Origin of the sequence: Peptostreptococcus russellii, from assembly GCF_003012055.1 — a bacterium.
Taxonomy (GTDB): Bacteria; Bacillota; Clostridia; order Peptostreptococcales; family Peptostreptococcaceae; genus Peptostreptococcus; species Peptostreptococcus russellii.
In genome coordinates, this window is sequence record NZ_JYGE01000003.1 from 576,717 (window position 1) to 634,387 (window position 57,671).

At 30.0% G+C, this 57,671-nt stretch carries 53 protein-coding genes and 1 riboswitch (2 of these 54 cut by a window edge); of the genes, 20 read left to right on the plus strand and 33 right to left on the minus strand.

Features of this window, described 5'->3' with window-relative positions; all coding sequences use genetic code 11:
• The 7 genes from nrdD to UF10_RS04505 all read left to right on the plus strand — a co-directional run.
• Positions 1–1,436, plus strand: partial view of an anaerobic ribonucleoside-triphosphate reductase gene (nrdD, locus tag UF10_RS04475; RefSeq protein WP_106776611.1) — the 3' portion only. Its footprint begins 685 nt before the window's first position; 1,436 of the gene's 2,121 nt are visible here — the last part of the coding sequence; its start codon lies beyond the left edge, outside the window; it ends in the stop codon at positions 1,434–1,436.
• Positions 1,437–1,511: 75 nt separating this feature from the next.
• Positions 1,512–2,021: an anaerobic ribonucleoside-triphosphate reductase activating protein gene (gene nrdG, locus UF10_RS04480; protein WP_106776612.1), complete on the plus strand. Its 510-nt coding sequence runs from the start codon at positions 1,512–1,514 to the stop codon at positions 2,019–2,021.
• 345 nt (positions 2,022–2,366) lie between these two features.
• Positions 2,367–2,687 carry a Fe-S cluster assembly protein HesB gene (locus UF10_RS04485; RefSeq protein ID WP_106776613.1) on the plus strand — a complete coding sequence of 107 codons (321 nt, stop codon included), beginning with the start codon at positions 2,367–2,369 and terminating at the stop codon, positions 2,685–2,687.
• A gap of 101 nt (positions 2,688–2,788) precedes the next feature.
• Complete coding sequence (gene trmB, locus UF10_RS04490) at positions 2,789–3,529, plus strand: tRNA (guanosine(46)-N7)-methyltransferase TrmB (protein ID WP_106776614.1); 741 nt, start codon at positions 2,789–2,791, stop codon at positions 3,527–3,529.
• Between the two features lie 19 nt (positions 3,530–3,548).
• On the plus strand, positions 3,549–4,361 hold the full coding sequence (locus UF10_RS04495) for a hypothetical protein (protein WP_106776615.1): 813 nt from the start codon (positions 3,549–3,551) through the stop codon (positions 4,359–4,361).
• A gap of 2,191 nt (positions 4,362–6,552) precedes the next feature.
• Positions 6,553–7,401 (plus strand): DegV family protein, encoded by an 849-nt coding sequence (locus tag UF10_RS04500; RefSeq protein ID WP_106776616.1) that lies wholly within the window; start codon positions 6,553–6,555, stop codon positions 7,399–7,401.
• Between the two features lie 326 nt (positions 7,402–7,727).
• Positions 7,728–8,567: a DNA/RNA non-specific endonuclease gene (locus UF10_RS04505; RefSeq protein WP_106776617.1), complete on the plus strand. Its 840-nt coding sequence runs from the start codon at positions 7,728–7,730 to the stop codon at positions 8,565–8,567.
• Positions 8,568–9,498: 931 nt separating this feature from the next.
• Here UF10_RS04505 and UF10_RS04510 read toward each other — a convergent pair.
• Both UF10_RS04510 and UF10_RS04515 read right to left on the minus strand, forming a co-directional pair.
• On the minus strand, positions 9,499–10,503 hold the full coding sequence (locus UF10_RS04510; protein ID WP_106776618.1) for a metallophosphoesterase: 1,005 nt from the start codon (positions 10,501–10,503) through the stop codon (positions 9,499–9,501).
• Positions 10,504–10,505: 2 nt separating this feature from the next.
• Positions 10,506–11,555, minus strand: coding sequence for a threonine aldolase family protein (locus UF10_RS04515; RefSeq protein WP_106776619.1), 1,050 nt, complete (start codon positions 11,553–11,555; stop codon positions 10,506–10,508).
• 263 nt (positions 11,556–11,818) lie between these two features.
• Between UF10_RS04515 and UF10_RS04520 the strand changes: the two genes are divergently transcribed.
• Positions 11,819–12,958, plus strand: a complete 1,140-nt coding sequence (locus UF10_RS04520; protein WP_106776620.1) for a tyrosine-type recombinase/integrase — start codon at positions 11,819–11,821, stop codon at positions 12,956–12,958.
• Positions 12,959–13,076: 118 nt separating this feature from the next.
• Entirely contained in the window at positions 13,077–13,715 is a 639-nt protein-coding gene (gene lexA, locus UF10_RS04525; RefSeq protein WP_106776621.1) for a transcriptional repressor LexA, read from the plus strand.
• Between the two features lie 55 nt (positions 13,716–13,770).
• Here lexA and UF10_RS04530 read toward each other — a convergent pair whose 3' ends face one another.
• From UF10_RS04530 to UF10_RS04595, 14 genes are all read right to left on the minus strand, one after another.
• Positions 13,771–14,334 carry a thymidine kinase gene (locus tag UF10_RS04530; protein WP_106776622.1) on the minus strand — a complete coding sequence of 188 codons (564 nt, stop codon included), beginning with the start codon at positions 14,332–14,334 and terminating at the stop codon, positions 13,771–13,773.
• A 17-nt stretch (positions 14,335–14,351) separates the two neighbouring features.
• Positions 14,352–14,849 (minus strand): DUF2628 domain-containing protein, encoded by a 498-nt coding sequence (locus UF10_RS04535; RefSeq protein ID WP_106776623.1) that lies wholly within the window; start codon positions 14,847–14,849, stop codon positions 14,352–14,354.
• Positions 14,836–16,755, minus strand: a complete 1,920-nt coding sequence (gene ftsH, locus UF10_RS04540) for an ATP-dependent zinc metalloprotease FtsH (protein WP_106776624.1) — start codon at positions 16,753–16,755, stop codon at positions 14,836–14,838. The genes UF10_RS04535 and ftsH overlap by 14 nt, the downstream gene beginning before the upstream one ends.
• A gap of 39 nt (positions 16,756–16,794) precedes the next feature.
• Positions 16,795–17,646: a 4-hydroxy-3-methylbut-2-enyl diphosphate reductase gene (gene ispH, locus UF10_RS04545; RefSeq protein WP_106776625.1), complete on the minus strand. Its 852-nt coding sequence runs from the start codon at positions 17,644–17,646 to the stop codon at positions 16,795–16,797.
• Positions 17,647–17,767: 121 nt separating this feature from the next.
• Positions 17,768–18,415, minus strand: coding sequence for a lysophospholipid acyltransferase family protein (locus tag UF10_RS04550; protein WP_242969044.1), 648 nt, complete (start codon positions 18,413–18,415; stop codon positions 17,768–17,770).
• On the minus strand, positions 18,387–19,049 hold the full coding sequence (gene cmk, locus UF10_RS04555) for a (d)CMP kinase (protein WP_106776627.1): 663 nt from the start codon (positions 19,047–19,049) through the stop codon (positions 18,387–18,389). The genes UF10_RS04550 and cmk overlap by 29 nt, the downstream gene beginning before the upstream one ends.
• Before the next feature lie 95 nt (positions 19,050–19,144).
• A complete protein-coding gene (locus UF10_RS04560) occupies positions 19,145–20,440 on the minus strand; it encodes a BaiN/RdsA family NAD(P)/FAD-dependent oxidoreductase (RefSeq protein ID WP_106776628.1) in 1,296 nt (431 codons plus the stop codon).
• Between the two features lie 17 nt (positions 20,441–20,457).
• Positions 20,458–21,108 carry a histidine phosphatase family protein gene (locus UF10_RS04565; protein ID WP_106776629.1) on the minus strand — a complete coding sequence of 217 codons (651 nt, stop codon included), beginning with the start codon at positions 21,106–21,108 and terminating at the stop codon, positions 20,458–20,460.
• Between the two features lie 102 nt (positions 21,109–21,210).
• Positions 21,211–22,086 carry a MurR/RpiR family transcriptional regulator gene (locus tag UF10_RS04570; RefSeq protein WP_106776630.1) on the minus strand — a complete coding sequence of 292 codons (876 nt, stop codon included), beginning with the start codon at positions 22,084–22,086 and terminating at the stop codon, positions 21,211–21,213.
• A gap of 144 nt (positions 22,087–22,230) precedes the next feature.
• The gene (locus UF10_RS04575) at positions 22,231–22,779 is read right to left on the minus strand and encodes a class I SAM-dependent methyltransferase (protein ID WP_170062448.1); all 549 of its coding nucleotides are present in this window, start codon (positions 22,777–22,779) and stop codon (positions 22,231–22,233) included.
• Positions 22,780–22,855: 76 nt separating this feature from the next.
• On the minus strand, positions 22,856–23,575 hold the full coding sequence (locus tag UF10_RS04580) for a pseudouridine synthase (protein ID WP_106776632.1): 720 nt from the start codon (positions 23,573–23,575) through the stop codon (positions 22,856–22,858).
• 65 nt (positions 23,576–23,640) lie between these two features.
• Positions 23,641–24,411, minus strand: a complete 771-nt coding sequence (locus UF10_RS04585; RefSeq protein ID WP_106776633.1) for a tetratricopeptide repeat protein — start codon at positions 24,409–24,411, stop codon at positions 23,641–23,643.
• A 235-nt stretch (positions 24,412–24,646) separates the two neighbouring features.
• Complete coding sequence (gene gltA, locus UF10_RS04590) at positions 24,647–26,035, minus strand: NADPH-dependent glutamate synthase (protein ID WP_106776634.1); 1,389 nt, start codon at positions 26,033–26,035, stop codon at positions 24,647–24,649.
• Positions 26,035–26,928, minus strand: coding sequence for a sulfide/dihydroorotate dehydrogenase-like FAD/NAD-binding protein (locus UF10_RS04595; RefSeq protein ID WP_106776635.1), 894 nt, complete (start codon positions 26,926–26,928; stop codon positions 26,035–26,037). The genes gltA and UF10_RS04595 overlap by 1 nt, the downstream gene beginning before the upstream one ends.
• Positions 26,929–27,745: 817 nt before the next feature.
• On the opposite strand from UF10_RS04595, the gene UF10_RS04600 reads away from it, so the two are divergent.
• The 5 genes from UF10_RS04600 to UF10_RS04620 all read left to right on the plus strand — a co-directional run bounded on the left by UF10_RS04600 (position 27,746) and on the right by UF10_RS04620 (position 33,306).
• Positions 27,746–28,600: a sulfurtransferase gene (locus UF10_RS04600; protein WP_106776636.1), complete on the plus strand. Its 855-nt coding sequence runs from the start codon at positions 27,746–27,748 to the stop codon at positions 28,598–28,600.
• A 172-nt stretch (positions 28,601–28,772) separates the two neighbouring features.
• Positions 28,773–29,936: an efflux RND transporter periplasmic adaptor subunit gene (locus tag UF10_RS04605; protein ID WP_106776637.1), complete on the plus strand. Its 1,164-nt coding sequence runs from the start codon at positions 28,773–28,775 to the stop codon at positions 29,934–29,936.
• Positions 29,937–29,962: 26 nt separating this feature from the next.
• Complete coding sequence (locus UF10_RS04610; protein ID WP_106776638.1) at positions 29,963–30,637, plus strand: ABC transporter ATP-binding protein; 675 nt, start codon at positions 29,963–29,965, stop codon at positions 30,635–30,637.
• Positions 30,638–30,639: 2 nt separating this feature from the next.
• Positions 30,640–31,893 (plus strand): ABC transporter permease, encoded by a 1,254-nt coding sequence (locus UF10_RS04615; protein ID WP_106776639.1) that lies wholly within the window; start codon positions 30,640–30,642, stop codon positions 31,891–31,893.
• 141 nt (positions 31,894–32,034) lie between these two features.
• Positions 32,035–33,306: a dihydroorotase gene (locus UF10_RS04620; protein WP_106776640.1), complete on the plus strand. Its 1,272-nt coding sequence runs from the start codon at positions 32,035–32,037 to the stop codon at positions 33,304–33,306.
• 89 nt (positions 33,307–33,395) lie between these two features.
• Here the strand turns inward: UF10_RS04620 and UF10_RS04625 are convergent, their stop codons facing one another.
• Positions 33,396–34,598 carry a dicarboxylate/amino acid:cation symporter gene (locus UF10_RS04625; protein WP_106776641.1) on the minus strand — a complete coding sequence of 401 codons (1,203 nt, stop codon included), beginning with the start codon at positions 34,596–34,598 and terminating at the stop codon, positions 33,396–33,398.
• A 473-nt stretch (positions 34,599–35,071) separates the two neighbouring features.
• Positions 35,072–35,593, minus strand: coding sequence for a rubredoxin-like domain-containing protein (locus UF10_RS04630; RefSeq protein WP_106776642.1), 522 nt, complete (start codon positions 35,591–35,593; stop codon positions 35,072–35,074).
• Between the two features lie 362 nt (positions 35,594–35,955).
• Between UF10_RS04630 and UF10_RS04635 the strand changes: the two genes are divergently transcribed.
• Positions 35,956–36,879: a polysaccharide deacetylase family protein gene (locus UF10_RS04635; RefSeq protein ID WP_106776643.1), complete on the plus strand. Its 924-nt coding sequence runs from the start codon at positions 35,956–35,958 to the stop codon at positions 36,877–36,879.
• 151 nt (positions 36,880–37,030) lie between these two features.
• Here UF10_RS04635 and UF10_RS04640 read toward each other — a convergent pair whose 3' ends face one another.
• On the minus strand, positions 37,031–38,089 hold the full coding sequence (locus tag UF10_RS04640) for a DUF2232 domain-containing protein (protein ID WP_106776644.1): 1,059 nt from the start codon (positions 38,087–38,089) through the stop codon (positions 37,031–37,033).
• Between the two features lie 143 nt (positions 38,090–38,232).
• Between UF10_RS04640 and UF10_RS04645 the strand changes: the two genes are divergently transcribed.
• The gene (locus UF10_RS04645; RefSeq protein WP_106776645.1) at positions 38,233–39,111 is read left to right on the plus strand and encodes an NAD(P)-dependent oxidoreductase; all 879 of its coding nucleotides are present in this window, start codon (positions 38,233–38,235) and stop codon (positions 39,109–39,111) included.
• Between the two features lie 76 nt (positions 39,112–39,187).
• On the opposite strand, the gene UF10_RS04650 is transcribed toward UF10_RS04645, so the two are convergent.
• Entirely contained in the window at positions 39,188–39,649 is a 462-nt protein-coding gene (locus UF10_RS04650; protein ID WP_106776646.1) for a type I restriction enzyme HsdR N-terminal domain-containing protein, read from the minus strand.
• 166 nt (positions 39,650–39,815) lie between these two features.
• Between UF10_RS04650 and UF10_RS04655 the strand changes: the two genes are divergently transcribed.
• Positions 39,816–40,853 (plus strand): DUF1002 domain-containing protein, encoded by a 1,038-nt coding sequence (locus UF10_RS04655; RefSeq protein ID WP_106776647.1) that lies wholly within the window; start codon positions 39,816–39,818, stop codon positions 40,851–40,853.
• A 128-nt stretch (positions 40,854–40,981) separates the two neighbouring features.
• Here the strand turns inward: UF10_RS04655 and UF10_RS04660 are convergent, their stop codons facing one another.
• From UF10_RS04660 to UF10_RS04695, 8 genes are all read right to left on the minus strand, one after another.
• Complete coding sequence (locus UF10_RS04660; RefSeq protein ID WP_106776648.1) at positions 40,982–41,800, minus strand: MetQ/NlpA family ABC transporter substrate-binding protein; 819 nt, start codon at positions 41,798–41,800, stop codon at positions 40,982–40,984.
• Positions 41,801–42,017: 217 nt separating this feature from the next.
• On the minus strand, positions 42,018–42,671 hold the full coding sequence (locus tag UF10_RS04665; protein ID WP_106776649.1) for a methionine ABC transporter permease: 654 nt from the start codon (positions 42,669–42,671) through the stop codon (positions 42,018–42,020).
• The gene (locus tag UF10_RS04670) at positions 42,661–43,629 is read right to left on the minus strand and encodes a methionine ABC transporter ATP-binding protein (RefSeq protein ID WP_106776650.1); all 969 of its coding nucleotides are present in this window, start codon (positions 43,627–43,629) and stop codon (positions 42,661–42,663) included. The genes UF10_RS04665 and UF10_RS04670 overlap by 11 nt, the downstream gene beginning before the upstream one ends.
• A 74-nt stretch (positions 43,630–43,703) precedes the next feature.
• Positions 43,704–43,800: riboswitch (SAM riboswitch) on the minus strand.
• 69 nt (positions 43,801–43,869) lie between these two features.
• Positions 43,870–44,247, minus strand: a complete 378-nt coding sequence (locus UF10_RS04675; protein WP_106776651.1) for a hypothetical protein — start codon at positions 44,245–44,247, stop codon at positions 43,870–43,872.
• A gap of 271 nt (positions 44,248–44,518) precedes the next feature.
• Positions 44,519–45,814, minus strand: coding sequence for a branched-chain amino acid transport system II carrier protein (brnQ, locus tag UF10_RS04680; RefSeq protein WP_106776652.1), 1,296 nt, complete (start codon positions 45,812–45,814; stop codon positions 44,519–44,521).
• Between the two features lie 732 nt (positions 45,815–46,546).
• The gene (gene clpB, locus UF10_RS04685) at positions 46,547–49,138 is read right to left on the minus strand and encodes an ATP-dependent chaperone ClpB (RefSeq protein ID WP_106776653.1); all 2,592 of its coding nucleotides are present in this window, start codon (positions 49,136–49,138) and stop codon (positions 46,547–46,549) included.
• Between the two features lie 208 nt (positions 49,139–49,346).
• Entirely contained in the window at positions 49,347–49,937 is a 591-nt protein-coding gene (locus tag UF10_RS04690) for a hypothetical protein (protein ID WP_106776654.1), read from the minus strand.
• A 1-nt stretch (position 49,938) separates the two neighbouring features.
• The gene (locus UF10_RS04695; RefSeq protein ID WP_106776655.1) at positions 49,939–50,379 is read right to left on the minus strand and encodes a replication/maintenance protein RepL; all 441 of its coding nucleotides are present in this window, start codon (positions 50,377–50,379) and stop codon (positions 49,939–49,941) included.
• 347 nt (positions 50,380–50,726) lie between these two features.
• Here UF10_RS04695 and UF10_RS04700 point away from each other — a divergent pair, with 347 nt between their 5' ends.
• The 3 genes from UF10_RS04700 (at position 50,727) to ispG (ending at position 54,239) form a co-directional block, all read left to right on the plus strand.
• Complete coding sequence (locus UF10_RS04700) at positions 50,727–51,947, plus strand: 1-deoxy-D-xylulose-5-phosphate reductoisomerase (RefSeq protein WP_242969045.1); 1,221 nt, start codon at positions 50,727–50,729, stop codon at positions 51,945–51,947.
• An 83-nt stretch (positions 51,948–52,030) separates the two neighbouring features.
• Complete coding sequence (rseP, locus tag UF10_RS04705; RefSeq protein ID WP_106776656.1) at positions 52,031–53,038, plus strand: RIP metalloprotease RseP; 1,008 nt, start codon at positions 52,031–52,033, stop codon at positions 53,036–53,038.
• A 145-nt stretch (positions 53,039–53,183) separates the two neighbouring features.
• Positions 53,184–54,239 carry a flavodoxin-dependent (E)-4-hydroxy-3-methylbut-2-enyl-diphosphate synthase gene (gene ispG, locus UF10_RS04710; protein ID WP_106776657.1) on the plus strand — a complete coding sequence of 352 codons (1,056 nt, stop codon included), beginning with the start codon at positions 53,184–53,186 and terminating at the stop codon, positions 54,237–54,239.
• 63 nt (positions 54,240–54,302) lie between these two features.
• On the opposite strand, the gene UF10_RS04715 is transcribed toward ispG, so the two are convergent.
• From UF10_RS04715 to frr, 5 genes are all read right to left on the minus strand, one after another.
• Positions 54,303–55,208, minus strand: a complete 906-nt coding sequence (locus UF10_RS04715) for a DUF4846 domain-containing protein (protein ID WP_106776658.1) — start codon at positions 55,206–55,208, stop codon at positions 54,303–54,305.
• Between the two features lie 32 nt (positions 55,209–55,240).
• The gene (locus UF10_RS04720; protein ID WP_106776659.1) at positions 55,241–56,020 is read right to left on the minus strand and encodes a phosphatidate cytidylyltransferase; all 780 of its coding nucleotides are present in this window, start codon (positions 56,018–56,020) and stop codon (positions 55,241–55,243) included.
• Positions 56,021–56,029: 9 nt separating this feature from the next.
• Complete coding sequence (locus tag UF10_RS04725; protein ID WP_106776660.1) at positions 56,030–56,761, minus strand: isoprenyl transferase; 732 nt, start codon at positions 56,759–56,761, stop codon at positions 56,030–56,032.
• A gap of 138 nt (positions 56,762–56,899) precedes the next feature.
• Positions 56,900–57,184: a putative quinol monooxygenase gene (locus UF10_RS04730; protein ID WP_170062449.1), complete on the minus strand. Its 285-nt coding sequence runs from the start codon at positions 57,182–57,184 to the stop codon at positions 56,900–56,902.
• A gap of 59 nt (positions 57,185–57,243) precedes the next feature.
• Positions 57,244–57,671: the 3' portion of a ribosome recycling factor gene (gene frr / locus UF10_RS04735; RefSeq protein ID WP_106776662.1), read on the minus strand. Its footprint extends 130 nt past the window's final position; only the last 428 of its 558 coding nucleotides appear in the window; the start codon falls outside the window, past its right edge; its stop codon occupies positions 57,244–57,246.

Sequence of the window (57,671 nt, forward strand, 5' to 3'; positions counted from 1 at the left end):
CTCCTTACCTTAGAAGAACTAAGCAAAAGTTCTATAATATCTATCTTGATAAATTCCATGATGAAGATTTGGCAGAAGAAATTTCTGAAGATATGATGTTTAAGGACCTAAAAGATGGAGTACAAACTATAAGATATCAGTTATCTACATTAATGACTACAAATGGTCAAGCTCCATTTGCTACTATATACCTTGAAATAGAAGAAGGTCATGAGTACGAAAGAGAGATGGCTCTAATTTGCGAAGAAATGATAAAGCAAAGATTGGAAGGAATGAAAAATTATAAGGGGCAAAATGTAGGTGAAGCTTTCCCTAAGCTTGTATATCTTTTAGATGAAAATAACTGTCTAGAAGGCGGAAAGTATGACTATATTACTAGATTGTCTGCTGAATGTACAGCTAAAAGATTAGTTCCAGATTATCAAAGTGCAAAGATAATGAGAGAGAATTATGTTGGATGTACTTTCCCTCCAATGGGATGTAGATCTCATCTATCTCCTTGGAAGGACGAAAACGATGATTATAAATGGTATGGACGATTCAACCAGGGAGTTGTATCTTTAAACCTTCCACAAATTGCTATATTGTCAGAAGGTAAGATGGGACAGTTTTGGAATATATTTGATCAAAGACTAGAGCTATGCAAGGAAGCACTTCTTTGTAGACATAAGATGCTTTTAGGAACTCTATCAGATGTTTCTCCTATTCACTGGCAGCACGGTGCAATAGCAAGACTTGAAAAGGGAGAAAAAATCGATAAGCTTTTAAAAGATGGTTATTCTACACTTTCTCTAGGCTATGTTGGTATATATGAAATGGTTTATGCTATGCTGGGTGTTAGCCATACAACTCCAGAAGGCGAGAAATTTGCTATGGATGTTATGCAGCACATGAAGGATGCTTGTGATAGATGGAGAAATGAAACTGGGTTAGGATTTAGTCTATATGGAACACCTGCTGAATCATTAGTTTATAGATTCTGTAGAGTTGACAAGGCTAGATTTGGAGAAATAGAAGGCGTTACAGACAAGCTTTACTATACAAATTCTTACCATGTAAATGTATGTGAAGAAATAGATGCCTTTAAAAAGCTTCAATTTGAAGCACCTTTCCACGGTATTTCAACTGGTGGATGTATTTCTTATATAGAGGTTCCTGATATGTCTAAAAATCTTGATGCTGTTGAACAGATAATAAACTTTATTTACCATAATATACAGTACGCAGAAATAAATACAAAACCAGATGTATGCTATAAGTGTGGCTATACTGGTGAAATACAATTAGATGACGAACTTAACTGGTACTGCCCATCTTGTGGAAATAGAGATCAAGATGAAATGCAAGTAATGAGACGTACTTGTGGCTATATTGGAACTAACTTCTGGAACAAGGGACGTACACAGGAAATTGGAGACAGAGTTCTTCATTTATAAAAATCAAATAAATGTATGGCAATATGATTACATATTGCCATTTGTTTTATATAGATATAATTTAGGAGGATTTAGATGAGATATAATAAAATCCGTAGATATGATGTTACAAATGGACCAGGTGTAAGAACTACTATTTTTGTATCTGGTTGCACACACAACTGCGAAGACTGTTTTAATAAGGAACTACAAGATTTTGAGTATGGAGATATTTGGAGTCAAAAAAGTGAAGACGAATTTATAGATTATGTATCAAACCCTATGGTTGTTGGTATAAATGTTTTGGGTGGCGAGCCCCTACAACAGACTATGGATGACAGTCTATTGGATCTACTTAAGAGAGTGAAAAATGAGTTCCCAGAAAAAAGCATCTGGCTATGGACTGGCGATTTATTTGAGGAAGCTATAGAAAATGAAAAGAAATTAGCAATAATCGAGCAAGTCGATGTTATAATTGATGGCCAATTCCAAAAGGATAAAAGAAATATTAAACTTAAATATAGAGGATCAGAAAACCAAAGAGTTATTGATGTTAGAGAAAGTTTAGAAAAAGATGAGGTAGTAGAATATCAGTTTGAAGAATAATTTTTAAGCAGAAAAAATACACTTATAATTAATATAAATATTTTTATATTAACTTCAAACAGTAAAAAAAGATATTACTATTAAATTCTTTTTATTGTATTCTTTTTTATATGTTAATCTGTTTTTTGTGTTTTTATTTAATGTTTATATAACTTTCTAACTATTTAAATTAGTTAACTCTTTTGCTTTTAATATTTTATTATCTATGATATAATGTTTTTGTTGATTATTATAATCATAGATGGATATATATATAATATAGCCAGTAGTAATCTATTACTAACTCGACTATATATCAGAAGACATAAACTATATTAAAATTGTAAAGAGAAAGGAATAGATAAAATGAAAGTAGAAGTAGCTCAGACAGCACTAGAAGTATTAAGAGAGATAATAGCAGAACAAGGGGAAGAAGTTCCTACTTCTGTAAGAATGTATTTTGCAGGAGCAGCTTGTTCAGGTCCATCATTTGGACTAGCTCTAGACAATAAAAAAGAAAGTGATGCTGCATGTGCAGTAGAAGAACTAGAATTTGTTATGGATGAGCAAGAATATGCACAGTTTGGGGATATGCTTATTCAGGATTTAGGCGGAGGATTCAGAGTAATTCCAGAAAGCTTAAAGGATATGGAAAGTGGTTGTGGAAGCTGTTCAGGTTGCCACTAATAGTCACTTCTAAGTAATTTGTAAATAGAGGAGCTGTCGTTGACAGTTCCTTTTTTTGTATGTTATACTTTTTAAATACTAGTTAAATAAAGGAGAAATTTATGAGAAGAAGAAAAATAAAGGGTGCTGATGAAAGACTTTTATCATACAAACACTATATAGTTAATGGAATGATTGATCAGAAACTACCCGAAAATAGTGAAGATAATTCAAAGAGTATCTTTGACAATAGAGTACCTATAGAAAACGAAATTTATAATACACTTATCAATGATTACAAAGGTAATTGGAGCAATGTTTTCAAAAACAATAATCCAATTCATATAGAGGTAGGTACTGGACGAGGAAAATTCATCACTACTTTGGCTCAACAAAATCCTGATATAAACTATATCGCACTTGAAATAAAGGAAGAAGTTTTACTAAGAGCAGTAGAAAAGGCAGATGATTTAAAACTATCTAATATAGCTTTTATTTGGGGAAATGTGGAATTTTTTGATTTATACTTCTCTGACAAGGAACTCTCTAGGATATATATAAATTTTTGTGATCCATGGCCTAAAAAAAGATATGCAAAAAGAAGACTTACTCACTCAAATTTCTTAGAGTTATATAGAAAAAAACTAAAAAATGATGGTGAAATCAATTTTAAAACAGATAATAGAGATTTATTTGAATTTAGCCTGAATGAGATATCTTCAAATGATTGGATGTTAAAAAATATTTCCCTAGATCTTGCAAATAGTGACTTTGATTTTAATGTCACTACAGAATATGAAGATAAATTTATGAGCCTTGGGCAAGCTATCTATAGACTTGAGGCGGTAGATATAAGAAAATAGCTATAAATAAGGAGATAATATGCTAGTAGAAATTATTAAAACTTCGCTTATATACACTTTTGCTTTTGTATTGGTATTATTTGCTTTTGGTGCTATTTTTAGCTATATAGAAAAAACTAATTCTTCTTCCATATATAGAACTTTTGGTATGAACGGACTTTTAATTACAGGTATTATAGGTACTATTGTCCATGAATTTAGCCACATGATTTTTTGTGTAATTTTCAGACATGAAATCACTGATTTTTCTTTGTTTAGACCTTTCAAAAGTCGTTATGATGGTATAATGGGCTATGTAAATCATCGATGTGATTTAAATAGTTATTATCAAAGAGTTGGTAATTTCTTTATAGGTATTGCACCAATTATATTTGGAACTATTTTTTTGATGCTATGTATGTGGATATTACTCCCAAGTGAGTTTAATAGTATAAGAGAAACTTTTAATGAAAATATGGATTATATAAAAAATATACATCACATCAAAGACTCTGTTAATATCTATATTACTATAGTTATTTCTACCTTAGAAAACCTAAGTCCTTTCAGAAATCATAATATTATTAAATATCTAGTATTTATTTATATAATGTATTCTGTAACAACTCACATGGATCTTAGCAAAGAAGATTTATCTAATAGTAAGTCTGGTTTTTTTGTATTTATTAGTTTATTATTTATAATAAATTTTTTATGTGTTTTTATGGGATTAAAGTATAAGATAATCTTACTGAGATTTATTATTAGTGTTTTTTCTTTTTTAACTGTAGGTTTACTATTTGCTACAGTTACTATGCTTATTTCTAAAGCTCTAGAAATATTCTTTGCATAAAGCAAAATTAGGTTTTAGATAAACTAGATAAACTACAAACTATAATAGATGTAAATCAGAATTAATCTATAAGAAAATCCGATAAGCTATCATTTATATAAATCAGAATTAGACTTTGATAAAACTAGATAAACTATAATAGATATTATCTAGAAATAATATAAGTGAATAAATATTAAGATCTTGCTCTGGCTAACTTATAAGCTCAGAGCTTTTTATTTGTAAATATAAGAATTTTTTATTTATATTAGCTTTTTTCTTCTTAAAAGCCTTAAAATCAGTTTTAAGAGATAATACAGAAGTTCAAGTGTTAATGTATGTTGACTTTTCTTAAAATCGATTTAAGAGAGTCTGTTTTTGCACTATTTTAAGATTTTCGGATATTTTTTTGAAAAAAAGTATAATTTCAAAATAATCTCCCGCCTTTATAATCCTTCTAATAAATACTTATAAATATATAGAAGCTAATAGAGCCTATCCATAAAAATTCTATAGCTATGATGGTTCTGTATAAGAAATATATAATGGAGTATAGTTTGCGTAATATAAATATAGATTCTGATAAACTATAGACCCTGATAGTATACATATAGATCCTGATAATATAGATATGTATGTAAATATAAATATAGATGTGCATGTAAATGTAGATATATATAGATATAGATATAGATAGATAGATATATATAGATAGATATAGATAGATATAGATATAGATATAGATATAGCAGCATAAATGAAATACTAGTCGAAATCTAGATGCTTATAACAAGCATCTAGCAAGTAGAGTATAGAGGAGTGTTTAAAAGGGTAGTCTAAGATATATAAATCTCTAACAAGAGTATCTAGTTCAATCTTATTAATATATTTATAATTAATAATTAGAAAAATAACTTACAATAAAGTATCTATACGGAATACTTCAAATACAATTATATTGATATAATCTACTAATATAAAAAATATATCTATATATTTCAAATATAATAAACTATTATGCCAAATAACTTTATATATAATTTATTTAACATAAACAAAATATTATTTTTAAATAAGGTAAGATTCTATATTATTAAATTAGATAAAGTAGTTATTTACAATATATACAATATAAAATAAGGTGTATATTGTAATACTGTATATATTATGTGAATAGTATTACTTAATATATAAAACTAAAAAATAATTGTATAGGATTAAGTAATATTTATATAATAAACATTAATGAGATATCAATTTAATCGTTATAAATATATGCTGTAAAGATCTATACTATTAGAATATAAATGACTTAGCAATATGTATACAGATACAAGGAAAAAATAAATATAAAAATATTTCTAGAGAAAAAATATAAATCAAAGTTCTTATTTTACGTTTTTTATGATATTTTAGCATAATACGGTAATAGTAGGGCTTGTAGACTTCAAGATACAACTATGCCTTAAATGTATATTTAGGGAATAGTTGCTTTGTTATAATTTAATAAGTGTAGATTTTAGCTATTTCTATGATATTTTAGCGATTTTTACATTTAGTACAATTTAGTACTTTTTTAAGTGCTTTTTTTCTTTTATACTCTTATCGTTCATAATACTTTTTCTTTTTTCTTAATCCATCTCTTCTATATCTTTATATATCAACTGGAATCTATTTCATAGAAATCACATTCACAGTTATAAATTATTTTATTATAAGAAATATATTTACAGTTATATTTCTATTAACCATTATATATGTAACTTTTAGATATACATTTAGCTGCTCTTTTTGTTCTATTTTAAAGACTTACTTTTTTGCAAATAAGTTGCTTTTATTTACTAGCTAACTTTTCTAATTTTTGAGCGATAAAAACTATATCAATTTTTTATATGAATCCTTTCTTTTTTACTTCTACTCTATTTAGCTATTTTCATATAAAACCCAAGTTTTTTTAAAATTCACAAACTTTGATATAAATAAGTTTACTATTAACTTTTAGATACTATTTAATATTTTTAAGTTTAAAATTAAATATAACTCTCATTATTCTTTAAATTACTTATTAATATTAATAGATATAAACTTTTTTTCATTTTATTTTTACATCGTCTTATTATTTTATGGTATAATATTCCTAATAAGTAAAATATGAAAATATATATATGTATCTTCCGTATTTTTTCTTATATATATGTGGAGGTGAATAATAATGGGTATAAAGTTTGTAGTAGATTCTGCTTCTGATTTTTCTTATGAAGAAGCTAAAAATCTAGGTATCACTTTTCTTCCTTTAACGGTAACAATAAACCATAAGGAATACAAGGATGGTATTGATATTACTAATGAAGAGTTTTACAAATTATTGGAAAGCAATGAAACTCTTCCTAAAACTAGTCAAGTAACTCCTTATCAGTTTGAAGAAGCTTTTAAGGATATAATAGATAATGGTGATACTGCAATCGCTATCACAATATCATCAAAAGTATCTGGAACATATTCTAGTGCTCATCTAGCTGCAGAAAATTTCCCTGGTAAAGCTTTTGTTATTGATAGTTTAAGTGGTTCAATTGGCGAAAAAATTTTACTGTTACATGGTTTAGAATTAGCTAAATCAATTGATAATGCAGAAGATATAGTAAAGGAACTAAATAGCAAGAGAGAAAAAATAGCTGTTTATTACCTATTAGATACTTTAGAATATCTTCAAAAAGGTGGTAGAATATCTAAAATAAGCTCTCTTGCAGGAGCTCTTTTATCTGTAAAACCTATATTTACGCTTGAAGGCGGTGAGGTTAAACTTGCTGGTAAGGCAAGAGGCTTCAAAAAGGGACATAATATGCTTAAGGACCTTGTATCAGAAAGAGGGAATGTTGATACATCTAAACCTTCTATGTTAAGTTACTCAGGTGGCAATAGAGATGTTTTAAATAAATATCTTGATAAATATAGAGAAATACTGAAAATTGATGTTGATCAACTTCCAGTCACTCAATTAGGTAGCACCATAGGAACTCACTTGGGTCCTAATGCCATCGGAATTGCATTTTTCTTAGAGTAGGTATTGTACTCTTGCAATATCTTTATATTTAAAAATTGTATAAAAATATGTCGTAGAAAGCATTTTTCGGAGTATTTTAATTCCTTAATAGATTATACTTTTAGAGCTAGATATTTATAAATATCTAGCTCTCTTTTTATTTTATTACTAAACTCCCCTATTTTGTCGCTTATTTATAGATAAAATTAAACTTTAAAATTCAATTCTATTTAAGCTATTTATTTACTTTTTAATTTGTAAAGTATTTTTAGACATAAATATATAGTATATATGATATAATACTAAGGATGAGAATTTAATATAATTATAAAGAAAGAGGTGCTTTTATGAGCAAAAAGAAAAAGAACTCTCCTAAATATTCCTTGGCAACCATTTTAATTGCTTTAGCCATTATTGTTGGGTCCAGGATTACGGGAATAGATTTAAACAAATTTATCAGCAATGACAATGAAACAAAATATGAATCTCAAATAGGTAAAAATGATTCACAGAAAGGATCTTCGCTTCAAGATAAATCTTCCAATGATACTAAAATAAAAAATGATAATATTGAATCTGATAAATCTTATAGCAAAGAATTTGATTACTATCGTGATGTTCCAGAATATACTGGCAAGCCTAGCGTGACTGTTAATAATGGAAGGCCCTATTTTGCAAAACCAACTAGTACAAAAGTCTATAAGAACTACTCTGACCTAGATAGAATGAATAGAGTTGGTCCTTGTGAGGTCTTAACTGGACCAGAGTTTTTACCAAAAGAAAAACGTGGTGACATCAGTAATGTAAAGCCAACAGGATGGAAGCAAAAAAAATATAATTTTGTTGATGGAAAACATCTTTATAATAGATGTCATTTAATTGGATTCCAGATTGCGGGAGATAATGATGACTGGAGAAATTTAATGACTGGTACTAGATATATGAATGTTGATGGTATGCTACCGTATGAAAATGAAATTGCAAACTATATAAAAAAAGAAAAAAAGCATGTAAAGTATCGAGTTAGTCCAATATTCATAAGTGATGAACAGGTAGCACGTGGTGTTTTGATGGAAGCATACAGTGTTGAGGATGATAAGATAGAAATAAATGCATTCTGCTACAATGTACAGCCTGGTGTTACAATCGATTACAATACTGGCTCATCTAAGTTAAGTAAAAAATAAAATATTAAATATTTATTGAAAAGATAAGAAATAACAAAAGCAGCTGGTTAGTTAGTCCAGCTGCTTTTGTTTATAGCTATTTAAAGGAAATCGTTAGCGAATTTAAATTATACTATTTATAACTTTATTAGAACTTAATTTAAATTTATAACTTTATTAAAATTAAGTCTTATCTAATCTATGTTTTTTTGTAAAATCAAGCCCCTATTAGAGAATAAATAAAAATATCTACAAATTTATTTTTCTGTTTCAAAGTATTTAATTTTTATTAATTATTATCTATTCTTTTAATTAGAATCTAAATGAGAAATACATTTTTTAAAGTAACTACTCTACTATATGCCACCCTTATTTTAAAAAAATATTTTAATATTAACTCAAAAAACTTTTTATCATAAAATTTTATTAAACTCTTTCTTGTATATTATAATTAAATTTTCAGACTGTTTCAAATAATATTTTATATTGTCACTCTATTCAATCAAGTTTTTATTTATTATATAGTATTTATATAAGTATCAAAAAATTAACGAATATAAATTGTATTATCTTGCTACACTTACTATTATACGAGTTTTACCTTATAATTACAAGCATTTTTTAATTATTATTATATAATATAGGTTAATTCTTTTGTTTTAATTGATATTTTTTGACTTTATCATACTAATTTTACACTTATTTTTATATTATTTTTAAAAAATCATTCTTAAATAAATTATAAATCAAAAATACATTTTTTCTTAATAAATTTAATAATATAAATTTTTGTTTAGATATTACTATTTAAATTTCGACAATTAATTATTTCAAAAAAATAATTAAAGAAAGAGCTACTAGAATATACTAATTGCTCTTCGATAAAATACACAATATTCTATTATATTTCACCTGATAATATCATATATAAAAAACTTTTTTTATTAAAAAATTATTCAAATTTAATAGAGATAATTTCTGGTCTACAGTTAATTCTTATCTTTAAGGCTGATGATCCCAATCCTTTTGTCACAAACATCTTTGAGTTTCCCCTATCATATTCTCCAAAACTATACTTAGGGAAAAACTTCCTATCTGGAGAAAATAATCCTTTCTTGCCTATCCTTACGATACCGCCATGTACATGACCTGAAAATACATAATCAGCTCCCCATTTTGCATATTCGTCAAAAATAAGTGGGTTATGTGATAAAAGAATATTGCATTCATCTTTATCCAGTATGCCAAGCTTATGTTCTATATACTCTTTATTTATCTCCTTAGTTTTTCTGTTACTAAACATATATCTATAGCTTTCAAAAGGAAGAATAAGGCCATAAATATTGATATACCTATATTTTTTCTGATTTTTTTTCTTTGGAGTAAATTCTTTATCTATATCTTTTTCATCAATAGACTCACTATTTGCTTTCTTTATTTCTTTATTATTTTTTAAATTATCTTTCCCATAATTTTCAGAAAGAGTCTCTCTTTTAAAAACTTTAAAATTTGGATCTATTACCAACTTTTGGTTATTCAGCCTTTCTATATCCAAATCCTTTACTTGTCTAAAGTATTCCATATAATCATCTTTATATTTCTTTTCTAGAGCTTTATGCTCGTGATTTCCAGTAACATAGAAAACTTTATACTTTTGAGATAGGTCTTTTAACAAATTTAAAGCAGCTTCATAGTTTTTCTTTTCCGCTTCTATCATATCTCCAGTAATAAATACTGCATCTGGTTTTTCTTTATCAATCAACTCAATTAATCGTTCATTGTTTTTTCCAAATGATTTTCCGTGTAAATCTCCTAACTGTACTATTTTCTTGCCCTTAAACTTATTTACTAACTTATCTGATTTTATAGAAAATCTAGTCACTTCCAAGTGGTTCGCCTCTACATAAAAATAAGCTATAATTCCAAGTAGCAATAGAAACAATGACGTTCCATACATTCTTACATACCTCCTATTGCATCTTCAAGAAATTCAATAGACTCTTCTGTTGTAGCCCAACTACTACAAAATCTAGTTGCACTTTTATCTTCGTCAATATCTAACTCAATATTAAAACTTATATTTTTTTCTCTTAACTTTTCTTGCTGATCTTTAGTTAATATTGGAAACTGCTGGTTTGTATATGATTCAACTAAAAATTCTATGCCCTTATCTTCAAAAGCTTTTTTAATTCTCATAGCGTAATCATATGCCTTTTTACATTTATTTATATAGTTGTTATCTGTAAACAAAGTATCAAATTGTATACCTAGCATTCTTCCTTTTGCCAAAACACCACCATTATGCTTTGATATGCATTTAAAGTCTTTATTATATTTATTATTTGTAAAACAAACTGCCTCACCAAACATAGCACCGCATTTTGTTCCGCCAATATAAAATACATCTGTATACTTTGCCAAATCCTCTAGTGTTATGTCGTTTTCATCAGAAGAAAGTGCATATGCTAATCTTGCTCCATCCAAAAACAAAGGCATTTCAAATTTATCACATACCTTCTTTATATTAATCAGCTCTTCTCTTGTATAAAGTGCTCCTCTTTCAGTTGGATGCGAAATATATACTGCAGCTGGCTGAACTTTATGCCAGTCATCCTTTTCAAAGAAATCACTTAAATATCCATCTAAAGCAGATGATGATATCTTAGATTCATTGTCTAGCTTATCGTCATTATTAGATAGAGTAATCACCTTGTGACCTCTTCCCTCTATAGCACCTACCTCATGAACATTTATATGCCCAAGTATTGGAGATACTACACCTTGATGTGGTCTTAATATTGCATCAAGTACGATCATATTTGCTTGTGTTCCTCCTACTAAGAAATGAACATCCACATCTTTCTTACAAGCCTTTTGGATTTTAACTTCTGCCGACTCACAGTACTTATCTGCCCTGTAGCCTGGTGACTGTTCATAGTTAGTTTTTACAAGCTCATCTAATATTTCTTTAATGCATCCTTCTGCATAGTCATTCTCAAATCTAAACATATTCTTCCTCCTCAAACTTTTATTTTCATTGCTATAACTATTATACAATAAATAATTGTTATTTTGTTTAATTTAAGAAAATTATTATATTGATAAAAATTCAATCTTTTAATTTTATTAGCTTCTTATTTTTCTTAGCTTGATAATCAACACATCTCAATCTATATTTTTAATAAAACTCTCAAGCTTAAATTTTTAAACTTAGCTTATTTAAAGATTTTTGTTATAATATAATAGATAGATATATTATAAGGAGGCTAATTATGGTTAAAAAAATTAATAATAAATCATCTAGACCAGATAACATTGTAATACGTGATCATATGGTTATAGAAGAATGTGAACATATAGAATCTGAACTTCCATCTTTTATGAGGGATTACTTTGTATATCTTAGAGGATCTGTTGCACCAACTACTAGAAGAGCTTATCTTCATGATATAAAGTTTTTCTGTGACTACCTTATTGGAACTGATCTTTTTACCAATGCAGAAAATCCAAAAGATATACTTTTAGAAGAGTTTAATGAAATCAAAGCAAGAGATGTTAACTTATTCTTAGGTGACTATTGCAATAGATATTATAAAGAGATAAATGATGAAAGAGTACTATTTGAAAATAATAATAAGGCACTAGCAAGAAAAAAATCATCTATATCTACTTTATTTAAATTCTTATTTAGAAATGAACAGATAGACGAGGATATTACAAGTGGCTTCAATCCTATAAAACTGCCTAAGCCACAACCAGATGCTATAAAAAGACTTGCTATTGATGAAGTCTCCATTATGTTAGATGCAGTAGAGAGTGGAAATGGGCTTACAGATAAAGAAAAAGAGTACTGGATGAAGACAAAGCTAAGAGACAGAGCCATACTAGTATTATTTGTAACTTATGGTCTTAGATTAAATGAACTAAGGGAGTTAAATATTTCCTCTTTTAATTTTTCTAGAGGAGAGTTTGTAATCTATAGAAAAAGAGGCAAGGAAGTTTTAATGCCTATAAACGATGCCTGCGAAAAGGTAGTAAAGGAATATATAGATTTTGAAAGGCCAAAAGATGATCAAATTCAAGAGGAATATCAAGATGCACTATTCTTATCTCTTCAAAAGAAAAGAATGTCAGCAAAGTCTATAAGAGCATTAGTAAAGAAATATACCTCTATAGGTATGAAAACTGATAGAAATAGAGGCTATAGTCCACATAAGTTACGTGCAACCGCTGCTACATCACTTATTCAAACAGGTTTTTCAATATATGATGTACAAAACCTTCTAGATCATGACAATGTAACTACTACACAACTATATGCTGCCCATAGAAAGAACTTAAAGCGTGATATTGTTGAAAATTTCGATTGGCTAGACGATGAACATGCACTTGGAAAGAAAAGAGATGATTAATTCTTTTTTATTTCATATAAATAAAGTCATTTTATAGATTATATTTATATTAGACTCCTTGAACATATGTTCACATCGTGATATAATAGACTCATTATAATGGAATGAGGGATAAATTATGTATGAGGATTTAAAAGAAAAAGATATTTTGGTACTTGAATATATCAAAGAACATAGTGGAGCAAAAGGATACCCACCTTCAGTAAGAGAGATTTGCAAGAAACTAGGTATTAAGTCAACCTCTACTGTATTTAAAATTTTAAATAGACTAGAAAAATATGATTATATCAGAAAGGATGCTACAAAGCCAAGAGCTATAGAGATATTAGATAAGGGAGTTAGCTCTGAAAATATAGTAGGATTTAACTCTGAAGTAATAAATATTCCTATAGTCGGTCAAATAGCCGCTGGAGAACCTATCTTTGCAGAAGAAAATATTGAAGAATATATGACTCTTCCATCTTCATATGTAAAGGGAAAGAATTGCTTTATGCTACGTGTAAAGGGCGATAGTATGATAGATGTTGGTATTATGGATAGAGATTATATAATTGTCGATTCCTCACAAATAAATCCAATAGATGGTAAAATCGTAGTAGCTCTTGTCAATGAAGATAGCTCGACTGTAAAAACACTTCTAAGAAAAGATAATAAAATTATATTGAAGCCAGAGAATGAACTTTATGAAGAAATGGTATTTGAAGCTGATCAAGTAAGTATAATGGGAACAGTTACGGGCGTTTTTAGAGTAATATAATACTTTAAACTAAAAAGCTACCATAAAATATGGTAGCTTTTTTAATGTAAACTATTTACTCTCCAAAATTTCCTTCTTTGTAGTGTTTTCTGCAAAGAGCTGTATACTTATCATTGGCGCCTAACTCTATTTGCTCACCTTCTCGAATAATGCCCTTGTCATTATATCTTGCATTACAAGTAGCTTTCGATCCGCACCAACATACTGTCTTTACCTCGTGTATCTCATCTGCTATAGTAATAAGCCTTTGAGAACCTTCAAACAAACAATTTTTAAAGTCTGCCCTAAGTCCATAGCACATCACTGGTATCGATAATACATCAACAATATCCGATAAAAAATCAATCTGATCCTTTGTAGCAAATTGTATCTCATCAACAATTATACAGTCATAACTTTTTATTTCTTCCTGTGAATATTTCATGAAGTTCGATAATAACTCGCATTCATGTTCAAGACCAATCCTAGATTTAATTTTATAGGCACCATCTCTTACATCAAGATCAGCTTTTACAAGAAGAGATCTTTTACCTCTTTCATGATAATTATAATGTACCATTAATACATTCGCTGTCTTAGAGCTACCCATTACTCCATAGTAAAAATATAACTTTGCCATCTATCTATTCTCTCCTCTTATAAAAATAGTGCCATAGCAAATATTAAAATTGTACCTACTATCCAGCATATAGTCATATGCATATCAACACTAGATTTATCTTTCAAAAATCTATCCTTATACTTATCATCTATATGATTAGCATCTTCCTTTAAAGTTTTTATTTTTTTATAGTAATCGTAATTTCCATAAAATCCTGTTCTCAAATATATTAAAAAAGATAGTACATATATAGAAATCCACAAAGGTGTCTTTAAGTAATATGCTACTGTCGCCAAGCAAGCCTGTATACCTATTATAATAGCTCCTTTGTATGTCATCTTTCTATATACATACCAAAATGGAGAAAATAACAGTGCTTGTAGGTTAAAGCTCTTTGTCTTACCCTCTTTTTCAAATACTTCAAATATAGGCTTATAGTACTCATAGTTTTTTCCAACTAGATCCTCTTCGCTTATTTTTCTATTGTTCTTTATTACTGTTATACTTTCTTCTTTTTTATTAAAGAGTTTCATCTTCTGCACCACCTATACTTTCTTCATCTAATTCTAATGAAGATTCTGGTTTAGGAGTAATTTCATATTTACTGTCTAATATATCCATAAATTCTTCACCTGTTATTGTTTCATTTTTTAGTAGATAGGCAGATATCTCATGTAGCTTATCTAAATTGTCATTTAATATCTTTATTGCATTTGCATGACACTCACTTACTATTTTAATTACAGAGTTATCTATAATAGTAGAAGTCTCTGGTGAACAAGCTAGAGATGCATCTCCTCCTAAGTAGGCATTATTGACCGTTTCAAGTGCTACCATTCCAAATTTCTCATCCATACCAAATCTAGTAATCATTGCCCTAGCAATCTTTGTTGCCATTTCTATATCATTTGAAGCCCCTGAAGTCTTAGTGTTAAATATTACCTCTTCAGCTGCTCTACCACCTGTATAAGTAGTAATCTTATCCAATGCTTCATCTTTAGTCATAAGTACCTTTTCTACCTCATCTAGCTGCATAGTATATCCAAGTGCCCCTGATGTTCTAGGTATAATAGTAATCTTATGTACAGGAGCAGAGTGTTTTCCACTTGCAGCAACTAAAGCATGTCCTACCTCGTGATAAGCAATAATCTTCTTTTCATCTTCATTAATTACTGCTCCCTTTCTCTGATATCCTGCTATTACAGTTTCAACTGATTCTTCTAGATCTTCCTGTATTATTTCTTTTCTTCCCATTCTAACAGCTCTTAATGCTGCCTCATTTACTATATTGGCAAGCTCAGCACCTGATGCACCGGATGTTGCTCTTGCAACCTGATTATAATCTATATCATCTGATTTATTAACACCTTTGGCATGAACCTTTAATATAGACTCTCTTCCATTTACGTCAGGTAATTCTACTGGAACTCTTCTATCAAATCTACCAGGTCTTAAAAGAGCCTTATCTAAAGATTCTGGTCTATTAGTAGCCGCTAATATTACAACACCTATACCATCTTCAAATCCATCCATCTCACTTAGTAGCTGATTTAAAGTTTGTTCTCTCTCATCATTACCACCAAAGTTAGAATCTCTCTTTTTACCTATTGCATCTATCTCATCTATAAATACTATACTAGGTGCTTTTTCCTTAGCTTGTTTGAATAAGTCTCTTACTCTTGAAGCTCCCATACCAACAAACATCTCAACAAACTCTGAACCAGATATTGAGAAAAACGGAACTTCTGCTTCTCCTGCAACCGCCTTAGCTAATAATGTTTTACCTGTTCCTGGAGGTCCTACCAATAAGGCACCCGTCGGCATCTTTGCACCAATAGATGTATATTTCTTTGGATCGTGAAGAAAGTCAACTATTTCATTTAAAGCTTCTTTTGCTTCATCTTGACCTGCAACATCATCAAAAGTAATTCCTGTAGACTTTACATAAAGTTTTGCATTACTTTTGCCAAATGACATCATTCCACCTGGTCCACCCATTTTCTTGCCCATACTTTTTAGTAAGAACCTTCCTATCATCCAGAAGAAGAAGAAAGGTAGTACCCAAGTTAATATAAAGTAAAGAATAGGTGTATTTTCTGAAGGTATCTCCTGCTTATAGTTTGCACCTGACTTTTCTAATTCTTTTACTAGTTCAGGGTCATTTACAACTCCAGTTATATAAGACTTATTATCATCTTTTTTATTACTAGTAAACTTAATCTTTTTGTCGTCAATAGTTACATCTTTTACCTTTTTATCTTCAAGCATTTCTATAAATGTACTATAACCGACTTCCTCTGCCTTCTTCTTTTCCATATTAGGTATAAATATACTATTTAATATCAATATGAAAATTAATAAGACACCATAAAACCAAATAAAACTGGAATTCGGTTTTTTATTATTATTATTGTTACTATCATTACTGTTATTATTCATTTTCTCACCCCTTGACTATTTTAATATATCAATTTATAACTACAATTTTTCTAGATATTCTATGGCCTCATGTATTATCCAATCAGGAGTAGATGCTCCTGCAGTAACACCTATGACTTCATAATTAGAAAAATCTACATCATATAAATCTTCTCTTGTTTCTATTGATACGGTATTTCCTCTTTCTTTACATATATTTACAAGCTTTTGAGTATTTGAACTATGCTTTCCACCGATTACTACCATTACATCTACCTTGGAAGATAGCTCTCTAGCAGATTGTTGTCTTACTCTTGTAGCAGAACATATAGTATTTTTAATATCTAACTCAAGGTTGAGTGATTCTAAATATTCTATTATTTTCTCAAAGTTTTCTTCATTCATTGTTGTTTGAGATACTACTACATAGCTTTTATCATAGTCAAAATCATACTTTAATACATCATCCATATCTTTAAATATAATTGCACTATCCTTGCACCACCCATTTATACCTATTACCTCTGGATGATTTTTATCTCCTAAAAGTATTATAGCCTTTTTATCCTCTTCGCTCTTTTTAACTATCTCATGAATTTTTTTTACAAAAGGACAAGTAGTATCTACAATTTCTATACCTCTATCCCTTGCCTCATCATATATTTTCTTTGCAACACCGTGAGATCTAATTATCATTTCTATATTTTCTTTAATTTCTATTTCTTCTATCTCATCAACTGTTATAAGACCTCTTTCTTCATATTTTTCTACTGCTTGTCTATTATGAATAAGTGGCCCTAAAGCGTACACTTGCATATCTCTTTTTTCTTCTATCTCATTATATGCTATATTCATTGCTCTTTTTACGCCGAAACAAAAACCTGCGTTATCAGCGATTATTACTCTCTTCATACTATCTACTATCCCTTCATTGCCAATAATGGCTTTAAATAATTATTTAATAGTATTTTACCCATTTACTTACATTTTAAGCTTGATTACTGGCTTTTAAACTTTAATAATGATTGACATATTACTTTTTTATGCCATTTTTATTTTCTAAATAATTTTTTTCAACTGCATCCATCATAATTTGGGCTATTTCTTGATATTCCTTTTTATCAACCTTTCTTGTGTTGTACTCAGTCATATCTATTGTTTCCCCTATTACTACCTTTACCTTAGAAAAAGGCCTATAAGTACTTATTATACTCATAGGTAATATATTAGCCTTAGTCTTTAATGCAAATAAGGCAACTCCTGGCTTTGCAGGTAAGAACTCTTCTGTTTCACTTCTCGTACCCTCTGGAAATATACCTAAAACTCTCCCACTTTTAATTTGCTTTAATATTCCTTTTATAGTTGATAGACCTGGATTTTCTCTATCAATTGCTATTACCTCTAACTTTTTAAGTATCAATCTTAAAACAGGTATCTTAAATAACTCTTTTTTTGCGACAGGTATTATTCTTCTATTTCTTACTGAAGCCATCATAAAAACTGGATCTAGAACACTCTTATGATTTGCTACTATTATCAGGTTTCCATCGTCTGGAATATTCTCTTGACCAGTTATCTCCATTCTAAAAAAAATTTTAGAAAAAGCTCTTAGTACCCCGCATACAAAATTGTAAAACCTCATTTTATCACCCTTATCTGATTTTATCTGATTCCACCGCATCTATAATATAGTCTACCACTTCATTTATACTCATACTTGTTGAGTCTATTTCTATAGCATCTTCAGCTTTTATAAGAGGAGAAACCTCCCTAGTCGAATCAATTTTATCTCTCTTTTTTATATCTTCTATTATATTATCCAAGTCTACATCTTCGCCCTTAGACTTAAGCTCCTCATATCTTCTTCTTCCTCTCTCCTGTGCTGAAGCTGAAAGAAAGAATTTATATCTGGCATCTGGGAATATACAAGTGCCAACATCTCTTCCATCTAGTATAGCATCGCTTTCAGAAGCTATCTCTCTTTGTCTTGCTACTAATAGTTTTCTAACCTTCTTTATCTTTGCAACATTTGAAACATTTGAAGATACTTCCTGTCTTCTTATTTCTATATCTATGTTTTTACCATCTAAATAGATTTGATTATTTCGAAAATCTACATCAGATGATTCACAAATCTTTATTACCTCTTCTTCATTATTAATATTTATACCTTCTTCTATGCATTTATATGTGATTGCACGATACATTGCCCCCGTATCCAAATAGTTTATATCTAACCTTTTGGATACAAGTTTGGATATCGTACTTTTACCTGCACCTGCTGGCCCGTCTATCGCTATAATCAGATTTTCCATTCATTTCTCCATTCTTTTTATATTGAAATTAATCAAAAATAAAAACTTATTTATAATAATTATATATTATAGTTATTTTCTGTAGTTATCCTTAACTATTTCAAACTTTCTGCAGCACTCATACCTGCTAAGTAACCTGTAGAAAAGGCTATCTGTAAGTTGTAACCCCCAGTTAAAGCATCGACGTCTATCACTTCTCCTGCAAAATATATACCTGAATCAATCACTGACTCTAAACTACTAGAATCAATATTTTTTACATCTATTCCACCAGAAGTTATAGTTGCTCTTTCTAGATCTGCTAATGATGTTGGAGTCAACTCTGCTTTTTTAAGTGATTTGTAAAGTATTTCAAAGTTTTTATTTGAAATATTTGCACTGCAATCATTTATAAAGTCAAATTTTCCATCCGATTCCTCATTACATTTTTCCAGTATCCTCTTTAAAAAATTGTTGGGAAATAATTCTTTAAGATTACTTAAAATTGTTTTTTTAGGATTACTTTTTGCTATGTCAAAAAGTTCATCTTTAGCTATATCTGTTATAAAATCAATCTCTAAAATTGATTCTTCTATACTTCTATTAATATAAGATGATGCCTTCAAAACAGCAGGTCCACCGATACCTTTATGAGTAAAAACCATATCACCATATAATTCTGCTAGCTTTTTCGATTTTTGATTACTAGTTTTGGAACTATTTTTATTTTTGGAACTTACTTTAGATACTGTGATAGATACATTTTGAAGCGATATTCCTGGAATATCCTTTACCCAACTTTCTTTTATATTCATAGGAGCCAAGGCTGGAACTTCCTTGATCACATTGTAACCCTTTTTAGAAAGTATCTTCATAATAGAGCCATCAGACCCTGTCTGAGGATAACTAGACCCCCCTGAAGCTATTATAATCCTATCAGATTTTATTATCAAATCATCAGAAATTATTTTCTTTTCTTTTAGATTTATATCTCCTACCTTACTCTTACTTATATAATCTATATTTGATTTTCTCAGCTCTAAGTTCAACACTTCAATCAAGTCCATAGATTTTCCACTTTTTAAATATACCTTATTATCATTGTCATCCTCTACCACATAGTCTAGTCCAATTTTTTTTATAAATTCTTTTAAGTCTTCATTTGAAAAGCTATACAAAGATGAGTAGAGAAATTTCTTGTTTCTCACTATATTATCAAAGAAATTAGATATATCTTTATTGTTGGTGAAATTACATCTTCCACCACCTGTAATTCTAAGTTTATTTCCAATATTACTATTAGAATCAATTATACATATATCAGCCTGATTATTTACTTTTCTTGCAGACAAAGCTGCCATTATACCTGCTGGACCTGCGCCCAAAATTGCAATATCATAATTTTTTAGCATTTATTATTTTCTCCAATTTATTCTAAAGCACTAACTTTTTCATTAGCCCCTCTATTTTTATCTGTTTTTAGATGTCTTGTATCATTCATCTTCATAATCACAGGGCCATAATTTCTATACTCTACTATATTCAAGGCAGTATTATCCTGCTTAATTCTATATAAATTTCTAACATGAGATTCAAGAAAATCTAAAAGCATCACTCTTACAGTTACTGAATGTGATACCAATAATATATGTCTATTGTCATATTTATCGTTTAGCATTTTTATAAGTTCTTCAGTTCTATCTTTTACCATAGATAAGGCTTCTCCCTTAGGAATATGGGCTTTATCTGGCTCTTCTCTCCACATTCTAAAAGTATCCGGATACATTTTCTCTATCTTTTTCATTGGCATACCTTCCCATATACCAAAGCCCATCTCTCTAAGAAGATTTGTCGGCTCAACCTTAATATTTAATTTACTGCCAACTATTTCTGCAGTTTGAACAGCTCTTCCTAAGTCACTACAATATATCATATCTATAGGATAATTCTTTAAAGCCTCTGCTAATTCACTTGCTTGCCTTTCTCCTAGTTCTGTAAGAGGAGAATTACCATGCCCCTGAGTCTTTCCTAAAGTATTCCATACAGTTTGTCCATGTCTTACTAAGTAATATGTATTCATATTGCCTCCTATTATTAATCTCTTTTTGTTTTTATTAATAAATATCTATCCTTAAAGTAAAGTAACCCAATATGATATCAACATATTAGGTTACGCTAGTATTTACTCATATATTTCAAATTTTTCCCAGATATCTTCTAATTCATTAAAATATGACATTATATCCTCTTTTTCTCTCATGGCTACACCTATTACTAAAGCATTTGCCACGCTAAATGCTGGTACAAGAGAATCTACAAATGAAACCATATTATTTTTAACTGTTACTATTACATCTGAAATCTTTGCTGTAGGAGCATTGTAGCTATCTGTAAGTGCTATTACTTTAGCTCCTCTTTCTTTAGCAAATTCCGCTACTTGTAGGGTCTTTTTTGAATACCTTGGAAAACTTATTACGATTAAAACGTCACCTTTTCCAAGCTTAATCATCTGTTCTACGGGCTCGCCCATATCCATTCTTACAATTATCACGTCATCTAATATATAGTTTAGGTAATAACCTAGATACTTTGCTACATATATAGAACTTCTTAACCCCATTATATATAGCTTCTTAGCAGAAATAATTGTATTTACTGCCTTTTCATATGATTTTTCCTCTAGAGTATCAAGAGTTTCTTTGATATTATCAATATCTGCCTTTAATACATTTTCTAGAATTTTTGAATCAGTGGAATAATCCCTATTGGCCATTTCCACTCTTTCTACTGTTGTCAGCTTTGTCTTGATTAGCTCCTGAAGGTCATCCTGAAACTTTGGATATCCCGAAAATCCTAATGAATTAGCAAATCTTACAACAGTAGACTCACTTACTCCGACGGTTTCACCCAACTTTGAAGCTGTCATAAATGCAACTTTTGGGTAATTTCCCATAGTATAATTTGCAAGTAATTTTTGACCTTTACTCATTGTTTTATACTTTTCTTTCATAATAGTCATAAGACTATCACTTTCATTTATATTTACATCATCATTCATATAATAAGACCCCTTATATAAAATACTTAATTATCACTAATAACATTATACAGTAATAATATAATATTTTCAATTGAATAGACAATTCCTTAATAGATTAATGAAAAAAATATTTGTCATTTCAGCAAATATAATAAATTTTCTTTATTTTCTTTTTTCTATAAGAATTAACTTCGGAGGCTTATTTTTTTGATTCAAAAAATTGACCATAGATACATTATATTTTTTCTGATCCAAAGCTTCAACAAAGGATTTAACTTCTAAAAACTCTTCCATGCCACCTTCATGCCCAACATATGATGCCAAGGCTATCATGGCACCTTGGGATAAAAGTTCTATTATAGATTCTATCGACTTAATAGTTGTATTAGCTCTTGTTATAATACTATGATCAGCTTTCGGTAAATAACCCAGATTAAAAACTGCAAAATCGATCTGCCTATCTACATATAGCCCAACATTCTCATGACCGTCATGTATTATTTTACTATTGTCTTCAAATCCATTCTCTTGCAATAATCTTTTCGTGTTATTAACTGCCAACTCTTGAATATCAAACCCGTATCCAAATCCCTTTTCACCGACTATTTTCATCAAATATAGTATATCATTACCATTTCCTACTGTTGCATCCAGTATGCTGTCTCCAGCTTTTAACTTACTCTTTGCTATTAACTTTATTATACTGTTCACATTGTTGAAATCTTCCATATAATTTATACCTCTAATTCTTTACTTGTAAAACTTTTATGTATCGGCTAACAAATAATTACTTACGATTTTTCAAATACTTAAGTTCCGCTTCAGTAAGACTTCTATGTTCTCCAGGATTTAAGTCATTTAAGTGTATTTCACCAAGCGCAATTCTTTTAAGATTCATTACCGGATGACCTATAGCTTCAAACATCTTTCTCACCTGTCTATTGTGTCCTTCGTGTATTGTTGCCTTACATACTGAATAGTTTTTCTCCGTGCTTGTCTTTAGTATTTTTATTTCTGCCTTTGCTGTAACATAATTTTCTATTTCTAAACCATTTTCAAATGAAGAAATTTCCCTTGCTGTAGGTATGCCTCTTACTGAAGCTATATATGTCTTATTAAACTCATGACTTGGATGCGTTAATTTATATGTAAGATCTCCGTCATTTGTCATAAGTAATAAACCACTAGTTTCATAGTCTAATCTACCTACTGGATATACTCTTTCTTTTACATTTGGAATTAAATCCATTACACTCTTTCTGCCAAACTGTTCTTTTGCCGTTGTTATATATCCTTCTGGCTTGTTTAGTAAAATATATACTTTCTTCTCATCTTCTCTAGATATTGTCTGTCCATCAAACTCAACTATATCTCTATCCTCATCAACTTGATAAGATAGTTCCTTCATTACACTACCATTTACTTTTATTCTTCCAGCTAATATATATTCCTCAGCCTTTCTTCTTGATGCAATTCCTGATCTTGCTATAAATTTATTTATTCTCATTTTAAATCCCCTTAATAAAAAGCTATCTCTAAAAGAAATAGCTTTTCTAATTATAATTAACTTTTCTAATTTCCTACACCTTGTTGCGTTTGCGGTTGTGTCTGTGTTTGACCTATACCACCTGTATTTCCTCCACTTTGTTGACCTGTGTTATTCCCCGTGTTGCCTCCAACATTATTTCCAGTAGAATTACCTGTATTAGGTGGATTTGTTCCAGTTGTATTGCTTCCGCCATAATTGTTGTTAGATCCTGTACTGCCTGTATAGTCCTTGTCTTGAGATCCTGTACTGCCTGTATAGTCTTTTTTCTCTGTTGTTTTATCAGAGTAATCATCTTCACTATTACTTTTTGAAGAGTACTGTTGTTTATCACTATAAAAATTTGAGCTATATATAGAGGCACTTGTATAGTTATTTTTATTTTCCTCTGCCGTTTTCTTTGCATTTTCTTTTCTAGTAATTGTTGCTCTTTTTTGATTTTTCAAAGCTTCTTGAGCTTTTGCCAACATATCTTCTGCCTGACTTCTTACTTTTGCAGATCCTGAATTATCATTTAATAAATCTTGTAACTCCTTTATTTCCTGTTCATAATCCTTACGAGATTCGCATTTTTGAGCCTTTTTTAGCTTCATAGCTTGATAGTACATTCCTCTTGCTTCTGAGTTGGACTCATCTTCATCTAGGACTTTAGAAAGATTAGTCATAGCTTTATCATATTCACCATTTTCAATGAATTTTCTAGCACCAGTCATCAATTCACTTGACTCTGTAAATCCACACCCTGAAAGAGTAAGTGCACATATCAATACCATTATCGAAATTATTTTCTTATTCATCTTAACCTCCTGTAAAGGTACTCGCATCCTAAAATTAACGTAAAAACACGCTAATTACCTTTTTATTATACCATATGGTCTTTAATCAAGCAAACAATTAAAGAGCTATTATAGATACTAATCTATAATTATTTAAACAAAAGATAGGGCTACCATTACAGTAGCCCTATCTTAATAAATATAGTCTATTTTTCATTCACTTAAAATTCAAAATAAGAAAACAAGCGAGTTAAATTTATAAATATTTTTCTCTTAAATACTTATCCATAGCAGCCGCTGCTGATCTACCAGCACCCATTGCTGATATAACTGTTGCAGCACCTGTTACAGTGTCTCCACCTGCATAGATAGCTTCTAGAGAAGTCAATCCGTCCTCATCAGCAACTATACATCTTTTCTTGTTTATATCAAGACCTGGTGTTGTAGATGCGATTAATGGGTTTGGTCTAGTTCCAAGTGACATTATTACCATATCTACATCCAAATCAAATTCAGATCCTGGTATTTCTACTGGTCTTCTTCTTCCAGATGCATCTGGCTCTCCAAGTTCCATTCTAATACAAGTCATTCCACAAACATTACCGTTTTCATCGACAAGTATTTCTTTTGGATTAGTTAGAAGGTTGAAATCTATGCCTTCTTCCTTTGCATGATGTACTTCTTCTACTCTTGCTGGGAGTTCTTCTTCACTTCTTCTGTATACTATATGAGACTTAGCTCCTAGACGAAGAGCAGTTCTTGCAGCATCCATTGCAACGTTTCCGCCACCAACTGTAGCCACACGTTTACCCACTCTGATTGGAGTATCATAGTCATCTTTGTAAGCCTTCATTAGATTTACTCTTGTTAAGAATTCATTTGCAGATAAAACACCATTTGCATTCTCACCAGGTATTCCCATAAATGATGGAAGTCCTGCTCCAGAACCTATGAATACTGCCTTGAATCCTTCATCTTCAAACATTTCTTCTATAGTCATTGTTCTACCAACAACTACATTAGTTTCTATCTTAACTCCTAATTTTTCAATAGAGTTTACTTCATAATCAACAACTTCTGACTTTGGAAGTCTAAATTCTGGTATACCATAAGTTAAAACACCACCTGCTTTGTGGAATGCTTCAAATATAGTTACTTCATATCCTAACTTTGCCAAGTCTCCTGCACAAGCAAGTCCTGATGGTCCAGAACCAACTACAGCAACCTTTATTCCATTGCTCTTAATATCTCCGCTTAGGTCTACCTTATTTTTTCTAGACCAGTCCGCTACAAATCTTTCAAGCTTACCAATTGATACTGGTTCACCCTTTATACCTAATATACATCTACCTTCACACTGTGATTCCTGTGGGCATACACGACCACATACAGCTGGAAGAGAACTACTCTTAGCAATTACCTTAGCAGCTTCTTCAAAGTTTCCTTCTTTTACTTCCTGAATAAATGCAGGTATATCTATACTTACTGGACATCCGCCTACACACTTAGGGTTTTTGCAGTTTAGACATCTCTGTGCTTCCTTCATTGCTTCTTCTTCATTATATCCATAACAAACTTCTTCAAAGTTCGTTGCTCTTACCTTTGGATCTTGTTCTCTTACTGGAACCTTTGGTGACATAGCCATTAGTGAGCACCCCCTATCTGACAGTCTGGGCTTGAGTGAGTTGCTCCATCACTCTTTCTTAGAGCCTTTTTGCCTTCTTCAGTCTTAAACATTTGCTGTCTCTTCATTGCTTCATCAAAGTTAACTTTCCAACCATCAAATTCTGGTCCATCAACACATGCAAACTTAATTTCATCACCTATTCTTACACGACAAGCACCACACATACCCGTTCCGTCTACCATTATAGTGTTCAAACTTACAGTAGTAGGTATATTAAGCTTCTTAGTGCTCATACAAGCAAACTTCATCATTATCATAGGTCCAATTATTATAGCTTCATCATACTTCTTTCCTTGATTATTTACTAAATCTTCAAGTAACATAGTTACATTACCATGGAAACCATAAGTACCATCATCTGTACACATATAAACATTATCAGATACAGTTCTCATCTTATCTTCAAATATCACTATATCCTTACTTCTAGCACCTATAATTACATCTACATCAATTCCGTGTTCGTGCATCCATCTAACCTGTGGATATACTGGAGCTGCTCCAACACCACCAGCTATAAATACAATCTTTTTCTTCTTTAAAGCTTCGATGTCTTCATGAATGAATTCACTTGGCTGACCTAGTGGACCAACAAAGTCTGCAACACTGTCGCCTGCATCAAGCTTACTTAATTTTGTACTTGAGTCTCCAACTACCTGGAAAACTATACTTACAGTACCTCTTTCTACATCATAGTCGGCTATTGTCAAAGGAACTCTCTCGCCCTTTTCGTCAATAATAACTATAATGAACTGTCCAGGATTTGCAGCTCTAGCAACTCTTGGAGCTTCAATATCCATTAAATAAACAACATCGTTTAGCTGTTTTTTTTCAACTATCTTATAGCTCATCACTATATCCCCCTTGTACCTTTTTACAATAAAATATAATCATACTATTCTTAATGCCTACAGATCTACTTATATATTATGTTAAAATAGTAAAAAATACATCATATATGCTATATATATATATAGTATATATATATAATTTTTATTTTACTTTATTTCAGTGCACAATATAAAAATAATACGATTAAGTCCATTATACACCATATCAAAAGTAATTTATAGTAATTTATTAAATTATTCTCAAAAAAAATCTTCTATTTCTTCATTTTTTTCTTCATTTCCTTTTTAAACTTTTTTCAATATGAAACTATATTCTCATTATTTTTTTGAATAAGCCTAAAATTTCAATACTAGCACCGTTTGCACATTTTTTATAAATTATAATCAAATATTTTGAATACTTCAAATTCTTTATTGAAATACAGCATAAATACTTTATGTTTTCCTCAAATATAAATAAATTTTAAACAAAGTTTTCATTTTTTTAATGAAATCATTCCATTTTTAAAGGATTGCTTTAAGGCTTTCTATCTACTCATAGGTACATTCATCAAGGCCTTGAGTAGCTTACATAAAACCACCTGTATTTTAAAATTAGTTAGAAAGCTCTTGTATTTTATATTTTTTTCTATATATTTTTTATTATATATATTTTTTTTATAATTTTATTGAGGGAATGAAGTTTTTAGTAGCCAATTTAAACTGTCACCATAATTATATACATCTATGAGTTCATATGTTATACTAATTAAGATAGGCATATTTTGTAGTTATGATTATTAACAGTATTTTATCTTAATGATAAGGAGTGAAAACAATGAAAAGATTAATATCCGTTCCAGAATTATTTGAATTAATGAAATCAGGAAAGAAATATGTTCTCTTGGACTGTAGATTTGATCTTATGAACAAAAACTACGGGGCTGACTCTTATAGAGAGGGTCATATTAAAGGTGCTTACCTAGTTGATATCGAAAAGGACCTTGCAGATCCAAAATCAGAGCACGGCGGTAGACATCCTTTTAAAAATCATATGGACTTTAAAAAAACAATGGAAAACTTTGGTATATCTAATGATGTAACTGTGGTTGCCTACGATGATGGTGATATGCAAGGGGCTGCTAGATTGATTTTCCAGTTAAATAATCTTGGCTTTTATAATGCTTATGTATTAGATGGTGGACTTGTCTCATATAAGCACTTTAATGGAGATATTGAAAAGGAAGAAAATGTAGCGGATAATAAATCAGCAAAGCTAGATGTTAAAATAGATAACTCTTTTATTGTGGATATGGATTATGTAAAATCTAAACTCTATGATAAGGATACAATTCTTATTGACTCAAGAGCTAAAAATAGATATTTAGGACTAGAAGAACCTGTTGATAAAGTTGCAGGACATATACCGAGTGCAAAGTCATACTTCTTTATGGATGTATTGAACGTCGATGATATGACAAAAAGTTCTTTTAAATCTCCCGAATATCTAAAGAAACATTTTAAAAATCTTGATCCAAATAAAGAAATCATCGTTTATTGTGGTTCAGGTATCTCTCTAATGGTAAATGCTTTAGCACTTGATATAATAGATATACCTTATAAGATTTACCCAGGCAGTTTTTCAGATTGGATAAGCTACGATGACAATAAAATTGCCACTGGAGAAGAATAAGTGAAATATGGCAATGCAATATTAATGTAGCAATAATCTCTTCCTATTGTGGCAAATTTATTAAATATTATTGCAATAAGCGCCATTTTAATGTAAAATCAAATCATATTTTGTGTTGAATTTTACATGTTTTTTGAATAAAAATCAAAAACTTAATATATAGGAGGTTAAGATGTCTTTAAAAGATAAAATTGGAGATGGTTTAACAAAGATTAAATCAAATAAAAAAATACAAATATATTTGGGAATAGTAGTAGTTGCTGTAATTGTTATTGTGGCTGGTGGAATTGTACTCAAGAATCAATCACAAAAAGAAACAGAACCTACTGTTCAAACCTATACAATACCGGAAAATGAAAAAATCTTCATCAATGGTCGTATAGTTCCAAAACAAAGCAAAGATATATCAGGACCTCCAAATGGAGAAATACCTGATGTTCGAGTAAGCAATGCACAGAATGTAAAGAAAGATGATGTTTTGTATATTGTAAAAGATGAGGCTGCTATACAAGAAATTTCTGGTATAAAAACTCAAATAAAAAATTTAATTTCTGAAAAGAAAAAATTAAAATCAGATGACCCTTCTCTAACAGCTATTAATTCACAAATAGCAACATTAAATACGAGCTTATCTACTGCAAATGCCAAGGCATATACAAAGATAAAAGCTCCTTTTGATGGGAAGGTCTATTTAAATAATAACCAAAATCAAGATACGCAAGCACCAGGTTCTGCACTTATGACTGTACAGACAACTGACTATGTTATGAATGGTCAAATAAGTGAACAGGATCTATCCAAAATCAAACAGGATATGACTGCTGACATTACTATCTTGTCTACTGGAGATACAGTTAAAGGTAGAGTAAGCTATATATCTGAAAGACCTGTATCTGCATCATCTCCTCAAGATGCTTCAGGAGATGGTTCTTCAGCTACTTCAATGTCATTTTATAGTATAATGTTGACACTTGACACACAAGATGGAATTATAGATGGATATCATACACAAGCTGTTATTGAAGTTAATACAGATAAGCACAAGGTTCCTTCCGCTTCTATTATTAATGATGGTAGCGAAGTATATGTACTTGCTGAAATGGATGGTTATTTAAGAAAAATAAATATAGAAATACTTTCTGAAAGCGGAGACTTCTCTGTAGTATCAGGAAACTTAAATGAGAATGATATAATTGTAAAGAACCCTACTAAAAATATGAAGGAAGGGGATCCCGTAGCAGATAAATCTGGAAGTGCTGGAAAGGCAGATACAGATAAAACAAAATCTGAAAATGATAATTCTGCTAGCTCCTCAGAGGAAAATCCTGAGAATTAGTGGAAAAACACGAGAGGGTGACTAATATGCAGATTGTTTTAGAAAATGTAAATAAGTATTATAAAGTAGGGAAAGAAAAGCTCCATGTACTAAAAGACTTAAACCTTGAAATCGAATCTGGTGAATTCATAATGATCATGGGAAAATCTGGAAGCGGAAAAACTACCATGCTTAACATTTTAGGTTTTTTAGATAAGCTAGATGAAGGTAAATATTATTTTGATGGCACAGATGTCAGTAACTTAAGTGAAAATAAAAGATCTGAATATAGAGCTGAATATGTAGGCTATGTATTTCAACAGTTCAACCTTATAGATACTTTGACAGTGTCACAAAATATTGAAATACCTTTGATTTATTCAGGTGTTAGGGATAAAAATAAAAGAAAAGAACTTGTAGCAAAAAGATTAAAAGAGGTCGGCTTAGAGGATAAGGCTCTTAGCTACCCTAACCACTTGTCAGGTGGTCAGCAACAAAGAATAGCTATTGCAAGAGCCCTTGTAAACAATCCAAAGATAATACTTGCAGATGAACCAACAGGAGCTTTGGATAGTGAAACTGGAAAAGAAATTATGCGTCTACTTACTGAATTAAATGAGTCAGGAACTACAATTATTATGGTTACACATGACCATGATATGACTAAATACGCATCTAGAGTAATTTCTTTAAAAGACGGTAGTTTTGTAAAGGGGGTTTAAGTATGTTTACTTTAATAAAGAATTCCCTTGCAAATTTAAAGGGTCATAAACTTAGATTAATAATAGCTTTTATATGGATAATTATCGGTATTACATCTGTAGTATTTGTAAGTGCCGTTGGAAATGGTATGTCTGCTATATTTAAGAGTACATTTCAAAATATAGCACCTAAAACAGCCATCTTTTATTTTGAGCCTTCTGATAAGGAGCTAGGAAGAAATCAAGTAATGCTTGATCCATTTTTAAGCTCAGATGTTCAGGCAATAGCTGCTCTTGATGGTGTAGAAAAGGTTGAGCCTTCAAAAAAGTTTGCTCAAACTATGCCAGGATTTGATGAAAATACTCTTATGGGTAACTTTACATACTTTGACAAATCAGGTTCTTCTCAAATCCTTCCAATTGAAAAGGCTCACTACAAAGTAATAAAGGGTCGTTCACTTACGGAAGCGGATGAAGGCAAAAGAGTAATTGTTTTAGAAAGCAATGCAGTAAAGGATTTATTTGGTGAAGATGAAAAAAATCCAATAGGTAAAGGTGTTACTTTGAATGGGCTGACTTTTGAAGTGGTTGGAGTTTTAGATAGTGATACCACATACGATCCAGTCGATAAAACTTTTAAAAAACGTGGTATGTTTGATGTCGATAATCCATATTCTGTAATACCAAGTACGGCTTATGGAATTCTTACAGGTACAAACATAAAAAGTGGTTCTATAAACTCTATGGTTGTAACTGTAAAAGATGGATTTGAAATGGAAACTGTTACAAAATCTATTGAGGATAACCTAGCCTCTCTTCATCCAGATATTAACGGAGAATATAAAGTTCAAGATCAAAGTAGTATACAAAAATCTACAGAAGCCTTTACAAAAGGAATTGATAAATTTGTAAAGATAATCACAGTAGTTGCTATGATTGTTGGTGGTGTAGGTATAATGAATATAATGTACGTATCTGTTATGGAAAGAAATAAGGAAATAGGAATAAGAAGAGCTTTAGGTGCAAAGCCAAGATCTATTCTATTCCAGTTCTTGGTAGAATCAGTGTTTATCACTTCATTTGGTGGCATTTTAGGTGTTATAGTTGGATATGCAGTCACTATTTATTCCAAAAATATTATGCCATTTAGACCTATACCAAGCTTTAATAGTTTCTTATATGCTGTAATATCAATCGTACTAACAGGTATTATATTTGGACTAGTACCTGCTTATAAAGCATCAAAGGTAGATCCAATAAAAATTATATACAAATAAAATTTAAGAGATTAATTCATATGAATTAATCTCTTTTTTATAGAAAGTTATAAATATAATAATTTTTTCAACTTATATTTATACACAAATATTTTGAGAGGAGATAGAGTTTGCTTTATAGCTATACTCTACTATTAAACTATGACAAAGTTACTAATTAAAAATGGGAGAATAATAAATCCTGCTAGCAATTTAGATGAACATATGGATATTTTAATTGAAGATGATAAAGTTAAAAGAATCGAAAAAAATATCCAGCTTGATAATGAAGATTTTAAGCTTATTGATGCCAAAGATTGTATTGTATCACCTGGATTAATCGATATACATGTACACTTTAGAGATCCTGGTCTCACTCACAAAGAAGACATTATGTCAGGTTCAAAATCAGCTGCTGCAGGAGGATATACAACTGTTTTATTGATGGCAAATACTAACCCTAAAATCGATAATATAAAAAGCCTTCAATATGTTCAGGAAAAAGCAAAAAAAGCTCCAATAAATATCCTTCAAGAAGCAGCTCTTACTATTGACTTCAAAGATGAGTTGGTAGATATGGATGCTCTACACAAGGCAGGAGCTGTAGGATTTACAAATGATGGTGTTGCTGTTATGAACACAAACGTATTGAGAAAAGCTATGATAAAAGCGAAGGAACTAGGCACAATTATAGCCCTTCACGAAGAAGATAATAAACTAATTGGACTACATGGTATAAATGAAGGTTCAGTATCAAATTCTCTAGGGCTAAAAGGAGCACCTAGGGTATCTGAAGATGTTATGGTGGCTAGAGATTGCATGCTAGCTTTAGAAACAGGAGCAACTATCGACATTCAACATATAAGTTCAAAAAATGCAGTTGATATGGTTCAATATGCAAAATCAAAAGGAGCAAATGTGATTGCTGAGGTAACTCCTCACCACTTCACTTTAACCGAAGATGCAGTGCTAGAACATTCTACTCTAGCCAAAATGAATCCACCTCTAAGAACTTATGAAGATAGAGAGAGAATAATAAGTGCCCTTGCTGATGGGACTATAGACATTATAGCTACCGATCACGCTCCACATACACCTGAAGAAAAATCAGTAGAGTTTTCAAAAGCACCTAGTGGAATTATTGGACTTGAAACTGCTCTTTCACTTACTATTACTGAACTTGTTAGAAAGAATAGGCTTTCACTTTCACAGGCCTTATCAAAGCTAACTTCTAATCCATCCACTCTTTATAAATTAAATAAAGGGGATATTTCAGAAGGAAAGATTGCTGATATATGCATCTTCAATCCCAATGAGAGTTATGTTGTAGATAAGTTTTATTCTAAATCTTCAAACTCACCTTTTATAGGTCAGAAATTATTTGGAAAAGTTAAGTATACTATCTGCTCAGGAAAAGTAGTATATTCTGATTAAAAAAAAGACACAGTAAAAACTGTGTCTTTTTCAATCTATCTATTTTGATAGTAATATATAAATAAATATTTCTATTTATTATATATTAACTATGCTTCTTTTTTCTTCATTCTCTTTGAGTAGAATTTATCTATAAATACTGCTATTGCATTATCACCAGATACATTCGCTGCTGTACCAAAACTATCCTGAGTTAAGTATAATGTAATCATTAACTGCTGCATTACTTCTGTTGTGATACCAACCATTGGTAAGAATGGAAGAGCTGACATTATTGCACCACCTGGAGCACCTGGAGCTGCAACCATAGCAACACCTAACATAGCTATAAATCCAAATACAGTACCAAAGTTAAATGCCATACCGTTCATTAATAATACTGCCACACTACAAGAAGTAATAGTAATCATACTACCAGCTAAGTGAATTGTTGCACATAGAGGCACAACAAAGTTTCTTATATCTTCTGATACACCATTCTTTTCAGCACATTCTAAGTTTACTGGAATAGTAGCTGCTGAAGACTGAGTACCTACTGCTGTTAAATAACCCTTTACCTGGTTCTTTATAAGCATTGCAGGGTTCTTTCCTGCATAAGTACCTGATACAACAAACATAAGTCCTACATATATTAAATGTAGAGCTATTACTATAAGGAATACCTTCCAGAATATCGATAGAACACTAAATACAGAACCAGTGTAGCTCATGTTAGCGAAGTTACCACAAATAAATAATGGTAATAGAGGTATTATTACCTTGCTTAAAACATTAGATATAATTGCTTCGAAATCGTCGAAAATTTCATATAGCACTACTCCACGATTCTTAGATCTTAACCAAGAAATACTTAATCCCATCATAAATGCAAATACAACTGCACTTGTAACATCAAGCATTGGAGGAAGTCCAATCTTGAAGAAAGGTTCAAGTGCTTTTCTAGCTCCCTGTACCTTATCGATTAATTCTGGTGTTATGAATACCGGGAAGAAATTACTTGCTACTGCATAAGCAAGACATCCTGCTATTAGAGTTGAACCATATGCTGTTAAAGCTGTTATTCCCAATAATTTTCCTGCACCATCTGATAATTCCGCAATACCCTTAACTACAAATCCGATTATCATAAGAGGTATTATAAAGTTTAAGAACTCACCAAATAAACTTGATAACGTTATCAACACTCTCAATAACTGAGGTGGCATAAACTTCAAGTTACCTAGGATAATACCGACTACGATAGCTATTATTAGTTTAGAAACTAAACCTAGCTTAAATTTTTTACCTTCCATCTTTTCCTCCTTAAAATTTATATAATGTAATATAATTTATGATAGTAACAGAGTACTTTAAAAAACATTTAACCGTTACCACAAATCATTATAACATAACGTTTACATTAATTCAATTTAAAAAAGGTTTTCCTATTATAAAATGTTTTTTTGCTATTTTAAAATAAGACTTTTAGCCTACTTCGCTTATAAAAGTTTTTATAATTCAGAAGTTTTCATTTAGTAATTAAATTTATAATTATCAAATATTAAGCTGGTGTTTTTACTTAATTTACTATTTAAAAATACCTAAATCAGCTATTCTATAAGATATTTATTAAGTATCTCTTATTAGTTATATTTTTTTTGATTAAGTCGATAATATTTTATAAGCTATACTATTATTTTATTTTATATTTTTATCAAAAAAAGACAAAACACTGCTTAGCAGAGTCTTTGTCTTTTGAATTTTATTATTTTGTTATAATTAATATCTATTTTTCTAATCTATCTATTAGTTTTTCTAGATTTTCTGATTTTCCTTTTATTAAGTCAACATATTCTGATAAGCCATCATTTTCCAGTAAAAGCACTAGCTCTTCATATCTCTTGACATCTTTTTTAAGCTTGGAAGAAAGCTGATCCTTATTTGCATCTGTACTAAACTCTAAAAACTCGCCTAAAAGCATAGCATTTAAAGAAGCTTGTTTCAATAATTCATCAGATGACTCCTTTAAAAGTTCAGAATCCTCTTCTTTATTTTCCTTGAGTGCTTGATTAGACATAGCTATAGAAATTACTGCCAACTCACTAAAAGAGTCAAACTGATGTCTCAGATTTTTGATAATATCTATATTTGAATCATCTATCATTTCATAATAATCTACATTTTTAGAAGTTCCTTCTTCTTCCATCTCATAAAATACTTCTGAATCATATCCGCATACTGGACACACAGAAGGTGCTTCATCACCTATATGTACATATCCGCATTCTTTACATTTAAACCTTTTCATATACATCTCTCCTCATAAATATTACTATATGGTTATATACCCAATTAAAGATATTATATAACAACTATTTGCATAGTCAATAATTTTTATTGTTATTGCTGAATATTAATTATACGAGTTTTTATATGACTTACCGAACCATATAATAGCTAACTAATGCTTTTACTTATGTTTTTATTTCTATACTTTAATTTATGTTTTTATTTCTATACTTTAATTTATGTTTTTATATTGTAACTTTTTTTGACTATTGTATCCATCCCGTAAATATATTTATCATTCTGAATACTTATTAATTACAATTTTGATGTTTCATTCTTAAAGCTTTTATAGTAGAATAGAAAGTAATTAGGAGGTTAATTATGAATAGTAATAATAAGATGAACAGAAAAAACAAAAGAAAGAAAAAATCAGTTTTTACAATTAAGAAATTCCTGCTTTTAGCAATTGTTATAGCTTGTGTTGCTGGAGGCGTTAAGATAGGCTTTGCTTACAAAAATGAACAAGAAGCTTTGCAGGAAGAAAAAATCAAAAAAGAAGAGCTAGCTAAAGAATTAGAAGAAAAAGAAAAATCTCAAGTAGTAGTAGGTCAAAAGAAAGAATTTAAGGATGTACACGGTGTAGATTCTCAAAAGGTTTGGAATGCTATGAATACATATGACTATGATAATGGTGGTAAAAAAGAAGTTTTCCTGACATTTGATGATGGTCCTTCACTTACTAACACACCTAACATAATCAAAATTCTTAAAGACAATAATGTAAAAGGTACTTTTTTTGTAATCGGAAAGTCACTAAAAATGGATGGCGCTCCTGCTGTACTAAAGGATTTATATAATGAGGGAATGGCTATCGGTAATCACTCCTTCTCACATGACTATGCATATCTTTATCCAAAAAGAGTTTTAAATTTGGAGAACTTTACTGCTGATTTTAAAGAAAACGAAAAGTTAATAAAAAAATCACTAGAAATGGATAATTTCTCTACTAGAGTAATCAGATGTCCTGGTGGTCAAATTTCTTGGAAAAGCACGGAACCTCTAAATGATTATTTAATAAAAAATAATATGGCATCTATTGACTGGAATGCTCTTAATGGTGATGCTGAAGGCGGAAAGAAAAATGCAGATCAATTATATCAGGAAGCTGTAAACTCTGGTAAGGGTAAAAACTTGGTAGTAATATTGATGCATGACACATATGGAAAAGAAGAAACAGTAAAAGCATTAGATAAGATAATAAAGCATTATAAAAGCGAAGGATATGAATTTAAAACTTTAGTTTAGTCTAAGCTTAAATTTTTGCTTTTATTATATAACAAGATAAAATTACGATAAAATTAACTGAAAATAGCTAGAACAAACTAATAATTAGTTTGTTCTAGCTATTTTTTATATTAAATACTTCTAATATTTCTAACTTGGCTTAAGCTATAAGCTATTGCTTTTCTAAATTTCTATCTAGTGCCCTTGAAAATAAATCCCTATACTTGCCATTCCAGTCATTTACCAAGTAACTTACAACTGCAGCTATATACATTATTTTTATATTTATAAAGAAGAGTACTATAATAAGTATTCTATATCTTTTTGCCTGTTTTACACTTCCACTCTCAGCTATCATTTTATTTTCTATTATTACCATAGAATCCTTAAAAGTAAATATCGTAAATAAATATTCCAAAGAAAATATAAAATTCTCTATATACTCCACTCTAAAACTAACTTTAAATACTTTTAATAGTTCTGCAAAAAGTATATATACTATCATTATAATAAATAACTTTCTTGTTGAATAAATAAATCTAATGTTTTTCTTTAAAGTAGAGATTAAATTTAATTTATATTTCTTTACTCCAAAGTTTAGCTTTATTTTTTTAGAAACTATCATAGTTAAAAAATATATTATAATTCCACTAGCAAATGATATCAGTGAGAAACTAAAAAGAAAACTTTGTTTAATAGTTTTACTCTCAATTGTCTGCCTATAATTTTCTAATACTTGTAAAGAATTTTTACTTACCCCCTCTGGAATTAATACTTTAGATATTTTATCTATAAATGAATATATCTCTTTAGAAAACTCATCAAAGTTTGAGATCAAAGATACATTAGTAAAGCTCCTCATCAAGTAGTCAAATACAAACATCATCAATAAACTTAATATCGATAGAAGTATTATTTCATTCCCTAACTCACTCTTTTCAAGAAGAATATAACCTGTAAATAGACCAATTATAGATCCTTGAATGAGCATTATAGGAGTCATAGGATTCCCTAAAACAAAAAATGTAATTAAAATAGAAATAATCACACTTAGAGATGAATATTTCCAGCCACATCTTATATATATAATTGCAAAAAAAACAGGAACTAAGAAATCATAGTATCCAAAAAAACCGAGCCCCATAGCCGTAGAAGCTAGTGTTAAAACTATAAAAATAGAAGTTAGTATACTCGCCTCTACCATAGGTTTTATAGAGTTTTTATTGTCCATATTATACCTCCGATATTATTGAGTATACCAAAATACACTTTTCAAATCAATCAATCACTGGTTATTTTTTATGAAAGGTGTTAAAATTTATATAAGCAATATCTTATAATTTGTACTTGTTTTTAATTTAGGAGGTGTTATTTATGCAAAAGGTAGCATTTATTGGAGCAGGTGTAATGGGAAAAAATATGATTAGAAACTTCATGAAGAAAAACATAGATATTTCCTTTTACACTAGAACTAAAGAAAAAGCATTAGATTTAATAGACGAAGGTGCACATTGGTGTGATTCTGTAAAAGAATGTGTATTAGATAAAAAAGTTATAATAACTATGGTGGGATACCCAAGTGATATTGAAGAAATTTACTTGGGAAGAGATGGAATTATTGAAAATGCAGCTGAAGGATCTTATTTGATTGATATGACAACAACAGATCCAAAGTTAGCAAAAAAATTATTCGATAAGTCTAAAGAGAAAGGTCTTCACTTTATGGATGCCCCCGTATCTGGAAGTGATATCCGTGCAGTTGATGGAACTCTTACGATTATGGTTGGTGGAGAGTTAAAAGATTTTGAAGCTTGTTATCCAATTTTTAATTGTCTAGGAAATATAATCATCTATGAAGGTCCTTCTGGAAGTGGACAGCATACTAAAATGGCAAATCAAATAGCAATATCTGGTGCTATATCTGGTGTTTGTGAGGCTTTATATTATGCAAATAAAGTTGGATTAGACGAAACCAAGACATTGATTACAATTAGCACAGGTGCCGCTGCTAGTTTTCAGATGGAAAATATGGCGCCAAAAATTCTAGATGAGGAATATGAAGCAGGCTTTTTCATTAAACACTTTGTAAAAGATATGGAAATTGCTATAAAGGAAGCAGAAAATAAAAATATTGATCTGCCAGTATTGGCTAGGGTCTTAAAAAATTATCAATCACTAGAAAAACAAGGATATGGAGATTTAGGTATACAAGCTCTGTATAAGTTCTATGAAGATGAGGATAAAGATAAATAATAAAATATTAAAAAGGGCTATGATAATTCTCATAGCCCTTTAATACTTTTACTTACAATCATTATACCCTTAATTATTAGTGATCACAATTTTCATCACATACATGATCAGGATTTTCTTCAATGAATTTTAGGTATTCTTTTTCATTTTCTTTAAATTCTCTTACCATACGATCATATGAAGGAAGTGCCTCTTCCTCTTCTAATTCTGTTCCATTCCAGTCAGCATACATCATCTGATCGCCGTTTGTTAGTATCATTCTTCCAACGTGAGTAGTCTCATCTATTAACTCTAAGAAGTCCATCTGTCCATCTACAACATCACTATCTAACTCGATGTCATCATCCATACACTGTACTACCATTAGAGGTATTAAATTCCCCTCTTCATCTTCTGTTACTACAGTAATGTCAAGTATACCCTCTACCCCTTCTTCATATTCTGATAGTGGGATATCAGTTTCTACCATATTCTCAGGAACACTTAATTCTTGAATTAAATACTCTACTACTCTATCCTTAACTAATTCTTTTGACATAGCATATACCTCCAAATTATTATAATCAATCTTGCTAATATTATACCATTGAATATATTTAAAGTCTATAAAAAGGAAGGCACTAAAGGATAAATTAAGTAAATTAGTATAACCTTACTCTATACTATTAGTGTAAATATTATTACTAGTATTGGAGGGAATACATATGAGAAATATTAAGAAAATCGTCTCAGTATGTCTATCTTTAATGATGGTCTTTACTATGATGATAGGATTTGCAAACGCCGATTCAACTGGCGAAGTAATTACAATAGGCGCTAACTTAAACCAACAACAAAAATCAGAGATTTTAAATTATTTTGGAGTTGACGAAAATAATCCAGATATAATGTATGTTAATAATCAGCAAGAAAGAAAATATCTAAGTGGGGTTGCACCAGATAGACAGCTAGGTCATGTAACTATGTCTTCATCTTATGTTGTTCCTACTAGCAGCGGTGGTATTAATGTTAAAACATCTAATATAACTTGGGTAACAAGTTCTATGATAGCTTCGACATTATCTACTGCAGGAGTGGACAATGCAAATGTAGTAGCTGCAGCACCATTCCCAGTTAGTGGTACTGGAGCCTTAACTGGAATAATAATGGCTTTTGAAAAGTCTTCCGGTGAACAGCTTACTGAGGAGAAAAAGCAACTTGCAAATAAAGAGCTTGTTGCTACTGGTAATTTAGCTGAAGAAGTAGGAAAAGATAAAGCTTCTGGTATCATAAATGATGCTAAAAAAGAAGTAATAAAAGATGGTCTAAAAGATGAAAAAGATATTGAAAAAGCAGTCAAAGATGTTGCCAATAATTACAATGTAACACTTAATACAGGTGATATAAATGTTATTGTAAACTTATTAAAAGATATTGGTAATCAAAACTACAATTATAAGGATATGAAGGATACCTTGGACAATATAAGTGCCAATGTTGGATATAGCCTTAAAGAAGCTGGTGAAAAAGTCGATATAGATGGCATTTTTAATAAGGCTAAATCTTTTATAAACAACAATAAGGATGCTAAAGAGTTCTTCAATCAATTCGATGATTCTAAATTATCTAAAGATGCCGTAGTAAGTACTACTGCTTCTGGTATAGAAAGTGCTCAAAAGGTAGCTGGGGATTTAGGTCAAAAGGTAAATGATAGTGGACTTTGGGATAAAATAAAAAGTTTTTTCCAATCACTATTTAATTAGTAAACTTGATGATAGCATTTTAAAAAATAATATTAGTCTATAAAAAAGTCTTCTCTAAATGAGAAGACTTTTTTATTAAATAAACTCTATAAATTATTATAGAAATTATGACCTTGTATTAAATTTAATTAAAAAGATGGTATTATAGCACCCTTATAATTATCTTCTATATATTTTTTAACTTCTGGAGATGTAAGTGCTTTGCTTAAAGCTTTTATCTTTTCATCTTCTTTATTATCAGATCTTACAGCTAAAATATTAGAATATGGAGAATCTTTTGCTTCAATAGCAATAGAATCACTCAATGGGTTTAACTTTGCTTCTAATGCATAGTTTGAGTTTATTACATCTAAGTCAACATCCTTAAGTGCAGTTGGAAGTTGCTCTGCAGCAAGTTCTTTTACTACTATCTTCTTTGGATTTTCTGTTATATCATTCTTTGTAAGGATTTCCTTATCTGCTACTTTTATCAAACCTTCTTTAGCTAGTAGCTTTAGTGCTCTTGATTCATTAGTTGGATCATTTGGAACTGCCACTAATGCACCTTCCTTAACATCATTTACATTCTTTACCTTATCAGAGTATACTCCCATTGGCTCTAGGTGAACCTTGACAGTATAAGTTAAGTCAGTATTATTTTTCTTATTATACTCATCTAAGTAAGGGCTATGCTGATAGAAGTTTGCATCTAAAGATTTTTCTGTAAGTCCCTTATTTGGAAGTACATAGTCATTAAATACTTTTACTTCTAACTTGTAGCCATCCTTTTCAAGTAATGGCTTTACAACTTCATTTAATATTTCTGCATGTGGGTTTGGAGTTGCTCCAACTACAATAGTCTTATCATCACCTGCAGATTTGCCTGCATCCTTATTTCCACCACAGGCTACTAAAGTAAAAGATAGTGCAGCAACTGCTGCTAGTGTTAAAACTTTTTTTAATTTCATAAATGATTCCTCCTAAATTTTTATTTTTATATATTATTATAAATAAATAATATTATTTATTTTTTCTGATTTTTATGAATTTTTAAGTTAAATTCTATTATCAGATATGTATTGTTGTCTGTATTTTTATAATTTTATAAAATCAAGTTCTAGATTAAATATAGCAATTTTTTATATAGACATTCAATCTAGAACTTTAAACATAGGATAAGTGTCTTTATTTTAATTTTTTATAAAGAAAATCTCCTAATCCCTGTATAATTTGTACTACTACCACAAGTGATACAACTGTAAATATCATAACATTCTTATCAAATTGCTGATAGCCATACATTAAAGCTACGTTTCCAAGCCCGCCAGCACCTACAGCACCTGCCATAGCAGTATAGCCTAATATAGTAATCGCTGACAAAGTAATACCTGTTATAATTGACGGTGTGGCCTCTTTAACCATAACCTTAAATATTATCTGTGTATTAGTGGCCCCGAAAGATCTAGCCGCTTCTATAAGCCCTTTATCTACTTCATCAAGAGAGCTTTCTATAAGTCTTGCTATAAATGGAGCTGATCCAACTGTTATCGGTACAATAGCGGCAGTCTCACCAATACTTGTACCTACAATCATTCTTGTTATTGGTATCATTGCTACAATAAGTATCATAAATGGAAAACTTCTAAGTATATTTACTATAAGACCAAGAACTCTATTTACTGATTTATTTGGTTTAAGACCATCCTCTTTTGTTGTAAATAATACAATTGCTATTATAAATCCTAGTACAGAAGCTATAATTGTTGGAACTAAAATCATATACATAGTCTGCACCATTGCACTTGGAAATAAATTTTTAAAATAATCACTAAAGCTCATTGTCTACCTCCTGCCATCTCATATCACATTTTGTTAAGTATTCTTTTACTTGTTCAACAGAAGCTTCTGGAATATTTATTATCAGTGAACCCAAAATATTGTCTCTAAATTTTTCTAGTTTTCCAAAAATTATTGATACATCTATATTTAACTCTCTAGACATTCCTGTTATAATTGCTTCATTTGATCTATCATTTGTAAATAAAAGTTTTAAGTTCACTCCATCTGGTAAAACAATATTGTCCTCGCCTAGTATCTTTCTAAGAGCAACTGGGCTATTTAAAAATATCTCTTCTGTATCTCCTATTTCAAGAACTTTACCTGCATCCATAATTGCTGTTCTAGTACATATTTGTTTAATAACTTCCATTTGGTGAGTTACTATTATAATTGTTATGCCCAACTTTTTGTTTATTTCTTGTAGTAATGATAATATTGAACTTGTTGTCTTTGGATCTAGTGCCGAAGTTGCCTCATCACAAAGAAGTACTGATGGATTCATAGTAAGAGCTCTTGCTATTGCTACTCTTTGCTTCTGTCCTCCACTTAGATTCTTTGGTCTTGAGTCTTTTTTATCCAGTATCCCTACCAAATCCAATAATTCCTCTACTCTAGACTTTATTTCCTCCTTGCTATAACCATGACACTCCATAGGCAAAGCTATATTTTCAAATACAGTCTTTCTTTCGAGTAAAGAAAAATGCTGAAATATCATCCCAAGATTTTTTCTTAGATCTCTAAGATTTTTATCATCTAAATTTCCAACATTTTGATTATTTACAATAATTTCCCCAGAGTCAAAGGACTCCAATCTATTTATACATCTCAACAGTGTTGACTTACCAGCTCCACTGTGACCTATAATACCAAAAATTTCTCCATCATTTACTGTAAAGTTTACATCAGTTAATACTTTATTACTTCCAAAACTCTTATTAACATTTTTAATTTCTATCAAATTTTTTCTCCTTTCTAATTTAAATTTATATACTAAAAATGTCTGAGTAAAATAAACCCAGACATAGGAATTTCTACTCATCTTTCAGCTATATGCTGCTGGAATTAGCACCTTGATTTCTCAGGTTGCCGGGTTTCACAGGGCCAGTCCCTCCACCTCTCTCGATAAGAGATATATAATTGTTATGTATTAATAATATATCTTAATAAACTATTTGTCAATACGTAAATATTCTATGTATTAAAAATAAGCCTTAAAAAGCATTACTGCATTAAAAATCATACCCGCTACAATTATCAATATCATAATATAATCTATAATTAAATTTGTTTTAGAGTATTTTTTAACACCTTTTGAATTCTCTAATGTTCCTTTATGAATCTTTATCGATCTAACTATTCCTGAACCCATAACCCCTAGACCTAATATCGCTATTAATCTAGCTGATAAAGGAATCGCCAACATTCTAGAGTACATAACTATTAAAAATCCCATTGCAATCATAAATGATGTATTTGAAAATAAATCTGATTTTTTCTTATCTTCTTCTTTTAAATGTTCTGGTCTTATATCTTTTTCATAATATGCTTTTTCTTTCTTTTTCTTTTTCTTAGCCATAATACCCTCCCAAATTACATCTTATGATAATATTTCATATACCGTATAGTATTATATCATAATTATAGATGAATTAAATATATTTTCTGATTTTTTACACAAAATTCATAAAAAAATATTTATTTTTTAATTTTAATACCTCTTCTTGTGTGTTTTTTAGACAAATATATCAATTAGTATATATTTAAACTTTCAAATTTAGTATAAAAAAACAGACATTATATAATGTCTGCTTTTTTTATTTCAAATTAAAACTAAATTAATTGTATTCTTATTTATTTACTGCCTTCATAGGTATAAACTTTCCAACTATACCTGCAATTACTACTGGTATTATCCAGAAGAATCCAAATGCTCCACCTGGCCAATTATTCATTGTTTCTGCTATTGATTTTAATCCAGTAACACCTACTGAAGGTAATACTGATATTACACCAAGTATTAGAGCAACCCATATTGCACATATAAAAATATTGTTATTTTTAATCTGATCATTAAATATACCTAGTATTATATAAGTAATAACTGCTGGGTAAATCATACCTAGTAGTGGAGCTGCTAAGCTTATAATAGTATCAACTCCGAAATTAGATACTACAGCTGAGAATACACATACTACTACCACTATCACTTCATATTTCAATTTACCATTTGATAATTCTCTAAAGTAATTACCACAAGAAGAAGTTAGACCTATTGCAGTAGTCAAACACGCTAGTGCTACTATCACTGCAAGTATAACCTTACCTGGCTCTCCAAGTATAGATTGTGTAATAAATACTAATAATGTAGTTCTTTCAACTGTATCATCAAATAAAGGTGAAACAGTTGCACCTAGATACGCTAATCCACCATATACTAGGGCAAGTCCTATAAATGCTATTATACCAGCCATTACAGTTGCCTTAACCATTGACTTTCTTTCAGTATAACCCTTTTGATGAACAGATGCTATTACTATTCCTGAGAATATACACGCTGCCATAGCATCCATTGTCTGATAACCATCATTAATACCTGTTACAAAAACATTGTCCACTAAAGTTCTTTCTAAAGGTTGTCCTAAAGGCATTACAATACCTTTGATAATCAATACGGCCAAACAAATCAATAATGCTGGAGTAAGAAATGCACCAACGATATCGACAACCTTTGATGGTCTTATAGTCAACAAAAGTACAAGTGCAAAAAATATTATTGAGAAAAGTATTGGACTGAATGAAGATCCAAATATAGGTGCTATACCTATCTCAAAAGTTGTTGCAGCAGTTCTTGGAATAGCTAGAAATGGACCTATACATAGTACCATTACAGTTGCTATTATAACTGCTATTTTGCTTCCAGCCCTAGAAAATAATTTTCTTACATCTCCACTTGTTCTGGTAAGTGCTATAACACCTAACAGAGCTAGACCACCATCTGCAAATAAAAATGCTATAAATCCTGTAAACCACTTGGTACCTGAGATAACTCCTAAATATGGAGGGAATATCAAGTTACCTGCTCCGAAGAACATTGCAAATAATGCGAACCCAATTACGATCATGTCTTTAACTTTTATATCCATTAGAACTCCTCCTTTATTTTAGCCCTGACTAAATTTTAAGTTCAATATCAGTATACCTACAATTTTCAGTATTGTCAAACAATTCTTTAAATTCGACTTTTTTATAACAAATAGCCTTAATTAATTATTTTATTTTCAGAATCATGCCATTTTTTATTAATTAAATAAAAATAAAAAACAGTTTTTTATTTTTATTTAATTTTTTAAGTTTTAATAAAAATAATCTTTATTTTTGATTTTTTTTTTATCTTTTATAAAGGTTATTAAAGTAGTAAATTTACTATTTTAATAATTATAGAAAATATACTCTTATCTTTTCTATAATTTACCACTATAAATTGTGGTATTAAATTTGTTATCCCGAGACCTATCTTTATTTTATTAAATTATTTTTTTATTTTTTTGTATTTAATAGTTTTAAATACTTTTTTTTATATATTTACTTTGTTTTTTTAAATAAAGCAAATGTTTTTTTTATGTATCTTTTATGCTGCTATTCTCTATTTTATTTATTTTTTTAAAATCAGAATAAATTCAGAAAAAAAATAATTCAAAAAAACTTATATATAAAAAAATAGGAATAGTTATTTTTTAAACAATTATTTTAATCATCTTTTAATGTGAAAAAGTTTTTTAGGCAAGTTTTTAATAGTAAAAAGGCGACTGATAATAATTATCTGTCGCCTTTTCATATATAAATTTTATATTTTAAGTTATGTATAAACTTACTTTTTATTCAATTACAACTTTTCCATCTTTTGCTACTATATTTATTATATCTCCACTAGATATATTACCTGCTATTATTTTCTTTGCTATTTCAGTCTCCAGAGTATTGCTTATATATCTTTTAAGCGGTCTTGCACCATATATAGAGTCATATCCTACATCTACTATGTAGTCTTTCGCTTCGTCTGTAATATTTAGTGCTATATCTTTTTCCTTCAATCTATTTCTTACACTCTGCATAAATATATCTATTATCTTTTTAATCTCTTCCTTTTGAAGCGGCTTAAACATTATTATATCGTCCACTCTATTTAGGAATTCTGGCTTAAACCTCATTCTCATTATTTCTTTTATCTTAGTGTTTACATCATCATCTATATTGCCAGCTGCTTCCAAAAGAATTTCACTACCGATGTTTGAAGTCATAATGATAAGTGTATTTCTAAAATCAACTGTTTTACCCTTATTATCTGTAAGTCTTCCATCATCTAATATCTGTAAAAACATATTAAATACATCACTATGTGCTTTTTCTATTTCATCAAACAATATTACAGAGTATGGCTGTCTTCTTACTGCCTCAGTTAACTGGCCGCCTTCTTCATAGCCTACATACCCTGGAGGTGGTCCTACCAATCTAGATACACTGTGCTTTTCCATGTATTCTGACATATCTATTCTTATTATATTTTCTTCACTATCAAACAACTCTCTAGCCAAGGTCTTTGCAAGTTCAGTTTTACCAACTCCTGTTGGACCTAGGAATATAAATGATCCTATTGGTTTATTTTCATCACTCAAGCCTGCCCTAGATCTTAATATTGCGTCTGAAACCACCTTAACTGCTTCATCTTGTCCTACTACTCTTTCATGTAGTTTGTCTTCCAGTAAAAGTAATTTTTCTCTTTCACTTTCAACTAACTTTGTAACAGGTATCCCTGTCCATTTTGAAACTATGTCAGCAACTTCATTTTCTGTAACTTCTTCTTTTAGAAGAGTATTTTCTTCAGTGTGCTTAGACATATTCTCTTCATACTTCTTTATTTGTTCTTCAAGACTTGGTATTTCACCAAACTTTACCTCTGCTGCCTTATTAAAGTCATATTCTCTTTCATACTTCTCAGCTCTACCCTTAGCATCATCTAACTTTTCTTTCAATAGCTTTATATCCATTATCTTGCTCTTTTCAGCTTCATACTTAGATGTCATACTATCATTTTCTTCTTTTAAATCTGCTAACTCTGCTTCTAATTCTTTCAATCTAAGCTTTGATTTATCATCATTTTCTTTTAAAAGAGCTTCTCTTTCTATTTCCAAAGTAAATAGCTTTCTTCTTACAACATCTAACTCTGTAGGAAGGGAGTCTATTTCACTTCTTATCATAGCACCTGCCTCATCTATCAAGTCAATAGCCTTGTCTGGAAGGAATCTATCTTGGATATATCTATCTGATAGTTTAGATGCTGCAACAATTGCATTATCATGTATTCTTATTCCGTGATGTATTTCAAATCTTTCCTTCAAACCTCTAAGTATTGATATAGTATCATCTACTGTTGGTTCTTCTACTATTATAGGTTGGAATCTTCTTTCAAGTGCCTTATCCTTTTCTATATACTTTCTATACTCATCAAAAGTAGTTGCTCCTATACAGTTTAACTCTCCTCTTGCAAGCATTGGCTTGATTAAGTTACCTGCATCCATTGATCCTTCAGTCTTACCTGCACCAACAATATTATGTATTTCATCTATAAACAATATTATCTTTCCATCTGAGCTAGATACTTCCTTTAAAACTGCTTTTAATCTCTCTTCAAACTCTCCTCTATATTTTGCACCAGCTATTAACGCTCCCATATCAAGAGAGAATATTATCTTATTTTTTAATCCTTCTGGAACGTCTCCCTTTACTATACGCTGAGCTAAACCTTCTATAATAGCTGTTTTACCAACACCAGGTTCTCCTATTAGTATCGGATTATTCTTCGTTCTTCTTGAAAGAATCCTTATAGTTCTTCTTATTTCTTCGTCTCTACCAATTACAGGATCCAACTTATTATCCTGTGCTAACTTTACAAGATTAGTACCATACTTTGCCAAAGCATCATATGTACCTTCAGGATCTTGAGTATCTACTCTTTGATTTCCTCTTACTGAGTTTAAAGTGTTTAAAAATTCCTGTTTAGTAAGTCCAAACTGATTAAATATTTTCCCTATATTTGCATTCTTTTCCATATCAAATATTGCAAGCATAATATGTTCTACACTGATATAGGAATCTTTGAACTGTTCTGAAATTTCTTCAGCCTTTACTAATACTTCATTTATCTTTCTAGTTGCTGTTACACCCTGTGCACTAGCAGCTTCACCTGTGACCCTAGGTAACTTCTTCATCTCGTTAGCTAAAGAATCCTTTAAGGCATCCACGCTTATATTCATTTTTTCTATTATGTTTGGAATTAAACCATCTTCTTGATCCATCAATGCATAAAGTAAATGAATAACATCTACTTGTTGATTATTATTTTTTACTGCCTCAGCAAAGGCTTCATTTAGTGCATTTTGCACTCTTATAGTCATTTTTTCTACATTCATATAATACACGTCCTTTCTGTATACTTATTATTTTGATAACTATAGAATCTTGCTTTATCTAATTAATTAACTATTTATTTTCATTTATTTTCATTTTTTTACTTTTACAAATTATAAGCTTGTGGTAAGAATATAAGTATTTATCTTCTATATAAAATACTTTCAAATATACAATCCTCTAGATTTCAAGATTTTTTCTCTTTAACTATCATCCATTGACTATTATTGATTTTCTCAAGTCCAAAATACTATCCAAAAGATCCTCACCTTTGCTAGGTTCAAAACTCAAGTTTAACTTAAATGTTTTTGCAAAGTTAAAAAAGTCAAAGCTTTTATTTGATAAAGCTATCAAATATAGATCTTCATCTATCACTCTTTTTTCTCCTACTTGTAAGTACCTACATTTACTGATAAAATCATCATTATAATCCATATAATAAACTTTTTCCAATGGGTAATAGCTGTATTTAACTATATTGTTCATTATCTTCATTATATACCTATTTATAAAGTCATATATTTTATCATCGCTGTAAATTGAAATCTCATCATATATATATTCACCAAAAAAAGGATGAACATTCTTTTTTAGCTTTATAACATAATTTTTTGGTATTGAAAACTCTAATCTCCAATAGTTTGAATTTTCCTTTTCAAGTATAATTAAGTTGTCTGTTCTCTTCTTAGAATCGAATTCTTGCATTGAACATAAAAAATTACTTACATTGAATATGTCGATTTTATCTTCAAAGAAAGAATCAAACCATTTCATTATTTCTCTATCAAACTTAAAATCCATACTAATACCTTCTTTCCTCTGTCTTTCTCGATATCATATTTCCTTCAATAATTTTACTGTACTCTTGAACTAGTTTATCTCTCTCATACTTAGAACCTTTGTATGATACCAAAGGATTGATCATATATACTCCATTTCTTACCTTTTGCATAAACTCATACTTTCTATACTCTCCAAATAGTACAGATAAACTCGTTTTAGGATAATCTAATAACTCTGATAATTCTTTCAAAGTCATATTAATTTTATTATCCTTATCCATAATACTAATCAGCATCATAGGTATCATGGCCTTCTTAGAACTTATAGATTCCATAGTCTTTATGTAATTTTTGGGGGAAACATTTAAAAATCTTTCTACATTTTTTTTATAATTTACATTTCTACTTTCTGTATAATCTGTAATATCTACTTTTCTATCGTGTTTTTTTATGTCAAACATTTACTTCCCCCCTTATCTATAAGAATAATATACAATGATAATATATTGCTGTCAATTCAAAAAAAACAAAAGTTTAGTAATAAGCTAAACTTTTGTTTATCTAATAGCTAATTTTATTTTTTCTTAAAGCATTATAAATACATATATAGTAAGCTTGACCTTTTTAAAAAAATATTTTTTTATTTTTAATATACTCCTTGCTCATTAATTAATAGAGAAACTTCTAATCACTTTTAAATAAAGCCGCTCTTCATTTTTTTAAAATGATAAATTAAGCAATTATTTAGGTTTTTTATGTTATAATCTATTAGGTAATATTTAAAAGAAAAGAATAGGATGTGAGTAATTTGATTTTAAATACAAATCTTAAGTCTCAAAATAATACTGAGGCTTTAAATAAAAAGAAAGTAATATCAATACTTGGTTCAACTGGTTCCATTGGAACACAAAGCTTGGATGTTATAAGGTTAAATCCAGAGTTATTTGAGTTGGAAGGTATTACTACTAATAAAAATATCAAACTACTTTTGGAACAAGTAAAAGAGTTTAATCCAAATAAAGTTGCAATATTTGACGAGGATTCTTATTTAGAGTTTCTAAAAATAAAAAATTCCTCTTCAGATAAATCTCTAATAGACTTAGAAGTCTATAAGGGTTTAGATGGACTTGTAAAAATTGCCAAATCTAAATCTATAGACATACTTGTAACTGCTGTAGTTGGTATGATTGGTCTAGTTCCAACTCTAGAGGCTATCAAAAATTCTACAACAATTGCACTTGCAAATAAAGAAACTTTAGTAACTGCAGGTAGCATAGTAATGAGAGAGGCTAATAAATATAAAGCTTCAATAATTCCCGTTGATAGTGAACACAGTGCAATATTTCAGTGCCTAAATGGAGAAGAAAATAGTAAAATAGATAAGATACTTCTTACAGCTTCTGGCGGACCTTTTAGAGGAAAAAGTAAAGAAGATCTAATAAGTGTAAAAAAAGAAGATGCCTTAAAGCATCCTAACTGGACTATGGGACAAAAGATAACTATAGACTCATCTACTCTTATGAACAAAGGGCTTGAAGTTATAGAAGCAAAGTGGCTATTTGGAGTAGAAGCTGATGATATCATTGTTCACGTACATCCACAGAGTATTGTCCACTCAATGCTACAATTCAGCGATTCTACGGTAATTGCACAGATGGGATGCCCAGATATGAGAGTTCCTATACAGTATGCTCTTACTTATCCTGAAAGGATAGATGCTGATTTTGAAAGACTAAACCTCTTTGAAATATCTAGCTTAACTTTCGAAAAGCCTGATATGGAAGTATTCCCTTGTTTAAAATTAGCATTTGATGCTCTTAAACACGGTGGAACTGACTGTACAGTTTTAAATGCTTCAAATGAAGTCTTAGTTGGGAAATTTTTAAATGATGAGATATCTTTCTATGATATTCCTAAATATATAGATTTAGCTATCAAAAGTCATAACTATATAGAAAATCCTGAACTAGAAGATATTCTTGCAGTTGATAAATGGACTAGAAACTTTATAAATAATACAGTAAAATAAAGTTATCTTAGTTTTAATAAAAGATATAATACAATTAAAAATTATAAATATATTGATATATAAAATAGAAAAGGAGTAAATATATGAATATTATTGCAGCAATACTGGTATTCGGATTCATTATATTCATACATGAATTAGGACACTTTTACTTTGCGAAAAGAGCTGGAGTCACTATCCATGAGTTCTCTATCGGTATGGGACCTAGATTATTTGGTTGGGAAAAAGAAGGCATAGTATATAATGTCAGATTGTTTCCAATAGGTGGCTATGTAGCTATGGAGGGTGAAGATGAAGATTCTGTAGATCCAAACTCATTTGGACAAAAATCTATTAAGGAGCGTTTTCTTTCTATATTTGCAGGACCTATGGCAAATATTATATTATGTATCGTTCTTCTAATACCATTTTTCTTTGTCATTGGTACACCAAGTACTACATTTGGAAAAGTTATTCCAAATTCTCCATCTTATAAAGTTGGCTTGAAGGCAGATGATAAGATTCTATCTATAGATAATAACAAAGTAGATTCTTTCAATGAAATGAGCTCTATGATTACTAAAAGTAATGGTAAAGAATTAGATATAAAATATGAACGTAATGGTAAAACTCAAGAAGTTACAGTTCTTCCAGAAAAGAGTGCTGGAAAATATGTAATTGGAATTCAACCAAAAAATGAAAAAAATCCAACTAAAGCTATTTCTCAAGCATTCTACTCTACATATGAAATTTCAAAGACAATGCTGAAGTTTTTATGGCAGTTAGTAACTGGACAGCTTTCAGGAAATATCACAAATTCACTAGCTGGTCCTGTTGGCGTAATCAATATGGTATCAAGTGCAGCAAGTTCAGGTTTTATAAACCTAATCTACCTAACTGCTATTATAAGCTTAAATATAGGTATAATGAACTTACTTCCTTTACCTGCTCTAGATGGATGGAGAATATTGATGCTTATAGTAGAAGCAATTAGAGGTGGCAAAAAGCTTCCTGCTAAAATTGAAGGCTATATAAATGGTGCCGGACTATTTGTTTTACTAGCATTTATGGTATTTATTACCTACAAGGATATTATTAGGTTATTTGCTTAAATAAAATAAAAACTAATTTAAGGTATTTAATTTTTTAAATACCTTAAATATATTTTAGAAGTTATTATTTTTTGGGTATTAATAGTTTAGACTAAGATTTTCACTAGATTAAATCTTAGTATTTAATAAGTTAAAAGGAGCCAAAATGAGTTATAAAAGAAGAAATACAAGGAAAGTACAAATTGGTAAGTTAATTATAGGTGGTGATTCGCCTATATCTGTTCAATCAATGACTAACACAGATACTAGAGATACAAAAGCCACAATTGAACAAATATATAGATTGCAACATGCTGGTTGTAATATTGTAAGAATAGCAGTTCCTGATATGGTAGCTGCAAAGGCAATTGGAGAAATAAAGTCTGCTACTGCTATCCCAATAGTGGCTGATATCCACTTTGACTATAGATTAGCCCTAGAAGCTATAAAACAAGGTATTGATGCTATTAGAATTAATCCAGGAAATATAGGAAGTATAGATAGAACAAAAGAAGTAGTCAAAGCCTGTAAGGAAAATAATATTCCTATAAGAATCGGGGTAAATGGAGGCTCTTTAGAAAAGGATCTTTTAGATAAGTTTAATGGACCTACAGCAGAGGCTATGGTAGAATCTGCCTTAAGACATGTAAAAATATTAGAAGATCTTGATTTCTATGATATAGTTATATCACTAAAAAATTCTGATATAAGAAAATCAATAGAAGCTTATAGATTGATGTCGCAAGCAGTGGACTATCCACTACATTTAGGTATTACTGAAGCTGGTGGTGTATTTAAAGGTACTATCAAATCATCTATCGGAGTTGGTTCCCTACTATCAGATGGTATAGGGGATACTATAAGAATATCTCTTACTGGAGATCCTGTAGAAGAAATTAAAGTTGGAAAAGAAATATTAAGAAGCATAGGGCTATTAAATGATAAAATTAAAATAGTTTCTTGCCCTACTTGTGGCAGATGCCAAATAAATCTTATAAAGCTGGCAAATGAAGTCGAAAATAAGATTGATCATATAGAAAAAGACATTACTGTTGCAATTATGGGATGTGCCGTAAATGGACCTGGTGAAGCCAAAGAAGCTGACATAGGTATAGCTGGCGGAGATGGTATCGGATTATTGTTTAAAAAGGGAGAAATTATAAAAAGAATCCCTCAAGAAGAAATAGTCGATACCTTAGTAAAAGAAATAGATAAACTTTAAATTAATAAAACAAAATAAAAAAGGCGATGATTATAATAATCATCGCTTTTAAATTCGTAAAAATTAATTTTCTATTTTAAAGCGTCTTAATTCATTAAGTTGGAATGTCCACTGAGGGCTAAGTAGCTTATTTTCTTTTTTCACTTTTTCCAAACTATACCATGGACTTATTTCTTTTTCTTTTTTATTTATCAATATTTGCGTCTGTTGTGCTGGCATATATGATTGCGCTAACATAAATACTTTATTATTATTCTCATCTTTAGCCATATCAACTACCATTATCGCGTGTCCGACTCTTTTACTTCCAGGAGTTCCGCCTATAACAAACACATCTCCTATTTGCATATCATCTACATCAACTGCATATGTATCTATCTCAAGTGACAAAGTACCTGAATATGCATACACTAGATTTATAAATTTTTTATATACATCTTCTGAAGATGAAGGACTTGCTCCCTCATAATAATCTCCCGTTTCTGGATTAACTCTGTATCCTTTAACATATTTACCAAAGTCGGCAACTCCTCCAGATACAAAGTGAAACTTAATATTATCATATTTTCCTTGTGAATATAGATAGTCACCCATAAACTTATAGCAAGCATCCGCACAATGAAGAAGGTTTTTTCTTTCTAAGTCTATATCAAAAACTGAGTCATAAACACCTTCACTCTTTTTCTCTTTCCCATTGTAATAGATACTCTTTTCACCATATTTTTTTAATTTTTCATGTCTTAAAAAATATGCAAAGCTGTCTTTATCTGCCTCAACTCTACTATATCCTTCAGGTGGATTATATCTGTTTTCTATATTATATCCATCTTTATTTAAAATTTTATAAGTGTGTTCCTTTTTTTCTATAGAGCAGGATGTTAATACTATCAATATTATAAAAAAACTTAATAAAATAATTATATTTCTAATAATATAATTGTAAGTAAAATAGTTTTTTTCAACTTTCATCTACAACACCACCTAAAGTTTGAAAAATATAGTTATTTAATAAAAAATACTAATACTAGATAAACATATGGTGATACCAAAAGTACACTATCAAATCTATCTAATACTCCTCCATGACCTGGTATTATATTTCCAAAATCTTTTATACCTGCAAATCTTTTTATAGATGATGCTGTTAAATCACCTATCTGTGCTACAATACTTCCCACTAAGGCTACTAATATCAACATTAATATAGGAAGTTTAAAGGCTATTGCAAACAAAGCACTGAAAACTATACTTGCCAAAATTCCTCCCAAACTACCTTCTACTGTCTTGTTAGGACTAACACTGGGGATTAGCTTATGTTTTCCACAATTTTTACCTACAAAATATGCAAATATATCTGTAGCAAATGCTATTATGAATATAAGCCAGACATACAGATGCCCCTTATCAATTTTATCAACTATCATAATAATATAATTAAAACATAGGCATACATATAGTATTCCTGAAAAAGTTAAGGAAACATCCACTACATTTGCTCTATGTAATAAAACATAAATTATTGCTCCTATAAATACTACAAACAGTGCAAGTGCAAAGGCCTCTGTCTCTAGTTTAAATAAATTTCCAAAAAATACAAATACTGCAAATAAATATCCCAAAAACTTTATTGGTTTATAGTCAATATTTTCAAAGGCAGAGTAAAATTCATACAATGCTATTAGCATTAATACTGCGCCACCAATATACAAAGGTATTCCACGAACAATTAAAAGTATCAATAATGGAAGCATAATCAATGCTGAAGTAAATCTTTGTTTCATAAAAACCTCCTATTTGACGCCACCAAAACGTCTATCTCTATTTTGATAAGAATATATTGCTTTTTGAAGTTCCTCTTCATCAAAATCTGGCCAATGAATATCTGTATAGTAAAATTCTGAATAGGCTATTTCCCAAAGCAAGAAGTTACTAAGTCTTTGTTCCCCACTTGTTCTGACAACCAAATCAGGATCTACTATATCCTTTGTATCCAAATAAGCTGCAAATACATCTTCATCAATATTATCTATTTCGAGCTTTCCTTCTAATAGGTCCTTGCATGTTAGCTTTACTGCATCTAATATATCTGCTCTTCCGCCATAATTTAGAGCTAATGTCAGAACCAATGATTTATTGTCCTTTGTCTCCTCTTTTGACTTATTCAATTCAGCTACACATACTTCTGGCAATTTTGATATGTCACCTATTGTGTTTATTTTCACATCATTTTTATCTAATTCGGCCAGTTCGCGTCTCAAATATGTTACTAAAAGCTTCATAAGTGCAGATACCTCATCTTTTGGTCTCTTCCAATTTTCTGTAGAAAAGGCATACAAAGTAAGGTATTTAACTCCTAATCTCTTAGCCTCTTTTACCACCTTTCTAATTGTTTCAACACCAGCCTTATGACCATATGTTCTTGGCATCATTCTTGATTTTGCCCATCGACCATTACCGTCCATTATTATTGCAATATGTTGTGGTACTTTATTCTTATCTATATCATAATACATTTTATCCATACAAATATCTCCTTTAATTTATTAATGCTTTAAGCTATATTTAATTCAAAATATAGATACCTTACAGATATTATACCATAACAAAAATTGTTCTACAATTATAAAGAGTTTTATAATAGAAGCTATATTAATATAAATTTATATTTTATCAATCATCGTATCTAGAATATATTTATCTTTTATAAGCTTTAAATTCTTCATATGATCTTGCTTCATATGTTCTTTTTGAAAGTTTTCATTTTCCCATGATTCAAGCAAAAGTATCTCATCCCTATTTTCTAAGGAAATAAAATAATCATACCTTATACAACCTTCTTCTTTTCTTATTTTTTCCAATATGCTATTTTCTATAACTTCTTTTAAAAATTTTTCTCCATATCCCTTTTTTGCAATGTATCTAACATATATTGTTAATTTTTTCATACTAATCTCCTTCATATAAATAAAAAATAAGAGAGATGTAGACCATCTCTCTTAAAATACTAAACTGACATAATATCCTTTTCTTTTTCAGATGTTAAGTTCTCTATTTCCTTGATGTATTCATCAGTCATTTTTTGAACTTCCTCTAGAGCTCTTTTAGCTTCATCTTCTGCTAAATCTCCAGCCTTTTCCATCTTCTTTATTTCATCATTAGCATCTCTTCTGTCATTTCTTATTCTTATTTTAAATGTTTCAGATGACTTAGATACTTTTTTAGCTAGTTCCTTTCTTCTTTCTTCTGTAAGTTGAGGAACAGCTATTCTTATTATAGAACCATCATTTGTTGGTGCTATACCGATATCTGATTCAGCAATTGCCTTTTCGATATCATGAATACTTGACTTATCCCATGGTGTTATAGTCAATATTCTACCTTCAGCTACAGCTACAGCTGCCATTTGGTTTACTGGTGTAGGTGTTCCATAGT

Coding starts and splice junctions, on each gene's coding strand:
- nrdG (WP_106776612.1), top strand. CDS start 1,512: ATGAGATATAATAAAATCCGTAGATATGATGTTACAAATGGACCAGGT.
- UF10_RS04485 (WP_106776613.1), top strand. CDS start 2,367: ATGAAAGTAGAAGTAGCTCAGACAGCACTAGAAGTATTAAGAGAGATA.
- trmB (WP_106776614.1), top strand. CDS start 2,789: ATGAGAAGAAGAAAAATAAAGGGTGCTGATGAAAGACTTTTATCATAC.
- UF10_RS04495 (WP_106776615.1), top strand. CDS start 3,549: ATGCTAGTAGAAATTATTAAAACTTCGCTTATATACACTTTTGCTTTT.
- UF10_RS04500 (WP_106776616.1), top strand. CDS start 6,553: ATGGGTATAAAGTTTGTAGTAGATTCTGCTTCTGATTTTTCTTATGAA.
- UF10_RS04505 (WP_106776617.1), top strand. CDS start 7,728: ATGAGCAAAAAGAAAAAGAACTCTCCTAAATATTCCTTGGCAACCATT.
- UF10_RS04510 (WP_106776618.1), bottom strand. CDS start 10,503: ATGTATGGAACGTCATTGTTTCTATTGCTACTTGGAATTATAGCTTAT.
- UF10_RS04515 (WP_106776619.1), bottom strand. CDS start 11,555: ATGTTTAGATTTGAGAATGACTATGCAGAAGGATGCATTAAAGAAATA.
- UF10_RS04520 (WP_106776620.1), top strand. CDS start 11,819: ATGGTTAAAAAAATTAATAATAAATCATCTAGACCAGATAACATTGTA.
- lexA (WP_106776621.1), top strand. CDS start 13,077: ATGTATGAGGATTTAAAAGAAAAAGATATTTTGGTACTTGAATATATC.
- UF10_RS04530 (WP_106776622.1), bottom strand. CDS start 14,334: ATGGCAAAGTTATATTTTTACTATGGAGTAATGGGTAGCTCTAAGACA.
- UF10_RS04535 (WP_106776623.1), bottom strand. CDS start 14,849: ATGAAACTCTTTAATAAAAAAGAAGAAAGTATAACAGTAATAAAGAAC.
- ftsH (WP_106776624.1), bottom strand. CDS start 16,755: ATGAATAATAACAGTAATGATAGTAACAATAATAATAATAAAAAACCG.
- ispH (WP_106776625.1), bottom strand. CDS start 17,646: ATGAAGAGAGTAATAATCGCTGATAACGCAGGTTTTTGTTTCGGCGTA.
- UF10_RS04550 (WP_242969044.1), bottom strand. CDS start 18,415: ATGCGGTGGAATCAGATAAAATCAGATAAGGGTGATAAAATGAGGTTT.
- cmk (WP_106776627.1), bottom strand. CDS start 19,049: ATGGAAAATCTGATTATAGCGATAGACGGGCCAGCAGGTGCAGGTAAA.
- UF10_RS04560 (WP_106776628.1), bottom strand. CDS start 20,440: ATGCTAAAAAATTATGATATTGCAATTTTGGGCGCAGGTCCAGCAGGT.
- UF10_RS04565 (WP_106776629.1), bottom strand. CDS start 21,108: ATGAATACATATTACTTAGTAAGACATGGACAAACTGTATGGAATACT.
- UF10_RS04570 (WP_106776630.1), bottom strand. CDS start 22,086: ATGAATGATGATGTAAATATAAATGAAAGTGATAGTCTTATGACTATT.
- UF10_RS04580 (WP_106776632.1), bottom strand. CDS start 23,575: ATGAGAATAAATAAATTTATAGCAAGATCAGGAATTGCATCAAGAAGA.
- UF10_RS04585 (WP_106776633.1), bottom strand. CDS start 24,411: ATGAATAAGAAAATAATTTCGATAATGGTATTGATATGTGCACTTACT.
- gltA (WP_106776634.1), bottom strand. CDS start 26,035: ATGGCTATGTCACCAAAGGTTCCAGTAAGAGAACAAGATCCAAAGGTA.
- UF10_RS04595 (WP_106776635.1), bottom strand. CDS start 26,928: ATGAGCTATAAGATAGTTGAAAAAAAACAGCTAAACGATGTTGTTTAT.
- UF10_RS04600 (WP_106776636.1), top strand. CDS start 27,746: ATGAAAAGATTAATATCCGTTCCAGAATTATTTGAATTAATGAAATCA.
- UF10_RS04605 (WP_106776637.1), top strand. CDS start 28,773: ATGTCTTTAAAAGATAAAATTGGAGATGGTTTAACAAAGATTAAATCA.
- UF10_RS04610 (WP_106776638.1), top strand. CDS start 29,963: ATGCAGATTGTTTTAGAAAATGTAAATAAGTATTATAAAGTAGGGAAA.
- UF10_RS04615 (WP_106776639.1), top strand. CDS start 30,640: ATGTTTACTTTAATAAAGAATTCCCTTGCAAATTTAAAGGGTCATAAA.
- UF10_RS04620 (WP_106776640.1), top strand. CDS start 32,035: ATGACAAAGTTACTAATTAAAAATGGGAGAATAATAAATCCTGCTAGC.
- UF10_RS04625 (WP_106776641.1), bottom strand. CDS start 34,598: ATGGAAGGTAAAAAATTTAAGCTAGGTTTAGTTTCTAAACTAATAATA.
- UF10_RS04630 (WP_106776642.1), bottom strand. CDS start 35,593: ATGAAAAGGTTTAAATGTAAAGAATGCGGATATGTACATATAGGTGAT.
- UF10_RS04635 (WP_106776643.1), top strand. CDS start 35,956: ATGAATAGTAATAATAAGATGAACAGAAAAAACAAAAGAAAGAAAAAA.
- UF10_RS04640 (WP_106776644.1), bottom strand. CDS start 38,089: ATGGACAATAAAAACTCTATAAAACCTATGGTAGAGGCGAGTATACTA.
- UF10_RS04645 (WP_106776645.1), top strand. CDS start 38,233: ATGCAAAAGGTAGCATTTATTGGAGCAGGTGTAATGGGAAAAAATATG.
- UF10_RS04650 (WP_106776646.1), bottom strand. CDS start 39,649: ATGTCAAAAGAATTAGTTAAGGATAGAGTAGTAGAGTATTTAATTCAA.
- UF10_RS04655 (WP_106776647.1), top strand. CDS start 39,816: ATGAGAAATATTAAGAAAATCGTCTCAGTATGTCTATCTTTAATGATG.
- UF10_RS04660 (WP_106776648.1), bottom strand. CDS start 41,800: ATGAAATTAAAAAAAGTTTTAACACTAGCAGCAGTTGCTGCACTATCT.
- UF10_RS04665 (WP_106776649.1), bottom strand. CDS start 42,671: ATGAGCTTTAGTGATTATTTTAAAAATTTATTTCCAAGTGCAATGGTG.
- UF10_RS04675 (WP_106776651.1), bottom strand. CDS start 44,247: ATGGCTAAGAAAAAGAAAAAGAAAGAAAAAGCATATTATGAAAAAGAT.
- brnQ (WP_106776652.1), bottom strand. CDS start 45,814: ATGGATATAAAAGTTAAAGACATGATCGTAATTGGGTTCGCATTATTT.
- clpB (WP_106776653.1), bottom strand. CDS start 49,138: ATGAATGTAGAAAAAATGACTATAAGAGTGCAAAATGCACTAAATGAA.
- UF10_RS04690 (WP_106776654.1), bottom strand. CDS start 49,937: ATGGATTTTAAGTTTGATAGAGAAATAATGAAATGGTTTGATTCTTTC.
- UF10_RS04695 (WP_106776655.1), bottom strand. CDS start 50,379: ATGTTTGACATAAAAAAACACGATAGAAAAGTAGATATTACAGATTAT.
- rseP (WP_106776656.1), top strand. CDS start 52,031: ATGAATATTATTGCAGCAATACTGGTATTCGGATTCATTATATTCATA.
- ispG (WP_106776657.1), top strand. CDS start 53,184: ATGAGTTATAAAAGAAGAAATACAAGGAAAGTACAAATTGGTAAGTTA.
- UF10_RS04715 (WP_106776658.1), bottom strand. CDS start 55,208: ATGAAAGTTGAAAAAAACTATTTTACTTACAATTATATTATTAGAAAT.
- UF10_RS04720 (WP_106776659.1), bottom strand. CDS start 56,020: ATGAAACAAAGATTTACTTCAGCATTGATTATGCTTCCATTATTGATA.
- UF10_RS04725 (WP_106776660.1), bottom strand. CDS start 56,761: ATGGATAAAATGTATTATGATATAGATAAGAATAAAGTACCACAACAT.
- UF10_RS04730 (WP_170062449.1), bottom strand. CDS start 57,184: ATGAAAAAATTAACAATATATGTTAGATACATTGCAAAAAAGGGATAT.